The sequence below is a fragment of the Dyella halodurans genome, from assembly GCF_026283925.1.
Lineage (GTDB): Bacteria > Pseudomonadota > Gammaproteobacteria > Xanthomonadales > Rhodanobacteraceae > Dyella > Dyella halodurans.
Map to the genome: position 1 here is coordinate 217,999 of NZ_JAPDPF010000007.1, position 55,729 is coordinate 273,727.

A 55,729-nucleotide genomic window follows, 5' to 3' on the forward strand; every position below is an offset into this window, starting at 1 on the left:
CGCGGCGGGTGATATGTTGCGTATTCCACCGGTGCGAGTGGCCGAAAAGGCGGTCCAGCACGGGCCGGCGCCGGGCATGGTGGCGTCCGTGGCGGACGCCGTCATCTTCGAAGACAAGCACTTCCTGGCCATCGACAAGCCGGCCGGCATCGCCAGCCATGGCGGCAGCGGCGTCAGCCACGGCGCCATCGAGCTGCTGCGCGCCGCGCGTCCCGCCGAGCACCTGGAGCTGGTGCACCGGCTCGATCGGGATACCAGCGGCGTGCTCGTGTTCGCCAAGACCCGTGCCGGCCTGGTCGGGCTGCAGGCAGCGATCCGCGAGGGTACGGTGACCAAGCAATACCTCTGCCTGATGGTGGGGCATCCGTCCAAGGCGAAGTTCGACGTCAACGCACCGCTGCTGAAGTCGGTGCTCCAGGGCGGCGAACGGATGGTAAGAGTGGCCGATAACGGCAAGCCGTCGCTCACGTTCTTCCGCGAAATGGAACAATACCCGGCCGCTCGCCTGATGCAGGCGACCCTGGGCACCGGGCGTACCCACCAGATCCGCGTCCATGCCGCCCACGTTGGCCATCCGCTCGCCGGGGACCCGAAATACGGCGACAAGGAAATGAACAAGAAATTCAAGGACCTGGGCCTGAATCGCCTGTTCCTGCATGCCGCGCACATGAGTTTCGAGCTGGACGGGCGCTCCTACAGCTTCTCCGCGCCAATGCCGGATGACTTGAAGGAATTCCTGGATGTCCTTGCCGTAAAAGGAAAAAGGATCCGCCGCGTGCAGGAATACCTACAGGAAAAAGCGCGCACTGACCCCAAGTGAGCGCAGCAGGTGACCGGTCAGCCCGCTCTCGACCAGCAAGGCGCAGGTGGCATGGGCCACGGCGATCGGGACCAGGCAAGGCGATTTCAGAAAACGCCATGCCCACCAAAGTTCGGCCATGAAGCAGAGCTGCATCAACGACCCGTTGGGCGTGTGCAGCAGGCCGAACAACGTGGCCGTGATCAGGATGATGAGGGGGGGCGGCAGCGAGGTGAGTCGCAAGCGTCCCATCACCCAGGCCAGCATGGCCCATTGCTGCACCAGCGCCCAGCCGAGATAGGCCAGCATGTGTCGCGGTTCGAGGTGGACCAGCCCATGGCCATCGACCAACATCAGGGCGACCGTGACCAACAGAGGGACCAGCGGCCAGAGCCAGTCGGCCCAGCTGCGTCCCATCCAGCGCCACCACACCGGGCGACGGCGCCAGTCGCTTTGGGCGGCAAAAAGCAGGGCTGCCACAAAGGCGGTGACGCCGGGAATCGAGAGCTGGGTACCCCAGCGCAGACCGGCGATCAGCCACAGCGGACCCGCCGCGATCGCGGCTACGTCCAGCCAGGGACGGATGACCTCCCGGGTCTGGCGCAGGGCGATCCACACGAGGGCGATCAGGTAGGCGGCACAGACACCCCAGTCCAGCCATGCGGGCAAGGACGCATCGTCGCCGGCGGCCGCAAACGACCGCCCGAACGGGAGCACCAGCGCGCCCGGCCAGTGCCGTTTCACCAGATCGCGCAGCGACAGCATGGTTTCGGCGGAGATGCCCGCCGGCAGACGCACCAGTGGCACGCTCCGCCCGGCGTACTGGGCTGACGCGGCGGTCAGTCCGGCCTGGGCCACGGCCAGGGCCGAAGGCAGCCGGATATCGGCGATGTCGGCACCGATCGAGGCGGGCAGTGAGGCGGGTTGCGGCGCCTGCAGGTCGACGTTCCGGATCTGCAGCACCGCATGCGCAGGCAGTTGGGGACGAAGGCGCAGCAAATAGGTGACCACGTCGGGAGGCCGGCACGGCTTGCCTGCGTCTGATCGCCAGCTGAGCGTGCGCAGGTCGATAACCAGCTCGTTCCCGCGGGGGGCGAGTCGACCGACATCAGTGGCCATGCATGCCGCGCTGCGCTCACTCGCCTGGTAGACCAGGCCTAGCGTGCCTTCCGCGTCGCTTTGCAGTTGCAGGTGAAGCAGCGGCCAGTGTGCCAGATCGACCGGCGCCGCCACCGGCAGGCCCAGGTCGAAGGTCGAGCCGTCGCGACTGCTGACGCGCAGGCCGTTGGGACTCGGCGCGATATCGGCGTTACCGAATACCCGCTGCGCGACCAGGTCGCGAGGACCGCGCAGGTGCCATTGCCACAAGGGCTGGCCGCTGCGCAGGGCCGTCAGTTCCAGGCGCGCGCGTTCAGCCAGGTGTTCGCGCGTTACCCAGGCGGACAAGGCGGCCATGGCCCAGAGCAACAGCACGACCGCCACGCCGAACCAGGCCATGGGGAAAATCCGGTGCGTGGCGCGCAGCGTGCTCAATGTTCGAGCAGGGTCTCCACGCGGGCAGCGCAGATGAAATCGTTGAGCGACAGGCCGCCGACGTCATGCGTCGACCACAGGATCTGGCAATGACCGTAGCCGGCTTCGAGATCAGGGTGGTGGTCTTCCTGATTGGCCATGAACCCCACCGCATTGATGAAGCCGAGCGTGTGGTGGAAGTCGCGGAACTTGAAGTCCTTCACGATGGCCTTGCCATCCGCCACGACCTGCCAACCGGGCAATTGGGCCAGCAAGTCGGTCACCTTGGCCTGGTCCAGTGCGTGTTCCTTGCCTTTGCGAGGCGTGCAGTGCTGGCTGGCGAGAGTGTTCGTGCTCATGGCGGTCGTTCCGTTCGTGAGAAGAAAAGTAGCAAGCGTCGAAGCTTGCCGGACAAAAGTCAAAAGCGAGCGGTCAGGGCGAAATAGGACTAAAATGGTGCTGTTTCGGCCGGCACGGTCGACGTTTTGGCTGGAGTAGACATGATCGACATTTCAGAACGGGCACAGCGGCATTTCCTCCGCTTGCTCTCCCAGCAGGGCATCGATGGATTGAGCATCCGCCTGCGCGTGACAGCGCCGGGTACGCCCGCGGCCAATTGCGAACTGGAGTTCGCCGAGCCCGACGAGCTGACCGGGCAGGAATGGACCATCGTGTGCGATGGCTTCGAGTTCCATGTCGCCGGCGACAGCGCCGCCTGGCTGGAAGGCGCCAGCATCGATTTCGAGCCGAATGCCACCGGCGGCCAGCTCAATATCCGCGCGCCGCGCATCAAGGGCGAGATTCCGGGACAGGAAGCCGGCCTGATCGAGCGCGTGCGTTATGTGCTCGAAGCCGAAGTGAATCCGAAGATCGCCTCGCACGGCGGACGCGTGAGCCTGCTCGAGGTCGACGCCAACGGCGTGGTGGTGCTGCAGTTCGGCGGCGGCTGCCATGGCTGCGGCATGGTCGACGTCACCCTGAAGCACGGGGTGGAAAAAACGCTGCGCGAGCGCGTGCCCGAGATCACCGAAGTCCGCGATGCCACCGACCACAGTGGCGGCAGCAACCCGTACTACAAGAAGCATGAGGGGCAGTCGGCGCTCGGCTGATCGAGCCAGGCATCCGCCCAATAAAAAGGCCCGCATCGAGCGGGCCTTTTTATTGGCTCATGCAGGGACGCGCGCGATTACTTGTCGCCCTGGATATGACCTTCCAGCGTGTCCAGCTTGGTCGGCTGGCTGGAGAAGAACGCGGCGATGTCCTCGATGTCCTGGTCGGACAGCGTGCCGACAAAGCCCTTCATGATCGGGTTGCTGCGCTGGCCGGTCTTGTACTCGTGCAGCGCCTGCTGGATGTACTCGTTGTACTGGCCAGCCAGGCGCGGGTACTGCGGGTCGACCGCATTGCCATCGGCGCCGTGGCAGGCGAAACAGACGGCAGCCTTCTGCTTGCCGTTGTCGAGGTTGGCGGCAGCCAGCAGCTGGGTGGAAGCGAACGCCAGGACGGCGCCGAATGAAAGCAGGGTGAGCGCACGTTTCATGCGGTAGAGGTCCTTGGCTTACTTGGCGAGGCTGGAAAGATAGGCGGCGATATCGTCGATGTCCTTGTCGGACAGACTCTGCGCCTGCGCCGTCATCGTCGGATGGCTGCGTTCGCCAGCCCGGTACTCATGGAGCGCGTTGACGATGTACTGCTGGTTCTGGCCTGCAATGCGCGGCACCGGGTAGTTCGGGTAGGCATTCGAGTAACCCGGCACGCCGTGGCAACCGTTGCAGGTGTAGATCAATTTGCGTCCGGCAGCTTTGTCACCCTCGGCATGCACGCTGGCAGTGGCGAGAAAAGCTGCGGCCACGGAGAGGCCAAGCAGTTGCAATCGAGTCATCGAGATGATTCCCACGAGTCCGGCGGGTCCATGGTGAAAAGTCGCAAAAGTATAGTGGTTGCTTTCACAAACGGACAACATGTCGCAAGCCACTGATCTTGATCAGGATGAGCCGGCATGATGATGATCCGGGGTCTGGAGACGCACGGCCTGGCCGGGCGATACACGAAACGGAAGGGGAGCTTGCATGGTGCAGTGGAACGTCGGATCGCAGGGCCAGCGGCCCTGGTGGAAGAGCGCGGTTTCGCCGCTACTGGTCGCTGCCCTGGCCACCGGCGTCGCCACCACCGCGATGGCGGCGGAGCCACCCGCGCACTATCGGGTCGTCGGTTATGTGATGGACGCCAAGCCGCTGCCCCGGATCAGCGCGGGCAAGCTCGATGTCATCAACTATGCCTTCGCCCGGCTCGACGCCAAGGGCAATGTGGTGTTGCCGAGCCCGACCGTCGATCAGACGTTGGCCAGCTTCACCGGTCTTCGCAAGATCAGTCCGAACCTGAAGATCATCGTCTCGATCGGTGGCTGGGGCGCCGACCACTTCTCCGATACCGCGCTGACCGAAGCCTCGCGCCAGCGCATGGCCGACAGCGCGGCCGCGCTGGTCGAGAAATACGACGTCGATGGCATCGACCTCGATTGGGAATACCCCACGCTCCCCGGTGCTGGCATCGATCACCGTCCCGAGGACAAGCGCAATTTCAGCCTTTTGCTGGAAACCTTGCGCGCCCGCCTGGACAAGCTGGGCGCCGCACACGCTGGCCGCCATTACCTGTTGTCGATTGCCGCCGCGGACGGCGAGTTCGTGCAGGGCATCGAGCTGGAGCGGGTGTCGCGCTCGCTCGACTGGATCAACCTGATGACCTACGACTTCCACAACAGCCTGACCCCGACGACAGGGCATCACGCCGGGCTGCATTTGTCGAAGCTGGCACCTGCCGATGATCGTGCCGGCGACAAGGCCGTCGAGCAGTTCCTGGCGGCGGGTGTGCCGGCGAACAAGCTGAACCTCGGCGCGGCGTTCTACGGACGTGCGTTCACCGGGGTGAATCCGCAGGACAACGGCTTGTACCAGAAGTACGACAAGTACCTGGGCGATCCGTCATGGCGAGAGCTGGTCGCCGACTACATCGACAAGCACGGCTACGTGCGCCACTGGGACGAGCAAGCCCAGGCACCGTACCTGTGGAATGCGGCGACGAAGACCTTTGTCAGCTATGAAGACCCGCAGTCGCTGCGCGCCAAGGCGGCCTTCATCAAGGCGAAGGGACTGGGCGGCGTGATGTATTGGGAGCACAGCCTAGACAGGAACGAAGAGTTGCTCGATGTGCTGGATCAGTCCTTGAACAAGCACTGATCCGTAACTACGTCACCCCGGCACCGCACGAAAGGCCGCGTTATTCCTGTCATTCCCGCGGCTCTCAACAGCCGAAGGGCTGGTCAAGCGGGAATCCAGTGCCTTTGCGCTCAACGTTTTGTCGTGCGAGCCAGCTACCAACCACGCGTATGCCCGTCATTCCAGCTGCTCTCAACAGCCGAAGGGCTGGTCAAGCTGGAATCCAGCGCCTTTGTGTAGGCCATAACGTCGCTGGATCCCAGCTTGCGCTGGGATGACGGCTCCTTTGAGACGCTTGGGCAGGTTCCTAGAGCAAGCTCTTCAGGATATGAATGCCCGCGGTGTACTCGCCGACGATGGTGCCCAGGCTGACCAGGAAGAAATTGAGCAGGGTGCGCGCGACGCGGTTCTTCCACCAGCCACGCCAGTGGCCGATATCGTCGCGCAAGGTCTCGAAGTCGGCCACGCGCGGACGACGCACCCAGGCTTCCACCATGGCACTGATGCCGCCGGAAGGAATGCCGGGCCGGAACGGTTTGATCGGCGCGGCAATGAACGCCGAAAGCATGCTTAGCGGGTGAGCGCCCGCGATCACCGCGCCAAGCAAGGCGAAGCCACCGGTGAGCAGTACCCAGTCGCGCAGCGCCGCCGTGCCCAGCGCCGTGTCGCGATGGAAGGCGAAGGCGATGGCGGCGAAGACCGCCAAAACGAGTCCGAGCGCCACCCACTTGGGCCAGCGTGACTTGGCTGGCGTGCTGGCGAGCTCGGCGGCTTCCGTCGCGGGATCGCCCTGCTGCGAGCGCAGCAGCTCGCACAAGCCCTTCAGATGGCCCGCGCCGATCACCACGAGGACACGACGCCCTTCGCCAAAGCCTGCGCGCGTCGCCTGTTCGCGCAAGCGGGCGGCCATATAGGCATCGCGCTCGGCGATCAGGCTGCGGAACAGCGGCGCCGACTCGCTGGCGAATTCGCTGAAGGCGCTCTCCAGCATGTCGCCCTGCTTGAGCTTCTCGATTTCGGTTTCCTCGATCGCCTCGCGTTCGAACACGCTGGCGATCAAGCCACCGAGCAGGCCAAAGCGCTGCCAGAAACCAACACTGTGCCAGGCGCGGCGCAAGGTGGTGCCTACCTCGCGGTCCACCAGCCAGACCGGCAGCGCGCGTTGCTCGGCGCCGTCCATGGCCGCCTTCATCTCGGCGCCCGGCTGGATGCCGTACTGCTCGGCCAGGCGCTTCTGGAACGAGGACAACACCAGGCTGGCGGCGACCATGCCGGCCTTGCCCTGGCGGATCACCTGGAACAGATCCATTTGCTTGAACGCATCGGGATCGCGCATGCCCTGGGCGCGGCTGTCACACAGCTCCACCGCGACGGCGTCGAAACGCTCGTGGGCGAGCAGGGCGTCCACCGCCTCGACGCTGGCGCGCGAGACATGCGCGGTGCCCAGCACGACGTATTCCACGCCATCGCGAGTGACCCGCTCTATCGGCTGGTCGCGCAGTACGGGCGGGAGGGAGTCGGCGATATCGGTCACTGTCATGCGCGGCGTCGATCTGGCAGGGGAACTCCCTGCATGGGGTTGGCCGGGGCAGGGCACAAGCCATGCCGCCGGAGGGCGGGCAGTGAATCAGGCCTCAGTCGCGGAAGCGCTTGAGCAAGTCACTATACGCATCGATGCGGCGATCGCGCAGGAACGGCCAGATGCGGCGCACGTGCTCGCTGCGGGCCATGTCCACCTCCACCACCAGCAATTCGCGCTGGTCCGTGCCCGCCTGGGCCAGGAACTCGCCCTGCGGACCGGCCACGAAGCTGGTGCCCCAGAACTGGATGCCGCGACCCACGCCTGACACATCGGGCTCATAGCCGGTGCGGTTGCACGACAGCAGCGGCAGGCCGTTGGCCACGGCATGGCCGCGCTGCACGGTGACCCAGGCTTCGCGCTGGCGATCCTTCTCGGCCTGTTCGTCCTGCGGATCCCAGCCGATGGCGGTGGGATACAGCAGCAGGTCGGCCCCTGCCAGCGCCATCAGGCGCGCGGCTTCCGGATACCACTGGTCCCAGCACACCAGCACGCCGAGACGGCCCACCGACGTATCGATCGGATCGAAACCCAGGTCGCCCGGTGTGAAGTAGAACTTCTCGTAGAACGCCGGATCGTCCGGGATATGCATCTTGCGGTACTTGCCCGCGATCGCCGCCGAACGGTCGAACACCACCGCGGTGTTGTGATAAAGCCCGGTGGCGCGCTTCTCGAACAGCGAGGCGACGACGACCAGCTTCAGCTCTTCGGCCAGCTTGCCAATGCGCGCGGTGCTATGGCCAGGAATGGTTTCGGCCAGGTCGAACTCGTCGACCGACTCGTGCTGGCAGAAGTACGGACCATTGTGCAGCTCCTGCAGCAGCACCAGTTCGGCGCCCGCCGCCGCGGCCTCACGCAGGCCCGCCTCAATGGCGTCGAGATTGGCGTCGCGGCTGCCGCGGTGGGTTTCCTGCAACAGTGCGACTTTCAGGGTCTTGCGAGTCATGGGCGTGCTTCCGGCGTGAGGGCCTGCCGGTAAAGGCAGGCCGCGCATTCTAATGGATACGACACATCGACACCGATCATGCCGGTGGGGGGTAGACCCCTCATATGGGCCTGTCCGGCGCCGGTTTCCAGCACCCGGCACCGACTTTCCCGGATCAGACGATGCCGGCCGGCAACTGCATGGTGATGCAGTGCAGGCTGCCGTTCTGCCAGATCAGCGGACGGCAGGGTACCTGCACGATCTCGCGACCGCGGTGCGCCTCGCCGATGATGCGTGCAGCCTCGTCGTCAACCACGTCGCCATAGGCCGGCACCAGCACGGCGCCGTTGACGATCAGGTAGTTCGCGTACGACGCCGCCAAGCGGCGACCTTCGTCGAGGATCGGGCGCGCCCAGGGCAGGGGATGGAGCTGGTACGGACGACCGTCCGGCGTGCGCAGGGCCGCCAGTTCCTCCCCCATGCGCTTGAGTTCGTCGTGGTGCGGATCGCTGGCGTCGTCGCAGGCCTGGTACACGATGCGATCGCCAGGGGCGAAGCGAGCCAAGGTATCGATATGGGCGTCCGTATCGTCGCCTTCGAGATAACCGTAATCGAGCCACAACACGCGGCGCGCATGCAGGCTGTCGCTGAGGATCTTGCTCATCTCTTCGCGCGACTGCTGCGGATGCCGCTGGACCAGACAGCGCCAGGTGGTCAGCACCGTGCCGACGCCGTCGCTTTCGATGCCGCCGCCTTCCAGCGCCCAGTCGATGCGCTTGTGCGCCGCCTTGCCGAACACGCCTGCCTCCACCAGTCCGGCGATCAGCGCGTCATCCTGCTCGGCACCGAACTTTCCGCCCCAGCCGGTGAAGCGAAAATCGGTGAGCTGGAACTTGCCATCCGCGGATTTCAGCGTGATCGGGCCCGAATCGCGCAGCCAGGTGTCGTCGTAAGGCTGTTCCACCAGGCGGATCTGCGACAAGTCCACGCCTTCGCCGGTCAGCAGCGCATGCACGCGGATGCGCAGTTCGTTGTCCGCGACCACGATGATCAGCGGCTGGAAGCGGGTGACCGCGGCGGCCAGTGCCACATACGTCGTCTCCACTTCGGCCAGGCGCTCGGCCCAGTCGGTGTCGGCATGTGGCCAGGCGATCAGCACGGCCGATTGCGGCTCCCATTCCGCCGGTAGACGCAGGGTGGAGTCAGTCATTGAGGAATCTCGCGCTCGTGGGGAGGCCACCGTTGCCGGGGGGTAGGGCAACGGCGGAGCGCGAAGTTTACTTAAAAAGTACGATGAACCAATGACACGGGGCCTGGCGGCGCCTAACAGGGGCCCTCAGGTCGAACGCCGTCGGCATGGCGTAGCGAAGCGACGTCAGCGCTCCAGGGCCGCAGCGCGATGGGGTGTGCGCCCCCACCGCCCATCCCCCATCCCGGCTTATTTCACCGAAGCGGGATTCGTATTGTTGCCCGCCGGCGTATTCAGCACCGCGTGGATCACATGGTTCTGCTCGAAGTACACGATGAAATTCGAGTAATCCCAGCGATTGATCACCGGCTGGCGGGGATTGCCGCCGCCGCGTGGTTCAAGCTTGCGCTGCGGGGCGCCGAACTTCTGTTCGACCTGGGCCATGGTCATGCCGCGGGTGGGCAGGTTCATGCCCTGTTCCTGCTGGACGCGATTGACGAGCAGGCTGTCCTGGCCGGCCTGGACGGGCATGGATGCGCCGGCCGCGGCCAGCAACACGATCATGGACAGGTTGATGCTGAGCTTGCTGATTCCGAACTTGTTCACGGGTCCCCTCTCCGCACAAGGCGATGCCGCGTCGTTGTAGCAGAACTATCCGGGCTATTCCATGCGAATCTGCGGCGAATGCGATGGGGTGGGCATAAGAGCCTGTTCACGGTCTCCGTGTGGCCCGCGTTGAGTGCGTGTGCTCGCCAGGGAGCGGTGCGTGGCGAAGCGCCTGCACGCGGGGAGGCGCCATGGATGGCGCCGGCTCTGAGGAGCGAGGACTGGTGGTCAGGTCGAGCCGCGCGCCGGTTCCTGGTGGGCACACGCACTCAACCCTCCGGGCCGGGTCTGTTTGCCCTCAGCCCCGCGTCATCACTCAGTCGTGTACGGACGTACGCTCCTTCGTTCTTCCTTGGTCTACGCGCAAACAGCTCCCGGCGCGGGCCACACGGAGATCGTGAACAGGCTCTGGGGCCCGGTATGATGGGCGGCTGCGGGCGGCAGGACGCCCGGTCCGGATAAGCTCTTTCTATGATTTCCTTTCGTCGCTTCGCCCTCCGCCGTGGCAGCCGCTTGCTGCTTTCCGATATCGACCTGGTGATCCAGAGTGGCTGGCGGCTGGGTGTGGTCGGCCGCAACGGCTGCGGCAAGTCCAGCCTGTTCGCCGCCCTGCAGGGCAAGGTCGATGCCGATACCGGCGACCTGGACATCCCGGCCAAGCTGCGCATGGCCTCGGTGGCGCAGGAAACCCCCGCGCTGCCCGATCCGGCGATCGAATACGTGATGGGCGGCGACGAGGAACTGGCCATCGCGCTGCGTGACGAACTTGACGCCGATGCGCGCGGCGATACCGAAGCGATGGCGCGGGCCCACCATCGCATCGAGGAATTGAACGGTTACGACGCGCGCGCGCGGGCGGGTCGGCTCTTGCATGGCCTCGGCTTTTCCGCGGATACACATGAGACGCCGGTGCAGGAGTTCTCCGGCGGCTGGCGCGTGCGCCTGAACCTGGCGCGCGCGCTGATGGCGCCGTCCGAACTGCTGCTGCTCGATGAGCCCACCAACCATCTCGATCTCGATGCCGTGCTGTGGCTGGAGGAGTGGCTGCGCCGTTACCAGGGCACCTTGCTGGTCATTTCGCATGACCGCGAGTTCCTCGACGGCGTCATCACCCACACCCTGCATTTGAACGATGGCAGCGGCAAGCTCTACACCGGCAACTACAGCGCGTTCGAACGCCTGCGTGCCGAGCAGCTGCGCCAGCAGCAGATTGCGCATGAGCGTGAGCAGGCCGAGCGCGCGCACCTGCAATCGTTCGTGGATCGCTTCAAGGCGAAGGCCAGCAAGGCCAAGCAGGCGCAGTCGCGCGTCAAGCGACTGGAGAAGCTGGCCGGCACCGAGGCGGTGCGCGCGGAGCGACCGTTCCGGTTCCAGTTCGCCGTACCCGATCGTCTACCCGACTCGATGCTGCAGCTGGAAGGGATCGAGGCCGGCTATCCCGGCGAAGACGGCGCGCCGCCGACCGCGATTTTGCATGACGTACGCTTTCGCCTTGAAGCAGGCGAGCGCATCGGTCTGCTCGGTCCGAACGGCGCGGGTAAATCCACCCTGGTGAAGACCCTGGTGGGAGAGCTCGAGCCGCTTGCCGGCGAGCGCAAGGCGCACAAGGACCTCAAGATCGGTTACTTCGCCCAGCACACGGTGGAGAGCCTGCAGGAGGGTTTTTCGCCGTTCGACCATCTGCAGGAAAAGGCCCCGGGCGTGGGTGCACAGGCGATTCGTGATTTCCTGGGTACCTGGAATTTCGCGGGCGATCGCGCGTTCGAATCGGTCGATGGCTTCTCCGGTGGCGAGCGTGCGCGACTGGCACTGGCGCTGATTGCCTGGGACAAGCCGAACCTGCTGCTGCTCGACGAGCCCACCAACCATCTCGACCTGGACATGCGCGAAGCGCTGGCCGATGCGCTGGCGGACTTCGATGGCGCGCTGGTGCTGGTATCGCACGATCGTCATTTGCTGGGCCTGGTCTGCGACAGCTTCTGGCGCGTGGCCGACGGCGCGGCGGAGGGCTTCGATGGCGACCTGGACGACTACGCACGCTGGTTGCGCAGCCGTGGCGCCACCAGCAAGAAGAACAAGAAGAAAGAGGCGGAGGCCAAGCCGGCCGCGCGGGTGGAATCACCGGAAGAGCTGCGCCAGCGCGCCGCCGCCCAGCGCGAAGCCGAAAAGGTGGCGCGCCAGCGCGTGAAGAAGATCGAGACGCGCGTGGCCACCATCGAGGGCGAGCTGGGCACATTGGAAGCCAAGTTGGCCGATCCGGCCACCTACAACGGGCCGACCTCGGAGATGATGCGCCTGAGCCAGCGTCAGGCCGAGTTGCGCGGCGAGAAGGAAACGCTGGAAGGCGAGTGGCTGAAGCTGTACGAACAGTTGGAGGCATGAGTCAGCGCATGAATGCTCCCGGGTCGAATCCGCTGGAATTGTGGCTGCCCGACCTCGGGCGTTTCGATCCCCAGCATCCCGTGCGTGCGCTGTTGCGCAAGGCGGATGGCCTGGCCTCCGGCGCCAAGGGATATCTCGCGGGACTGGCCGAGCGTTTCGTCGTTCCCGGTGGCCTGCCTGCCGCCGCCTTGACGCGTGAACTGATGGCCGGCGATGCGGCCGATGCCAGCTGGCTGTGCGCCGATCCCGCCTGGGTGCAGCCGGATCTCAACGGCGTGCGCCTGCTTGCCTGTGGGCAGATGCAGTTGAGCATGGAAGAGGCGCAGGCGTTCGCCAGGCCATTGAAGCCGGTCTTCGGCGATGCCGGGATGATCCTCGAGGTTTCATCGCCGGATCATTGGCATCTGCGCCTGCCCACCGACGCACCGTTGCCGGCCTTCGCCGCGCCCGAACAGGCGCTGGGCGAAGACCTGTTCGAACATCTGCCGCAAGGTGCGGACGGACGTCGTTGGCGCGTCCTGATCAATGAGGTGCAAGTGCTGTTGCATCAGCATCCGCTCAATGCCGAGCGTCGTGCGCGCGGCATGCCGCCAATCAATAGCCTGTGGCTGTGGGGCGGTGGGCGCTTGCCCGATGTGGTGCGTACTCGGCTGGCCGGTGTCATTGGCGACGATGTATTGCTTGGCGCACTGGCCAAGCGTGCCGGTATTTCTGTCGCCGCGCGCTCGGCTGCAAGCGTCGAGGCGGCCGCACCGGGCTGGATGATCGATCTGCAGGATCTGCCCGTGGACGAGATCGCCACCACCTGGTTGGCCAGCGTGCAGGTGCTCGCCCGGCGCCAGCCGCTGCAACTGAGCTTCGCCAGCGGTGAGCGCTGGTTGAGCCATCCCTGGCATCGCCTGCGTTTCTGGCGCGGGAGTAGCCAATGAGGGTGGTCAGCCTGCGTCGACGCCTGCCGCAAGGTGTACCGCATGGCTGGAGTACGGCCGTCCATCCGGTCCTGCAACAGGTTTACGCTGCCCGCGGCGTGCTGTGCCCTGAACATGCCGAATATCGCCTGGCGCGCCTGCTTGCTCCGCAACAGTTGGGTGGGCTGGAGCGGGCGGTGGCACTGTTGATTGAAGCGATTCGCGGCGACTGGTTGATCCTCATCGCCGGCGATTACGACTGCGACGGCGCCACCGGCACGGCCGTGGCGGTTCGCGGACTGCGCATGCTGGGCGCGCGTCAGGTCGACTACGCGGTGCCGAATCGCTTCATCCACGGCTACGGACTCAGTCCGGCGCTGGTCGAGTCGTTGCAGCCCAAGCCGCAATTGATCGTCACCGTCGACAACGGCGTGGCGAGCGTGGCTGGCGTGGCGGTGGCGCAACAGCAGGGCATCCGCGTCATCGTCACGGATCATCACCTGCCGGGCGAGCAGTTGCCGGCCGCCGACGCCATGGTCAATCCCAATCTGGCCGGCGATGAATTTCCCAGCAAGGCACTCGCCGGCGTGGGCGTGATGTTCTACCTGTTGCTCGCCTTGCGCGCGGCCTTGCGCGAGCAGGGCGATTTCGCGCCAGGGCAGGAACCGGATCTTTCAGTGCTGCTGGATCTGGTCGCCGTCGGCACCGTGGCGGATCTGGTGCCGCTGGATTTCAATAACCGCGTACTGGTCGAAGCGGGCCTCAAGCGTATTCGTGGCGGTCGCGCTTGCGCGGGTGTGGTGGCGCTGGTCGAAGCAAGTAAGCGCAGCCTGGCCACGCTTTGCGCCAGCGACCTGGGCTATGCCATTGGGCCGCGCCTGAATGCGGCTGGCCGGCTGGAAGACATGCGCCTGGGCGTCGAGTGCCTGCTCACCGACGATGTGTCGCAGGCGCGCCACTATGCGGAGTTGCTGAGCTCCATCAACCAGGAACGGCGTGAGCTGCAGGCGGCGATGGTGGCCGAGGCGGAAGTGATGGTGGCGCGCGCTGCCGACACCGACGCGGTCGGCGTGGCGCTGTTCGAGCCGAGTTGGCATGCCGGCGTGGTTGGCCTGGTGGCATCGAAACTGAAAGAACGACTTCATCGGCCCGTGATCGCCTTCGCGCCGGCCAGCGAAGATGCCGCCGACGAGTTGCGCGGATCAGCGCGATCCATCGCCGGTTTTCATATCCGCGACGCGCTGGCGATGATCGACGCGCGTCATCCCGGCCTGATCGAGCGCTTTGGCGGGCATGCGATGGCCGCCGGCCTGAGCCTCAAGACAGCGGACTACCCGCGCTTCGCCGCCGCGTTTGATGCGATTGCGCGTGAATGGCTGGACCAGGACCAGCTGCAGGCCGTGCAGCTGTCCGATGGCGAGTTGCCGCCTGGCGCGGCGACGCTGGAACTGGCACACCAGTTGCGCGCGGCGGGCCCCTGGGGGCAGGCGTTTCCCGAGCCCGTCTTCGACAACGTGTTCGAATGCGCGAGCTGGCGCTTGATGGGCGAGCGGCATTTGCGCCTGAGCCTGCGCGACCCGCGCGATGGTTCGGTACATGATGCGGTGATGTTCAATGCCTACGAAGGCTCGCCGCCGCCGGTGTCACTGCGCGCGGTCTACGAACTGGTGATCAACGACTGGCAGGGGCGCGAGAGTCCGCGCCTGTTGTTGCGGCATATCGAGGCGCTGCAGTCGACGTAGTACTTCGTACAGCGCCAGGCATCCGGCCGATCAGTGGACGTCCTCGATCGGCGCAAACACCTCCAGCGCTCGATGCAGGTCCTGGCGCATCGAGCCGAAGTCCTGCCATGGGTCGCGTTTGAGCCTGGCAAGGCGCCGACGCGCCGAATGGATATCGAAATCATGGCCACTCTGGCTCTTGCCCAATTCGTCCCAGCGCATGGGCATGGCGACCGGTGCGCCGGTGCGCGCACGCAACGAATACGACGCGATGGAGGTGGCTCCCCGCGTGTTCCGTAGATAGTCGATGAAGATTCTTCCTGACCGTTCCTGCTTGGACGCCTTGGCGATGAAGGTATGCGGATGCGTCGATGCCAGGCGTCGTGCAAACGCCTGGGTGAACCGCCTTGCATCATCCCAGGCACACGCCGGGTGCAGTGGCACGACCACATGCAGGCCCTTGCCACCGCTTGTGCGAACCAGGCTCTCCAGCATCGCGTCATCAAGCTGCTTCCTGATCAACCGCGCGGCTGCAACGACCTCCGGCCAAGGTATGCCGGGCGCCGGATCGAGGTCGAAGACGAGGTAGTCGGCATGGTCCAGGGTCTCGGCCTTGGCGCTCCACGGATGGAATTCGATCGCGCCGAATTGCACCAGTTCGATGACGGACTTCGCATCGCGGGGGCATAGATAGTCGTCCATCGCACCACTTTCTTCCTTCAGGCGGATATGGCTGACGTGTTTCAGTCCGGGAAAAGGATGTTTCTGGAAAAAACCGGCTTGCCCGATGCCTTCAGGGCTACGCAACACCGATATTGGGCGTCCTGCCACGCCGGGAAGAAACCAGTCCATCACCGCCGCGTAGTAAGCGGCGACATCACGCTTGGCAATGCCGTCATCGGGATAGAGCACGCGCTCGGGGTGCGTGATGACGATGCCTTCGATGTGACGCGTGTTCATGCGGCGGCTACCTTGGGATGAGTCCGATACACGAGCAGCAGCGTACTGCTCGCAAGCCGACAGGCCGATCAGGAGGCACGTGCTGCAAGCAAGGCCCGCAGCCGCTCCAGTATGTCGTCAGGCGCCATGCCTCTGAGGCGCAGCATCGCTCGCTCGGTCTCGCGTATCTGCATTTCGCCGACGGCATGCCTTCTCAGCTGCTCGCGAAGCAGGGCGTTCTCCTTTTCCAACAAACGGTAGAGCCGCAACAGTTCATCGAACGCCCTGATCAGGCCCAACCGGGGATCCTCCGTTTCATGCGTCATCAGACTTGGTCCCGTGACGTGAGGGGTACGAAACTGCAAGTCCGGCGGTTAATCACGAGTGATGGGGAGATGCGTGCCGGGCGGGTTGGTTCAGATTGTGCTTCTCGTCTATTCAGGGAGGTCTGCGCCCCCCCCCTAAGGAGCGTGTGATGGACGGATCGATGTAGGGAAATTCCTACCTCACAATCAGTGAGAGACCGATAGGTCCCATGGATGAACGAGGGCATTCTTGCTCAGTCCACCAAGGGCAGCCTGGTGGGCTCGCTCCACGCCCATCGGGTCGTGGCGAGGCATCCTTTCTGACAGGGTCTGACGATGGTCACGTATTCGCTCAAGCAGTCCAACGAAGGGCATTGGAGCGTGTGGCGTTCTGGCCTTTCGCTGTTCGGTGACCTGCGTCTGGAAGCGGCCATCAATCTGGCCCGGGAGGTGGCCCGCGACGAGCATCTGCGTTCGGGGCGTGCCGTCTGCGTGGAAATGCCGGGTCCGGCATCGAGCATTCGCCTCGCGAAATTTTCGCGTACTGCCGCGTCGACCATGTCGGCAGCCTGAGGGCGACGAGGGGGCAGGACATCGTCGAAGGCGTACGGGCTGCTGCACGGCCGCTTGTCTGAATCGCATGGGCTAGGCAAAGTCGCCTACGTCTCCTCAGGGAACCTACCCATGCGCTGGTCGCTTCGTTGCTCCTCGGTCGCCTTGCTGGCCTTGGCCGTCCTGCCGTTGCAGGCGGCCACCTTGCTGGTCAACGCACATATCCACACCATGGACCCCGCCCAGCCGGAAGCCACCGCGCTGGCCTGGGGCAATGATGGCCGTCTGCTCGCCGTCGGCGATGCCACTGACCTGCAGACGCGTTATCCGGATGCTGCCAAGGTCGATGCGAAAGGGTCCACGGTCATCCCGGGTCTGATTGACGCCCATGGCCATATGCTGGGCCTCGGCATGACGCACATCCAGGTGGATCTGGTCGGCACCCGCTCCAAGGCGGAGATCCTGGATCGCCTCAAGGCCTTTGCGGCCAAGTTGCCGAAGGACGCCTGGCTGGTGGGGCGCGGCTGGGACCAGAACCATTGGGCCGGCAAACAGTTCCCCACCGCGGCGGACCTGGACGGGCTCTTTCCCGATCGACCGGTCTATCTGGAGCGCATCGACGGCCATGCCGTCTGGGTCAATTCGGCGGCGATGAAGCGGGCGACGAAAGCGCTTGATGGCGACTGGCAGCCCGAGGGCGGTCGCATTGTGCGCGCAGGCCAGAAAGCCAGTGGCGTACTGGTGGATGGTGCCCAGCATCTGGTGGGCGATGCGATGCCGCCGTTGACCCACGCGCAGACCCGCGATGCCTACAAGGCCGCCTTCGCGGACGCCGTGGCCGCCGGTTTGACGGGCGTGCATGATCCGGGCGTCAGCCTCGATGATTTCAAGGTGCTGCAGGAAATGGCCGCGGCGCACGAGATTCCGCTGCGTCTCTACGAGATGGCCGACGGCAACCACGCCGCACTCGACTGGCTCTGCGCGCAAGGCGGCCATTGGGCGGATGCCGGCGGGCGTCTGCAGATGCGCACGGTGAAGCTCTACATGGATGGTGCGTTGGGCAGCCGTGGCGCGGCCTTGCTGGCTGACTACAACGACGATCACGGCAACCGCGGCATCCTGGTGACGTCACCCGATGCGTATCGCACCGCCGTCGACAAGGCGCATCGCTGCCATGTGCAGGTGGCGACGCATGCCATCGGCGACCGTGGCAACCGCATGGTGCTCGATACCTACCAGGCCGTGCTGGGCGACGATGCGAAGAGCGATCACCGCTGGCGCGTCGAGCATGCGCAGATCGTGGCGCTCGACGATATCCCGCGGTTCGCGCAACTGCGGCTGATCGCTTCGATGCAACCGACCCATGCCACCTCCGACATGCCGTGGGCCGAGCAGCGCCTGGGTGCCGAGCGACTGAAGGGCGCCTATGCGTGGCAGCGTTTCATCCATGACAACGTGCCGCTGGCGTTCGGCTCCGACTTCCCGGTGGAGCATGTCAACCCGATGCTGGGCATCTATGCCGCGGTCACCCGGCAGGATCTGAACGGGCATCCGCCGGGCGGCTGGCTGCCGGATCAGCGCGTGAGTCGCCTCGAAGCGCTGGCGGGCTTCACCCGTGGGGCCGCCTATGCCGGCTTCATGGAAAACGACGTAGGCATGCTCAAGCCGGGCATGCGCGCGGACTTCGTGGTGCTGGATGGCGACCCTCTCAAGGTAGCACCGCGGCAGATCGCCGACCTGAAACCGATGAGCACCTGGGTGGATGGCAAGGTCGTTTACAAGGCGGAAACGACAAACGCCGCGCAGTAAGCGCGGCGTTGCCTTGGCATTTCCCTCTCCCCTCCGGGGAGAGGGTAGGGTGAGGGGCCAATCTTGCGATAGGGCCAACTGACAAGCGGGCTTCGCTTGAACTTTCCAGCGAGCACCCACCCCTCACCTCAGTCCTCTCCCCCGAGGGGAGAGGAAGTAAGGGCTTAAGCCGCCTTGCGCGACACCACACCGATGCTGGCGTGGGCCGACTTCAACGATTCAGCCTTGTTGTCCTCGCTGATCGCCACGCCTTCGGCACGCACGAACTCGATGTCGGTGACGCCAAGGAAGGCGAACACGGCACGCAGGTAGGGTTCCTGGAAGTCGAACGACTGAGCGGCGCTGCCTTCGCTATAGATGCCGCCACGGCTGGAGGCGATGATCACGCGCTTGCCACCAGCCAGGCCTTCCGGACCGTTGGGGCCGTAGCGGAACGTCTTGCCGGCCACGGCAATGCGATCGATCCACGCCTTGAGCTGGCTCGGGATCGAGAAGTTGTACATCGGCGCACCGATGACCACCACGTCGGCGGCGAGGAAGTCGTCCATCATCTGGGCGCCGAGCACGGTGCTCGGATCGCTGGCGTCGGAGACCGGGGTCCAGTGTGAAAGCGGGTTGGCCACCAGGTCGTGGTAGACCACTTCGGTGCCGGGCTGGCCACGGGTCAGTTCGGCTACGATGGCGGCGGTCAGGCCACGTGAAACAGAGTGGCCACCCAGGGCGCTGGCGTCGAGATGCAACAGTTTCATGGTGTTTCCTCAGTGACGGGCCGGGTCTACCGGCGACCGAGCTAAGGTACATTCGCGACAATTGACTGATAAGCCGGGTAAAATCGAACGTATTGTTCCATCAAGGAAACGGTGATGACGGTGTTGGATGGCGCCCTGCAGGACCTCAACGACCTGTACTTCTTCGCGGCCGTGGTCGAACACGGCGGTTTCTCCTCCGCAGGACGGGCCCTGGGCATCCCCAAATCGCGCCTGAGCAAGCGCATTGCCCAGCTGGAAGAGCGCCTGGGCGTGCGCTTGCTACAACGGACTACCCGCCGTTTCGTGGTGACCGAAGTGGGCGAGCGCTTCTACGGTCACTGCCGCGCCGTACTGGAAGAGGCGCGGGCGGCCCAGGACGCGGTGGACGAGTTGCGCTCCGAACCCCGCGGCGTGGTGCGGGTGAGCTGCCCGGTTTCCCTGGTGCAGTCGGTGCTGGCGCATGTCCTGCCGGATTTCCTGGCGCAGCACCCCAAGATGCAGGTGCGCCTGCAGGCCACCGACCGGCGCGTCGACGTGATCGGCGAAGGCTTCGACGTGGCGATCCGCGTACGCAGCAAGCTGGATACCGACGCCACCCTGGTCATGCGCACGTTCGGCCAGTCGCGCGTCTTGCCGGTGGCCAGCCCCGATCTGCTCAAGCGGCACGGTCGCCCGCAGGTTCCCGCGGACCTGTCCGGCCTGCCGGCCCTGACCATGAACGAGCACGAGGGTGCGCAGAGCTGGGAGCTGCTCGATGCCCAGGGCGAGCGCGTCGTGGTCGATATCCAGCCGCGCCTGATCTGCGGCGATTTCGCTGCGTTGCTGGCGGGGGCCAAGCGCGGCATCGGCGTGACCCTGCTGCCCGAGTTCGTCTGTGGACCGGCGGTAGCGCGTGGCGAGCTGGAAGTGGTGTTGCCCGAATGGAGCGTGCCACAGGGCACCATGCATTTCGTTTATCCCAGCCGCCGTGGCCTGCTGCCCGGCGTGCGCGCGTTCGTCGATTTCCTGGCCGAGCAATTGCCGGACGCGGTGCGCCGCAACCACGAGGAATGCAGCAAGTTCCTCTGATTCCTTGACCAGGCGCGCGCCATGCCGCGTGCTAGCATCCCATTTAGCCATCCAGACATCCGAATCATGCATATCGACACCAAGCTTCCGAAAGTGGGAACCACCATCTTCAGCGTCATGAGCCAGCTGGCGATGGAGCACAAGGCGGTCAACCTTGGCCAGGGATTCCCGGATTTCGAGCCGCCGCAGCCGCTGCGCGATGCGATCACCCGCGCCATGGGCGAAGGCCGCAACCAATATGCGCCGGGCATCGGCCTGCCGTCGCTGCGCGAGCAGATCGCGCTCAAGACCGAGCGCATGTATGGCCGCAAGATCAGTGCCGATAGCGAGGTCACGGTAACGTCGGGCGCCACCGAGGCGCTGTTCGCCGCCATTGCCGCGGTCGTGCGGGCGGGCGACGAGGTGATCGTGTTCGATCCGGCTTATGACAGCTACGAGCCGGCGATCGAGCTGCAGGGTGCGCGTGCGGTGCATATCCCGCTGGTCGCGCCGACCTTCGCGGTCGACTGGCAGCGTGTGCGTGATGCGGTGACGCCCAGGACGCGCATGATCCTGATCAACAGCCCGCATAACCCGACCGGTGCGGTGCTGTCGTCGGCCGATCTGGAAGAGCTCGCCGATATCGTGCGAGATACCGAGATCGTGGTGCTGTCGGACGAAGTGTACGAACACATCGTGTACGACGGCGCCCAGCACGAGAGCGTGTTGCGTCATCCGGAACTGGCCGAGCGCAGCTTCGTGGTGTCGTCGTTCGGCAAGACCTATCACTGCACCGGCTGGAAGCTGGGCTATGCGGTGGCGCCGAAGGCGCTGTCGGCGGAGTTCCGCAAGGTGCATCAATACCTCACGTTCTGCACGTTTCATCCGGCCCAGGTCGCGTTCGCGGAATTCATGGCGAGCACGCTGGAGCACTACCTGGAGCTGCCGGCGTTCTACCAAGCTAAGCGCGATCGCTTCCGCGACTTGATCAAGCCGTCGCGGCTGAAGCTGCTCGATGTGCCGGGTGGCTATTTCCAGTTGGTGGACTACTCGGCCATCAGCCAGCAGGACGACATCGCTTTTAGCGAGTGGCTGGTGAAGGAAGGCGGCGTGGCGGCGATTCCGTTGACGCCGTTCTACGACGTTGCGCCGGGCACCCACCTGTTGCGCCTGTGCTTCGCCAAGAGCGATGCCACCATGGAAGCTGCCGCGGAGCGTCTATGCAAACTTTGAGAATAAGCCTGGTGCAGGGCGCGACGCGCTGGCACGATGCGCCGGCCAATCGCGCCTACTACGGCGAGCTGGTGCGGCGAGTGGTGGGACAGACTGATCTGGTCGTGTTGCCGGAAACCTTCATGTCCGGCTTCAGCAATGACACCCGCGCCAGTGCCGAGACGATGGAGGGCGAAGGGGTGGCGTGGATGCGTGCCTTGGCGTCCGAGGTCGACGCCGTGGTCTGCGGCAGCCTCGCCATTCGCGAGGACGACACGGTCTACAACCGCCTGATCTGGGCGCGTCCCGACGGCAGCTACGAGCAGTACGACAAGCGTCATCTGTTTCGCATGGCGGGCGAACATACGCGTTATGGCGGCGGTAGCGAGCGGCTGGTCGTGGAACTCAAGGGCTGGCGCATCCTGCCGCAGGTTTGCTACGACCTGCGCTTTCCCGTGTGGCTGCGCAATGGTCGCCGCGCAGAAGCAACCGGCGGCATGGACTACGACCTTGCCTTGTTCGTGGCGAACTGGCCGGCGCCGCGCCGACAGCCGTGGCGCACCTTGCTGCGCGCACGCGCGATCGAAAACCTGAGCTACGTCGTTGGCCTTAATCGCGTAGGCGTCGATGGCAACGAGCTGCCTTATGCGGGCGACAGCGCGGTGATCGATCCGGTCGGCGAAGCGCTGGTCGAGCTCGGATCACAGGAGCAGGTGGTGACCGTCACGGTGGATCCCGCACCGCTGCTCGCGCATCGCGAACGATTCCCTGCGTGGATGGATGCCGACCGCTTCACGCTCGACGTTGGCTGAAGGAATAGCCGCGCGTCTCCCTCTGACGTCCGTCATAGAGCGCTTGTGGAATGGCTATGCATCGCGCTGCGACCTAGCATCTGCATCGAGCGGGCGAAACAGGGGAGCAGGCACGAAGGCCGCCGAGGGGGCGGCCTTCGTTGGTTCTCGTCCTAGAGAATCGCCAGCACCGCTTCCGGTGGCCGGCCGATCGCGGCCTTGCCGTTGGCGACCACGATCGGGCGCTCGATCAGTCGCGGATGACTGGCCAGTGCAGCGATAAGCGTCGTGTCATCGAGCGAGGGGTCATCCAGACCCAGCTCGCTGTATTCCGCCTCGCCCTTGCGCATCAGGTCGCGCGGCGTCATGCCGAGCATGTCCAGCAGTTGCGACAGCTCGGCGGCGCTGGGTGGCGTGTCGAGGTAGTTGATCACCTCGCACACCTGGTCTCGCGCCTCGAGTAGCGCCAGGGTCTCGCGCGACTTCGAGCAGCGGTTGTTGTGATAGATGCGTACCGTCATGGACAGCTGCAGGCTCAGCGGTTGCCGCTGCGGTTACCACCGCGACTGCCGCCACCACCGCCGTGCGGACGTCCACCGCCGCCATGCGGACGCGGGCCGCCAGCGCCTTGGGGGCGATTGCCGCCGCGCGATTGCGGTCGGCCGCCTTGTCCCTGACCGGGACGGCCAGCCGGCTTGCCGCCGCGATTGCCGCCCGTGTTGCCGGCGCCAGCGCCGCCATACGGACTGCTTCCGCGCCCTTCGGCCGTGCCGCGACCGCCGCCAAACGACCTGCCGCCTTCCGCGGGGCGTCCACCGTACGGCTTGTTGCCGCCTTCGGCCGAGCGAGCACCGAACGGCTTGCCACCACCAGGACCGCGACGGTTGCCGGCGCCTGCACCAGGGCCGGCGGGGCCGCCGCTGCGGCCACCTTCACGGCTCTCGCCAGCGAACCAGGTGCGCACCGACGGCAGCTCCTGGCCCGGGGCGACGCCACGCCGGTTCTTGTTACGCTGCATGGTGTTGCCCGAGCGCTCGGGGCGGGCGACGTTGCCGTTCACTTCCTTGCCACCCGGGCGACGGCGCTGCTGCTTGCCGCGCGCGGGTTCCTCGCGAATGCGATCGTAGGCGCGCAGTTCGCGTGCCTCGTCCTGATAGCCGGAACTGTAGCCGCCGGTGGCGCCGCGCTCGGGGCGATACTCGGTGACGTTGCGCGGCGCACGCCGCTGGTGCAGTACCGGGCTCAAGGTGAGCACCGGCTGCGGTGCGCCAAGGCCCGTGGTCTTGCGCAGCTCCTTGACCGACTCCTCGCCCAGCGCTTCGCAATCACCGCGACGCAGGGTGCGCGGCAGTTCGATGCTGCCGTAGCGGATGCGCTTCAGGCGGCTGACCAGGAAACCCTGGGAATCCCACAAGCGGCGCACTTCGCGATTGCGGCCTTCGCGGATCACCACGCGGAACCAGCTATGGCTGCCGCCGCGGCTGATCACGGCGATCTCGTCGAAGCGGGCGGGGCCGTCTTCCAGTTCCACCCCGGCTTTCAGCTTCTCGATGATTTCATCGGGCACTTCGCCGTGGACGCGGCACAGGTATTCGCGCTCGAGCCCGCTCTTGGGGTGCATCAGTGCGTTGGCCAACTCGCCATCGGTGGTGAGCAGCAGCAGGCCGGTGGTGTTGATGTCCAGACGACCCACGGCGACCCAGCGCGCACCCTTGAGGCGCGGCAGCTGTTCGAACACGGTGGGACGGCCTTCGGGATCCTCGCGCGTGGTCACCACGCCTTCGGGCTTGTGATAGACCAGCACTTCGGTCTCGTCGCGGTTGTCGGTGGCGACGATGAACTGCTTGCCGTCCAGCACCACGCGGTCGCCGGCATGGACGCCGGCGCCAATGGTGGCGGGCGCGCCATTCAATTCAACTTCGCCAGCCTGGATGCGCTGCTCCAGCATGCGACGCGAGCCGAGGCCGGCATTGGCCAGCACCTTGTGCAGGCGCTCTTCAAGCGCGGGGGCGGCGTCTTCGCGCGGGGTGCGCTTAAGGGTCAAAACGGATTTTTGCGGCGCAGTCATGCGCGGTACTCCTCAGTGTCTTGCGTGGCGTCGCCGTGGTCGGCGTCCGCGCGGGTCGCTGCCTCGTCGGCAGTGTCTGTCGGTGATACGGCGTGCGTGGCAGCGCCGGGTTCGGATGGTGCGCTGGCAACGTCAATGGTCAGCGCTTGTTCTTCGGAAGGTGCTTCGACAATGGCGGGCTTCTGGGCCAGGTCGCCATCCATGGGTTCGGACGTTTCGCCGGTGATCGCCACGACGTCTTCGCCGGCTACCACCAGGGGTTCGTTCTCTTCGTCCGGATCGATCGGCAGGTCGCGCACGATGCGGGCAGGGAGGGGATTCTGGTCGATCCGCATCTGCGGGTCTTCCATGTCGCGGATTTCCGAAAGCGGTGGCAGCTCGTCCAGCGATTTCAGGTTGAAGTAGTCGAGGAAGGCGCGGGTGGTACCGAACAGCGCGGGCTTGCCGGGAACGTCCCGGTAGCCGACCACGCGGATCCATTCGCGCTCTTCCATGGTCTTGATGATGCTGGAGGACACCACCACGCCGCGGATCTGTTCGATCTCCGGGCGGGTGATCGGCTGGCGGTAGGCGATCAAGGCCAGCGTTTCCAGCAAGGCTCGGGAATAGCGGCTAGGCCGTTCCGTCCACATCTTCGACAGCCACTGATGCATGTCCTGGCGGACCTGGTAGCGGAAGCCGGAAGCCACTTCCTGCAGCTCCACGCCGCGGCCGCTGCAGTCCGCGGCCAGCGCTTCCAGCGCCTTGGCCACCTCCTCGCGACCGACCTCGTCCTCCTCGCCGAACAGCTCCAGCAACTGGGGGATGGTCATCGGCTGCGTGGTCGCCAGCAGCGCCGCCTCGATAATGGGTTTGAGTTGCTCGATCTGCATTTAGAGCATGGCTCTCAGGTCGGATGCGGATTCATTGGGTGCCGGCGGATGGCTGCGGCCTATTCGGCAGCGGCGGCCGGTTCGTCGGCGATGTCTTCGACGGGCTCCTCGGCGCGTCCCATCTTGGCTCTGACGTAAATCGGCGCCAGCGCTTCTTCCTGCACAATCTCCACCAGCATCTCCTTGGCCAGCTCCAGCATGGCCAGGAACGTCACCACCACGCCCAGGCGTCCTTCGCTCACGTCGAACAGTGTCTCGAAGCGCTGGAACGTGTGGTCGTCCAGCCGAGCCAGCAGTTCGCCCATGCGTTGGCGGACGCTAAGCGCCTCGCGCTTGATGGCGTGATGCCCGAACAGCTCGGCGCGGTGCATCACGTCCTTCAGCGCCAGCAGCATTTCCTTGAGATCGAGCGGTGGTGGCAGCTTGATCACGTTGCGCTCGCCCACATCGGCGTGGGCTGGCGCGAAATCGCGCTCCATGCGGGGCAGGGCGTCGATGTCTTCCGCCGCCCGCTTGAAGCGCTCGTACTCCTGCAACCGCCTGACCAGCTCGGCGCGAGGGTCTTCCTCCAGGCCTTCCTCGGCCGGCGGCCGCGGCAGCAGCAGCCGCGATTTGATCTCGCCGAGGATGGCCGCCATCAACAGGTATTCGGCGGCCAGCTCCAGGCGCATCACGTCGCGCATCATCTCGATGTAGTCCATGTACTGCCGGGTGATCTCGGCGACAGGGATATCGAGAATGTCCAGGTTCTGCCGACGGATCAGGTAGAGCAAAAGATCCAGCGGCCCTTCGAACGCCTCGAGTATGACCTCGAGCGCATCCGGCGGGATGTACAGGTCCTGCGGCATCTGCAACATCGGTTCGCCGCGCACGATGGCCAGCGGCATTTCCTGCTGTTGCGGTACCGACGCAAACGCGTCTTGCGGCGCTGTGACCGCCTGAGGCTCGGTTGGCTCAGTACTCATCAATACATGTCGTTGGGCCGCCCATGACGGCTTGCGTTGCTTTCAACACGTTATAGGAAACGTTCTGTCCCATCGGCATTCGTTCGACGAATGTCCCCGCACGGATCGCGGCCACTGGCTGGCAATCCTTTGAAGCTAACTTGCGCGATGCCTAGCCGGTGCGCCTCGCGTCACCGTCACGGGCATGCATGATGAAATCGCGCCATTCGCGTTTCGACCAGGCTGACCGTGAACGACCTTTGAGCGGCTCTGGCGCGTAAAGATCACGGCAAGGACGCAAGCCAAAACGTGACGAAACCCGCGTCATTGGCTGTTCAATAGGTCGGCTGAGTGCATCGGAATGGGGGCCGTTGCGGTCGATCTTGGCCGATCGTGCGGCGCACCCTTGGACCTTTGCGAGACCAAGATTAGCCGCTGTAAGCCGGCAAGTCCAGTACACCTGGCGCCCGTCCGGCGTCAAAATAGCAAGTCATGCCGACGACCCAACGCGCAATCATTCATGTTGATATGGACGCCTTCTATGCGGCGGTGGAGCAGCTCGACCGTCCAGAGCTGCGCGGGTTGCCGGTGATCGTTGGCGGCCTGGGGCCGCGTGGGGTTGTCTCCACCTGCAGTTATGAAGCGCGCCGTTTTGGCGTGCGTTCGGCCATGCCCACGGCGCAGGCCCGACGGTTGTGTCCCGATGGCTGCTATCTGCGGCCCCGCATGGACCGCTATGAGGCCATCTCGGATCAAATCTTCGAGATCTTCCATGAGGTGACGCCGATGGTCGAGGGACTGTCGCTGGACGAGGCGTTTCTGGATGTGGGCGCCAGCCTGCGGCTGTTGGGGCCGATCGAGGTGATCGCGCGTCGCATCAAGGGCGCGATCCTGCAGCGCACCCGCCTGGTGGCCTCGGTGGGCATGGGGCCCAACAAGCTGCTGGCCAAGCTGGCGAGCGAACTGTCCAAACCCGACGGCTTCCACCGCATTTCCTTCGATCAGGCCGCCTCCGAGCTCGCGCCGTTACCGGTGGGGCGCTTGTGGACTGTCGGCCGTGTGACCGAACAGACACTACTTCGCCTGGGTATCCGTACCATCGGCGAATTGGCAGCATGTGACACGGCGCGTCTTGCCAGTGCGCTGGGGCGTCAGGCCGCATCGCTGCAGGCGCTGGCGCGAGGGGAAGATGAGCGTTGCGTCGAGCCCGCGCAGGCCGAACAATCCATGGGCTCCGAACACACCTTTGAGGTCGATCTGACGGATAAGGTGCTGGCCGAATCGTGGTTGCTGCGGCAGTGCGAGCGTATTGCCGCGCGTGCGCGGCGGCGCGGGCTGCAAGGGCGCACGGTCACGCTGAAACTACGCGAGCCACCGTTTGTCACACATACTCGCCAGGCGCAAATGCACGCAACGAGTGCGTCTGCCAGCGACATCTATGGTGTGGCACGACGCTTGCTAGAGATTTGGTGGCAGACGCAATCGCGACCGCGCCTGCGCCTTATGGGTGTCAGCCTGTCCGGCTTTGCGGAGCAGCGGCAGGGCGACATGTTCAGCGCGACGCCGAAAGGGCGCGTGACGGACGAGGTGCAGGATCGGGTCAATTTGCGTTTCGGTTCGGGCAGCCTGGTGCGTGGCGGGGTGCTGCGCTCGGGCAAGCAGGATTGAAGTTGTAGCGGAACGCTCCACATCGACAAGGTGGGGTGCTTTCAGGAAGAACGTGATAGCGCCACCATGTGCGTGGTGCGGGGAGAGGACACCAGGTATGAGCAGAGCGGAAGACAACGCCAGGAACGGCTCCGATCCGGAGCAGTTGCGACCGGCGCGTATGCGTATCGAAACCACGGTACTGATGAGCCGTGTCGACGAGTCGCATCCGACCGAACTGGTGGACATCTCCGCGACCGGGGTCCTGCTGCGTCGGCCGCTCGGCTGGCATGGCGAGATCGGCCAAAGCTGGATCCTGGACATGATCTTCGGCCACGACCTGCATATCCACCTGGAGGCGCAGGTGGCGCGGGTGTCGGAGCGCCACCTGGGCTTTGCCTATACGCGCATCCCCGAGGACAAGCAGGTGCCGCTGTGGAACTTGCTGGGCGGTTACGCCGATATACTGGAGTTGTGGAACGAAGAGTGAGTCCCCGGGCGGATGCTCCCACATGAAAACGCCCGCCGAAAGGGGGGCGTTTGCGTTGCAGCCGTTGCGAAAGGTCAGCTGTGCGCGGCAGCCGGCTGCTTTTCGTCACGCAGTTCGCGACGCAGGATCTTGCCCACGTTGCTCTTGGGCAGCGAGTCGCGGAACTCGATGATCTTGGGGCGCTTGTAGCCGGTGAGATTGTCGTGGCAGAACTTCTTCAGTTCCTCCACCGTCAGCTTCGGGTCCTTGCGCACCACGTAGAGCTTGACCACTTCGCCGGAGTGCTCGTCCGGCACGCCGACCGCCGCCACTTCGGCCACGCCCGGGTGCTGCATCACCACGTCCTCGACTTCGTTCGGATACACATTGAAGCCGGAGACCAGGATCATGTCCTTCTTGCGGTCGACGATGTAGAAGTAGCCGTTCTCATCCATGCGCGCGATGTCGCCGGTGTGCAGCCAGCCGTCGGCCGCCAGCACCTTGGCGGTTTCGTCCGGGCGCTGCCAATAACCCTTCATCACCTGCGGGCCGCGCACCATCAGTTCGCCCACCTCGCCCTGCGGCAGCGGCAGGCCGTCCTCGGACCAGATGGCGACATCGGTGGAAGGAATGGGCAGGCCGATCGAGGCGTTGTAGGCCTTCAGGTCCAGCGGATTCATGCATGCCGCGGGCGACGTCTCGGTGAGCCCATAGGCCTCCACCAGGGTGACGCCCGTCACCTTCTTCCAGCGCTCGGCCACGGCGCGCTGCACCGCCATTCCGCCACCCAGGGACAGGTGCAGGCGGGAGAAATCCAGTTCGGCGAAACCTGGCGTATTGAGCAGGCCGTTGAACAGCGTGTTGACGCCGGTGATGGCCGTGAAGCCGGACTGCTTCAGCTCCTTGACGAAGCCTGGCATGTCGCGCGGATTGGTGACCAGCCAGTTCAAACCGCCAAGGCGCAGGAACACCAGCCCGTTCGCGGTAAGCGAAAAGATGTGATACAGCGGCAGGGCGGTAATGATGACTTCCTCGCCCGGCTTGGTGTTGCTGCCGACCCAGGCACCGGCCTGCAGCATGTTGGCAATCATGTTGCCGTGCGTGAGCATGGCACCCTTGGCGACGCCGGTCGTGCCACCGGTGTACTGCAGGAACGCGATGTCGTCGTGGCCCAGTTCCACCGGGGCCAGCGCATGGCTGGCGCCGCGGGCCAGTGCGTCGTCGAAGCGCACCGCGTGCGGCAGCTCGAACGGCGGCACCATTTTCTTGATGTGCTTGAGCGCGAAGTTGATCATCACGCCCTTGACGCCCAGCAAATCGCCGATGCCTGTCGTGACGATGTGCTTGACCTCGGTCTCGGCAACCACCTGCTGCAAGGTGGCAGCGAAGTTGTCGAGCACCACGATGGCCTTGGCGCCGGAGTCCTCAAGCTGATGCTTGAGTTCGCGCGCGGTGTACATGGGATTGGTGTTGACCACCACCAGGCCCGCACGCAGCGCGCCAAACAGCGCAATCGGGTACTGCAGGACGTTGGGCATCATGATCGCGATGCGATCGCCCTTGCTGAGCTTGAGCTCGCCGGTGAGGTAGCCGGCGAACCGGCGGCTCATCTCATCGACCTGGCTGTAGCTGATCTGCTTGCCGAAGTTGGCGAACGCAGGACGATCGCGGAACCGCTCGAACGCTTCTTCCAGCACCGCTGCCACGGAGGCGTACTGATTGACGTCGATCTGGGCGGGGACGCCTTCCGGGTAATGGGCCAGCCACGGACGCTCAATGCTCATGTTGGATCCAAAGCTCCTGTATTGACCGGCCCGTTGGTGACGATGGCGCGGGTGCGGCATGATGATGGGTCATTGGAGCATACGCTCGCGTATAGCAGCAAGCCGCGTTGCAACGAGATTTCCGGATGCCGTCGATGAGAAAAATTCGGTCGAAAATACTGTTCTGCACGGTCGCTCTGGCGGTACTGGCCGGCTGCCGGTCCACTCCTGACGAGGCGCTTATCCGGCAAGGCATTGACGCGGCGGCGAATGCTGCCGAGCACGCGCACGCGTCGGCGCTTGCCGAGGTGCTTAGCGAGGACTTCGATGGCAACGCGGGCGCCCTGGCACGTAGCGACCTTCTGCAGCTGCTGCGTGCTGCGGCTTTGCGCGGCGAGACGATTCATGCCTTGAGCGGGCCGGTCGAATTGGAGCAACGGGGCGAGCGATACGTCGCGCGCTTTACCGTCACCCTGACCAGCGGCGGAAAACTGCTGCCAGCACAGATGGGTGTGTATCAGGTCGAGACGGCGTGGCGCCGCGATGGCCATCAATGGCTTTGCTATTCGGCTACCTGGGTACCGCAGATGTAGCGGCAACACACGCCCATCCACACCGTCATCCCAGCGGAAGCTGGGATCCAGCGACTTTGCTCTCTCCGGAGTGCACGTAAGACACTGGATCCCAGCCTTCGCTGGGATGACGGTGAGATTGGCTGGATGGGGTGAAGTCCGCACCGAAAAGAAACGCCGCCCCAAGGGCGGCGTTTCCGTCAGACTCAGGCCGCCTTCTTTCCGGCGAGCTGGCGCAGCACGTATTGCAGGATGCCGCCGTGGCGGAAGAATTCGCGTTCTTTCGGCGTCAGCAGCAGCACTTTCACGGTGAACTCCTTCTTGCTGCCATCGGCCGCGGTCGCGGTGACCTTGGCGGTCTTCGACTCGCCGCCGTCGAGGCCGGTGATGTCGAACGTCTCCTTGCCGGTAAGGCCTAGCGACTGCGCATTCTGGCCGTCCTCGAACTGGCAGGGAAGCACGCCCATGCCGACCAGGTTGGAGCGGTGGATGCGCTCGAAGCTCTCGGCAATCACTGCCTTCACGCCCAGCAGCAAGGTGCCCTTGGCGGCCCAGTCGCGCGACGAGCCGGTGCCGTATTCCTTGCCGGCCAGCACCACCAGCGGCGTCTTCTCCGCCTTGTACTTCATGGCCGCGTCGTAGATGGCCAGCTGCTCGCCCGACGGCACGTGCAAGGTGTAGCCGCCTTCGACGCCATTGAGCATCAGGTTCTTGATGCGGATATTGGCGAAGGTGCCGCGCACCATCACGTCGTCGTTGCCGCGGCGCGAACCGTAGGAGTTGAAGTCCTTCGGGTCGACACCCTTGCCGATCAGGAAGCGGCCCGCCGGGCTGTCCTTCTTGATCGAGCCGGCCGGCGAGATATGGTCGGTGGTGATCGAGTCGCCAAACAGGCCCAGCACTCTTGCACCGTGGATGTCCTCGATGCTGCCGGGCTGCGCGCTCATGCCCTCGAAGTACGGCGGGTTCTTGATATAGGTGGAGTCGTCCCAGCGGAACAGGTCGCCGTCCGGCGAGGCGATCTGGTTCCAGCGGCTGTCGCCCTTGAACACGTCCGCATAGTTCTTCTCGAACATCTGCGGATTGATGGCACCGGCGATGGTGTCGGAGATTTCCTTGTTGCTCGGCCAGATGTCCTTCAGATACACCGGCTTGCCATCGCTGCCGGTGCCGAGGGCGTCCTTGGTCAGGTCGATATCCAGCGTGCCGGCCAGCGCGTAGGCCACCACCAGCGGCGGCGAGGCCAGGTAGTTCATCTTCACCTCGGGGTGGACGCGACCCTCGAAGTTGCGGTTGCCCGACAACACCGAGGCCACGGCCAGGTCGCCTTCCGCGACACCCTTGCTGATCTCGGGCGGCAGCGGGCCGGAATTGCCGATGCAGGTGGTGCAGCCATAGCCCACGATAAAGAAGCCGATCTTTTCCAGCTCCTTGAGCAGGCCGGTCTTCTCGAGGTAATCGGTGACCACCAGGGAGCCCGGGCCGATCGAGGTCTTGACCCAGGGCTGCGCCTTCAGCCCCTTGGCGGCCGCTTTCTTGGCGACCAGGCCGGCGCCCAGCATCACCGCCGGGTTGGACGTATTGGTGCACGAGGTGATGGCGGCGATCACCACCGCGCCGTCGCCGAGCTTGAAGCTCTCGCCATGCATCTCGACGCGCACGCCGGTATCGGTGATGTCGTTGGCCGGGTTGCCGATGGCGGTGGCGCCGCCTTCATTGGCGAAGTTTGCGGTGTCGCCATTCTTCGGTTTGCGGTTCGCGGTCAACGGACCGACGGCGTCCTTGAAGCTCTTCTGCACGCCTTCCAGCAACACGCGGTCCTGCGGACGCTTCGGGCCGGCGAGCGAGGGTTTCACCTCGGCCAGGTCCAGCTCCAGCGTGGTGCTGAAGCGCGGCTCGTGCGCGTTCTCGTCATGCCATAGGCCCTGGGCCTTGGCATAGGCCTCGACCAGGCGGATCTGCGCCTCGTCGCGGCCGGACAGGCGCATATAGTTGAGCGCTTCCTGGTCGACCGGGAAGATGCCGCAGGTGGCGCCGTACTCGGGTGCCATATTGGCGATAGTGGCGCGATCGGCCAGCGGCAGGTGCTTGAGGCCATCGCCGAAGAACTCGACGAACTTGCCGACCACACCCAGCTTGCGCAGCATCTGGGTCACCGTAAGCACCAGGTCGGTGGCGGTGACGCCTTCGGCCAGCTTGCCCTTGAGCTTGAAGCCGACCACCTGGGGAATCAGCATCGACGAGGGCTGGCCGAGCATGGCCGCCTCCGCTTCGATGCCACCCACGCCCCAACCGAGCACGCCGATGCCATTGATCATGGTGGTGTGCGAGTCGGTGCCGAAGACGGTGTCGGGGTAGGCCCAGTCGGTGCCGTCCTTGTTCGCGGTGAACACCACGCGGGCCAGATGCTCCAGGTTCACCTGATGCACGATGCCGGTGCGCGGCGGCACCACCTTGAAGTTGTTGAAGGCCTTCTGGCCCCAGCGCAGGAACGAGTAGCGTTCCTGGTTGCGATGGAATTCGATCTCGACGTTTTGCTCGAGCGCCGTTGGCGAGCCGAAGACGTCGACCTGCACCGAGTGGTCGATCACCAGCTCGGCCGGCGCCAGCGGATTGATCTGGTTGGCATGGCCGCCCAGCTTCACCACCGCATCGCGCATCGCGGCCAGGTCGACCACGCAGGGCACGCCGGTGAAATCCTGCAGCACCACGCGCGCCGGCATGAAGGAAATTTCGGTGTCCGGCTCGGCCTTGGCGTTCCAGTTCGCGACCGCCTCGATCTCCTTCGCGGTCACATTGAGGCCATCCTCATGGCGCAACAGGTTTTCCAGCAGGATCTTCAGCGAATAGGGCAGGGTCTTGAGGTCGAAGCGTTGACCGAGCTTGGTCAGGCTGGCGATCTGGTACGAGCTGCCGTTGACCTTGAGGGTGTCGCGGGTGGCGAATGAATCCAGCATGGGTAGGGCTCCTGTTGCGAAAGTCGAGCGAGCGCGCAAGGCGCAGACGCGTGATCCTAGAACAGCCAGTGTGAGCGTTTTTGCAAGAAAAAAGCGTGAGTTGGGTGGACAGGCAACAGCTTGGGGTGGGGTGCCTAGTGTGCAAGCGCCCGCCATGCTCATTCCAGCACCATGCCCTTGCAAGATTTCGAACGCTGCCGGAAGCGTTGCTTTGCGTTGCGGGCACTACCCCGCGGCTGGCAAAATAAGCGGCTTATATGTCGTCGAAAAACGGCATGGAGACAGGGTTTTGCGCCTTGTCGCGCGTCGGTAGCGACCACCCGGATTCGGCTTGCGCCAGCGACTCCCCAGCGCCTGTGCCCACAGACGCACGCTGCCTCTTTCGTAGTTCATCGGACGAGATCACATGCTAAACGCCTACCGCCAACATGTTGCCGAGCGCGCCGCGCAGGGCATTCCGCCGCTGCCGCTGTCGGCCCCGCAGACCGCCGAGCTGATCGAGCTGCTGAAGAACCCGCCTGCGGGCGAGGCATCCTTCCTGGTCGAGCTGATCACCCATCGCGTGCCGGCTGGCGTGGACGATGCGGCCAAGGTCAAGGCGTCCTATCTGGCGGCGGTGGCGTTTGGCACCGAGAAGAGCGCGCTGATTTCGCGCGAGAAGGCGACCGAACTGCTCGGCACGATGTTGGGCGGCTACAACATCCATCCGCTGATCGAGCTGCTCGACGATGCGCAGATCGGCGCCGTCGCCGCCAACGCGCTCAAGCACACGCTGCTGATGTTCGACGCCTTCCATGACGTCAAGGAAAAGGCTGACAAGGGCAATGCCAACGCCAAGGCCGTGCTGCAGAGCTGGGCCGATGCGGAGTGGTTCACCAGCAAGCCCGAAGTGCCGGAAAGCCTGACCATCACCGTGTTCAAGGTGCCGGGCGAGACCAATACCGACGACCTGTCGCCGGCCCCGGATGCCACCACGCGCCCGGACATCCCGCTGCACGCGCTGGCCATGCTGAAGAACAAGCGCGACGGCGCGCCGTTCCAGCCGGAAGACGACGGCAAGCGCGGTCCGATCGCCTTCATTGAATCGCTGAAGGAAAAAGGCCACCTGGTCGCCTATGTGGGCGACGTGGTCGGCACCGGTTCCAGCCGCAAGTCCGCCACCAACTCGGTGCTGTGGTTCACCGGCGAGGACATCCCCTTCATCCCGAACAAGCGCTTCGGCGGCGTGTGCCTGGGCAGCAAGATCGCCCCGATCTTCTACAACACCATGGAAGACGCGGGCGCGCTGCCGATCGAGCTCGACGTCTCCCAGATGGAGATGGGCGATGTGGTCGAGCTGCGTCCGTACGAGGGCAAGGCGCTCAAGAACGGCCAGGTCATCGCCGAGTTCCAGGTGAAGTCCGACGTGCTGTTCGACGAAGTGCGCGCCGGTGGCCGCATTCCGCTGATCGTGGGCCGTGGCCTCACCGCCAAGGCGCGCGAGGCACTGGGCCTGCCGGTGTCCACCCTGTTCCGCCTGCCGCAGCAGCCGGTCGATACGGGCAAGGGCTTTACGTTGGCGCAGAAGATGGTCGGCCGCGCCTGCGGCCTGCCGGAAGGCGAGGGCGTGCGCCCGGGCACGTATTGCGAGCCGAAGATGACCTCGGTGGGTTCGCAGGACACCACCGGTCCGATGACCCGCGACGAGCTGAAGGACCTGGCCTGCCTGGGCTTCTCCGCCGACCTGGTGATGCAGTCGTTCTGCCACACCGCGGCCTATCCGAAGCCGGTGGACGTGAAGACCCACCATACCCTGCCGGAATTCATCAGCACCCGTGGCGGCATCTCGCTGCGCCCGGGCGACGGCGTGATCCACTCCTGGCTCAACCGCATGCTGTTGCCGGACACGGTCGGCACCGGCGGCGACAGCCACACGCGTTTCCCGATCGGCATCTCGTTCCCGGCCGGTTCCGGCCTGGTCGCGTTTGCCGCGGCCACTGGCGTGATGCCGCTGGACATGCCCGAGTCGGTGCTGGTGCGCTTCAAGGGCGAACTGCAGCCGGGCGTTACCTTGCGTGACCTGGTCAATGCGATTCCGCTCTACGCGATCAAGCAGGACCTGCTCACGGTCGCCAAGCAGGGCAAGAAGAACATCTTCTCCGGCCGCATCCTGGAGATCGAAGGTCTGCCGAACCTCAAGGTGGAGCAGGCGTTCGAACTGTCCGATGCCTCGGCCGAGCGTTCCGCCGCCGGCTGCACCGTGCACCTCGACAAGGCGCCGATCATCGAATACATCAACAGCAACATCACGCTGCTGAAGTACATGATCGCCCAGGGCTACAAGGACGCCCGCAGCCTGCAGCGCCGCATCAAGGCAATGGAAGCCTGGCTGGCCGATCCGAAGCTGCTGGAGCGCGATGCCGACGCCGAGTACGCCGCGGTGATCGAGATCGACCTGGCCGACGTGCATGAGCCGATCGTGGCCTGCCCGAACGACCCGGACGACGTGAAGACCCTGTCCGACGTGGCCGGTGCCACCATCGACGAGGTGTTCATCGGTTCGTGCATGACCAATATCGGTCACTTCCGTGCGGCTTCGAAGCTGCTGGAAGGCAAGCGCGACATCCCGACCAAGCTGTGGGTGGCCCCGCCGACCAAGATGGACCAGCAGCAGCTGACCGAGGAAGGCCATTACGGCGTGCTCGGCACTGCCGGCGCCCGCATGGAAATGCCGGGTTGCTCGCTGTGCATGGGCAATCAGGCGCAGGTGCGCGAGGGCGCCACGGTGTTCTCCACCTCGACCCGCAACTTCCCCAACCGTCTGGGCAAGAACTCCAACGTGTACCTGGGTTCGGCCGAGCTGGCCGCGATCTGCTCGCGTCTGGGGCGCATCCCGACCAAGGCGGAGTACATGACCGACATCGGCGTGATCAATGCCAACGGCGAGAAGATCTACAAGTACATGAACTTCGACCAGATCGCCGACTACCAGCAGGTCGCTGACACCGTCACCGCCTGAAGGTTGTAAGGAAACGCGTGCGAAGCCCGGCCCTGTGCCGGGCTTCGTCGTTTATGCTTCACGATGACACGGCGAGGCGGCAGGCAGCACGGATGATCTCCACCCACTTATCGGTAGTCTCCCTGCGCGACCTGATGCTGGTGCAGGCGGTGCGCCGCCATGGCAGTTTCAACAGCGCGGCGCGGGCGATGCACATCAGCCCCTCGGGCCTGTCGCATCAGGTGCAGAAGGTGGAACAGGCGCTAGGCGCGCCGCTGTTCGAGCGCGGCGGGCGACGGGTGGTGCCTACCGCGGGCGGGCAACGACTGCTGGAACAGATCGATGCGGTGCTCGCTTCCGCCGAGCTGCTGCAGCAGGTCGCCCGCGCAGGCGAGGTGGCGTTTGGCGGCGAGCTGCGCCTGGGCGTGCCCGCCTCTCTGGGCCCTTATTTGCTGCCGCACCTGATCGAACCGTTTCCCCAGCATTTTCCCGGCACCCGCCTGAGCTTGTCCGAAGGCAAGCCGCGTGGCCTGCTGCGACGGTTGAATGAAGGGGAACTGGATGCCGTGCTGGCGCCGCGGGTGACGCCGCTCAGTGGCACGGCGATGCGACCGCTGTTCTTCGAGCCGTGGGAGCTGATGCTGCGCGCCGATCATGCACTGGCCAACAAACGTAGCGTCTCGCTGGATCAACTCGATCCCAGCGAAGCCACCTTGATGACGGAAAGCCAGGCCGATGATGTGCTCGGTGGCGGCCACGTGCAGGACGTCAGCCTGGAAAGCCTCGCGGCCCTGGTGGGCCTGCGCGGCGGCTATGCGCTGGTGCCTGCACTTGCCCACGATCGACTGGCTTCCATGCCGGATATCGTTCTGTCCAAGATCAAGGGGCAGGCGACGGGGCGCGAAATCGCGCTCTATTGGCGCGACGCGTCGCCGTGGAGCAGCGACTTGCAGGCGTTTGCCTTGCTGTTGCGCAGATTGGCGAAGCAACGGCCCGGATTGAAGTTGGTGGGTGACGGCGCGTAGCGCCTTTTCGCGCTGTCGGTGCGTCGAGCAACGCGCTCTGACTCCTTCTCCCCTCCGGGGAGAAGGTTGGGATGAGGGGCGGGTGCTCGCGATCACGCGATGACCAAGCGATATCGCGAGCTTGCCGCTTACGACCGAAGGAAGTCCCTGTGGGACGCAGCGGGCGTTTCGACTGCCTGCCGGCGGCTTGTGCTCCTTCTCCCCCTCGGGGAGAGGGCTGGGATGAGGGGCGGGTGCTCGCGACAGCGCGACAACTGAGCGTGGCTGCAAGGTTGCCGCTTACGCAGCGGGCGTTTCGACTGCCTGCCGGCAGCCGAGTCACTTTTCTTTTGCTGGCCCAAAAGAAAAGTAACCCAAAGAAAATGGCCTTGAGAGCTCGTAGCATTACGTGGGATGCGAGCCTGAGGGGTGTGGCCAGCCAGAGAGGTAACGGCCCATGGCCGACACACAGCGGCTACACCGCAACGCGCCGAGGCGGAGAGGGCTTAATGCGTATGCCATAACGCACGGATGTGGCGTTATGGCGAGCACCCGCCCCTCATCCCAGCCTTCTCCCCGGCGGGGAGAAGGAGCTCAGGGCGGCGCCGGCCGCGGACCATTAGGTGTTGTTGATGGTCGACCCGGTCAACAACCCGCGCGCCAGCATGCTGCATTGGCGCCGATACAAAAGCATCTGCCATTGGCGTCCGCCCAACTGTCGCCACAACACCGCCGAACGCACCGCGGCGAGCAGGTTGGCGCGCACCTTCTCCACCACGTTCGGTTGCTGCAGCTGCTGCGGATTGCCCGTCACCATCACGCGCGGCTTCAGCGTGGAAAGGGTGCTGGCGTACAGCTCGGCCAGGCGGCTGACCACCTGCGGCGACTCCGGACCGAAGTGTTCCACCTGGCGTTGCGCGGCGACGATGCCTTGCTGCAGGCGCTCGAGCAGGTCAGGGCGGCGGGACAGGCTGCGTTCCAGCCTGATCACGGTAAAGGCCATGCGGGTGATGGCGACGTCGCGGTTGTTCTCGTCCAGCAGGGTGATCAGCTGGCGCAGGCCCAGGCGCACGCCGGACACATCGCCGTAGACGCCGACCACCGACGGGGCATCGATGCGAAACACGCTGCCGATGCTTGAGGCCATGGCGGTTTCGTCGCAGCGACCTTCGTTGGCGAGCTGTTGGGCCAACCCGGTGGCCTGGAACAGGCCGGCCAGGGCCAGCACGCGTTCTTCATTCATGGCAAAGGCTTCAAGCACCGGGGATCGACTCGCAGGGGATGGGGGAAGACAACTCGGCTTGATCATTCCAGCCGCCGTACGGCGCATCGGTGCGCTCGATCACAGCGCCGCCGAGGCAGGCCTCGCCGTCATAGAACACCACCGACTGGCCGGGAGTGACCGCACGCTGGGCTTCGTCAAAGATCACTTCCAGGTGGTCTCCGTGCACGATCACTTCGCACGCCTGATCCTGCTGGCGATAGCGGGTCTTGGCGGTACAACGAAAGCGTGTGGCCGGAGGCTCACCCGCTACCCAATGGGGCAACTCGGTCAGCAGGCGGCGCGAATACAGCCAGAGATTCTCGCCACCTTGGGCTACATACAAGATGTTCCTGGCCACGTCCTTGCCCACCACATACCAGGCGTCGCCGCTGGCGCCGTGGCGACCACCGATGCCCAGGCCATTGCGCTGGCCAAGGGTGTAATACATCGCGCCCTGGTGCTCGCCCACGGTCTCCCCCCCGGGCGTACGCATGGGGCCGGGCTGGGCGGGGATGTACTGGGCGAGGAAGCTGCGGAAGTCGCGCTCACCGATAAAGCAGATGCCGGTGGAGTCTTTTTTCGCGTGGGTGGGTAGCGATGCTTCCAAGGCCATCTGGCGCACGCGCGCCTTCTCGATCTCGCCCACCGGAAACAGCGTGGCGGCCAATTGCTGCTGGCCCAGCGCGTGCAGGAAGTAGGTCTGGTCCTTGGCGGCATCCACGGCGCGCAATAACCGATATTTGCCGTCGTGGAAGTCCACGCGGGCGTAATGGCCGGTGGCAATCTTGTCGGCGCCGAGCGCACGCGCTTCGTCCAGGAACGTCTTGAACTTGATCTCGCGATTGCACAGCACGTCCGGATTCGGCGTGCGCCCGGCGCGGTATTCGGCCAGGAAGTGCTCGAACACCCCGTCCCAGTACTCGGCGGCGAAATTGCGCGCATGGAACGGGATGCCCAGCCGGCCGCACACCGCCACGGCGTCCTTGCGGTCGGCGTCGGTGGTGCAGGGGCCGTCGCGGTCGTCTTCTTCCCAGTTCTGCATGAACAGGCCTTCGACCTCGCAGTCGGCCTGTTGCAGCAGCAGGGCGGCCACCGAGGAGTCGACGCCACCGGAAATGCCGAGCATCACTTTCACGGGTAACGATCCTCGGCCAGCAGGCTGTGCAGCGCGGTCAGCGGCAGGCGCTGGCCAGCCAGCCATGCATCGATGCTCATCAACACCAGCGGGCTGCGCAGGCGGTCGCCCAGGGCCACGATCTCGTCCCGGGTCAGCCACAGGGCGCGGAGGATGCCGGTATCCAGCGGACGCTTGGGGTCGTGGCCTAGCGCGCGGGCGGCAAACGTGAAGCGCACCACGCCGTCGCCGTGCTCGGTACTGCGCCACTGGTGGATGCCGATCAGATGCTCCAGTTCGACCGTCCAGCCGGTTTCTTCCAGCGTCTCGCGCACGGCGGCGCTGGCCAGGCTTTCCTTGTCATCCAAATGGCCGGCCGGCTGGTTATAGGCAAGACGGCCATTTACTTCCTCTTCCACCATCAGGAAGCGGTCGCCATCGGCCACGACACACGCCACGGTAACGTGCGGGCACCAGACGGACGGGGAGGAGGGAAATGCGGAATCGGCCATGGGGGATATATGGCGCCGGCAAAGGCACTGGAAAAGTAGTCATTGTGCCATCACCTGAAGACAACCTGCCGGCGCGGGTACCCCGGGTCCCGCAGTTCGGGCCGGCATCGGGGTTGCGGCGGTATACTTTTCCCCAGGATATTTCACGTAGAACCCATGGCTCACGAACCCGAACACGAACAAGGCAGCGGTCACGGCCTGGCGCTGGAAACCTCGAGGCCGGAAGTGGCGCGTCCACCCCTGTTTCAGGTGGTGCTGCTGAACGACGACTTCACCCCGATGGATTTCGTGGTCGAGGTGCTGCGCAGCTTCTTCAGCCTGGACCAGGAGCGGGCGGTGCAGGTCATGCTTCACGTCCATACCCGCGGGAAGGGGGTTTGCGGCGTCTTTACCCGGGAGGTTGCCGAAACCAAGGTCACTCAGGTAAACGAATATTCACGTGCTCATCAACACCCTTTGTTGTGCACTATGGAAAAGCTCTAAGCGTCCCCATTTTGTAGCCATCGCGGTATAGCCCGCCTGCCACTTAGCGGAGTAGGTCCGGATGTTCAGCAAGGATCTCGAAGTCACCATCGGCCAGTGCTACAAACAGGCCCGCGAGCAGCGTCATGAGTTCATGACGGTGGAACACCTGCTGCTCGCTCTTACGGATAACCAGTCGGCACTGGGTGCCCTGCGTGCCTGCGGCGTGGATCTGCCGCGGCTGACGCGCGAGCTGGAAAAGATCATCGCCGAGACCGTGCCGGTACTGCCGCACGGCGACGAACGCGATACCCAGCCCACGCTCGGCTTCCAGCGCGTGCTGCAGCGCGCTGTCTACCATGTGCAGTCTTCCGGCCGTAAGGAAGTCACCGGCGCCAATGTGCTGGTGGCCATTTTTGGCGAGAAGGATTCGCATGCGGTGTATTTCCTGCACCAGCAGGAGATCACCCGTCTCGACGTGGTCAACTATATCTCGCACGGCATCGCCAAGATCGGCGACGAGCCGTCGCAGAGCATGCCGGGCGGCGAGCGCGAGAGCGAAGACGGCGAGCCCCGGGGCAATCCGCTGAGCGAATACGCCAGCAACCTCAACGAGCTGGCCCTGGAAGGCAAGATCGATCCACTGATCGGCCGCCAGGACGAGATCGAGCGCACCATCCAGGTGTTGTGCCGTCGCCGCAAGAACAACCCGCTCTATGTCGGTGAAGCCGGCGTGGGCAAGACCGCCCTGGCCGAGGGCCTGGCCAAGCGCATCGTGGACGGCGACGTGCCCGAGGTGCTGGAAAACGCCACCATCTGGTCGCTGGATCTGGGCGCCCTGGTCGCCGGCACCAAGTACCGTGGCGATTTCGAGAAGCGCCTGAAGGCGGTGATCGGCCAGCTCAAGAAGCAGCCGGGCGCGATCCTGTTCATCGACGAGATTCATACCATCATCGGCGCCGGCTCCGCCTCGGGTGGCACCATGGATGCCAGCAACCTGATCAAGCCCATGCTGGCCTCGGGCGAGCTGCGCTGCATCGGCTCCACCACCTTCCAGGAATTCCGCGGCATCTTCGAGAAGGACCGCGCGCTGGCGCGTCGTTTCCAGAAGATCGATGTGGTCGAGCCGACCGTGGCGGACAGCTTCGAGATCCTCAAGGGCCTGCGTTCCCGCTTCGAAGAACACCACAACGTGGCCTATACCACCGAGGCCCTGAAAGCCGCCGTGGATCTGTCGGTGAAGCACATCCCCGACCGTCTGCTGCCGGACAAGGCCATCGACGTGATCGACGAAGCTGGCGCGCGCCAGCGCCTGCTGCCGATCGACCAGCGCACTGGCAAGGTCGACGTGCCGGAAGTGGAATACATCGTGGCCAAGATGGCACGTATCCCGGCCAAGCAGGTGTCGGCTTCCGATCGGGACGTGCTGCGTAACCTCGAGCGCAACCTGAAGATGGTGGTGTTCGGTCAGGACCCGGCCATCGAGGCCTTGGCTGCGTCCATCAAGATGGCCCGCTCCGGCCTGGCCGACCCGTCCAAGCCGATCGGTTGCTTCCTGCTGGCCGGCCCAACCGGCGTCGGCAAGACCGAGGTCACCAAGCAGTTGGCCATGCAGTTGGGCATCGAAATGATCCGTTTCGACATGTCCGAGTACATGGAAGCGCATTCGGTGTCGCGCCTGGTTGGTGCCCCTCCGGGCTATGTCGGTTTCGACCAGGGTGGCCTGCTCACCGAGGCGGTGACCAAGCATCCGCATGCGGTGTTGCTGCTGGACGAGATCGAGAAGGCGCATCCGGATGTATTCAACATCCTGCTGCAGGTGATGGACCGCGGTGTGCTGACCGACACCAATGGCCGTGAAGCGAACTTCAAGAACGTCGTCGTGGTGATGACCACCAACGCCGGCGCCCAGCAGGCTTCGCGCCGTGGCATCGGCTTCGTCAAGCAGAACCACTCGATGGATGCGATGGAAGTGATCCGCCGTTCGTTCACGCCGGAGTTCCGCAATCGCCTGGACGCGATCATCCAGTTCAATGCGCTGGACTTCGATCACATTCTTCGCGTGGTCGACAAGTTCCTGATCGAACTGGAAGCGCAGCTCACCGAGAAGCATGTGAGCCTGGACGTCGACGCCGATGCCCGCCACTGGCTGGCCGAGCATGGCTTCGATCCGCAGATGGGCGCGCGCCCGATGGCCCGCGTGATCCTGGAGAAGGTGAAGCGTCCGCTGGCCGACGAACTTCTGTTCGGCAAGCTGGCGGAGGGCGGCAAGGTGAGCCTGAGCGTGCGCGAGGGTGAACTGGTCGTCACCACCGAGGCGGCCGAGGCCGTTCCCGCCGTGGTGAGCTGACCGGCTTTCTTAGGGCAACACAAAAAGGCCGCGCTTACAGCGCGGCCTTTTTTCTGTAGGAGCGCACCCAGTGCGCGAAAATCCTACATAGCGGTAACCGTGTGATCGCGCACTGGGTGCGCTCCTACCACAGCGGGCCGCTCGATTACTTCATGCGGTAGGTGATACGGCCCTTGGTCAGGTCGTACGGGGTCATCTCCACCTTCACCTTGTCGCCGGTGAGGATGCGGATGTAATGCTTGCGCATGCGCCCGGAGATATGGGCCGTAATGACGTGGCCGTTCTCCAGCTGCACGCGGAACATGGTGTTGGGCAGGGTCTCCTGGACCGTGCCTTCCATTTCAATGACGTCGTCTTTGGCCATGCGTTCCGGTGGGTGCGATTGGGGCCGTCATGGCCGCTTAAGCGGTCGATTATGCCACGGAAACTGGAATGGTTAAAGAATCATCAGCCGAAGTGCTCGTCCAGCTTGCGGCGGATCTCCTGTTCGACCATGCCCTTCAAGGGCGCCAGCATCATGCCCAGCTCGGCTTTCACGTGGATGACGTCGCTCGCCACCGCGATGCTGCCAGCCACGCCCGGGCGGGAAAAACGCAGGGTATCGCCTTCCCACTGACCCTCCATGCCGAATTTCTCGTGCATGCGTGCCGCCACCTTGTCGACCACGGCACGAGCCTCGGCCAGGGGCAGCTGGTGCGGCCGACGGATATCAATCTTGGGCATGGATAAGCTCCGGACAGGCAAACCCACATGGTAAGCCAGATGCGCTCGGACAGAATGCAAGCTTCTGTTAGAGTCCCGGCCGTCTATCGACTGGTTCACCGATGCGTATCGAGTTTCCCAATTCGGCCCGAGAGGATTTCCACTGGGATGCCCCCGCACTGCGGATCGGCAGCGCACCGGACAACGATCTGATACTGGCCGGCCATCAGGCCGGCGAGCACCATTTGCGTATCCAGCTCGACCGTCGTGGCTGGGTGCTGCAGGTCTTGCCGGAAGGCAACCGCGTCTATGTGAATGCCCGGCCCGTGCGCGAGAAAGCCTTGCTGCGCCCGGGTGACGTGTTGAGCGTTGGCGATTGCCGCATGTTGCTGCGGGTCGATGAGCAGCCTGCCCAACACCCGCCCGTCACCGTGCCGGCGGAAGGGCGCTGCACGGTGGCCTTGCGTGCGGTGGCCGGGTCGCTGTCGGGTCGCGTGCTGTCGCTGCAGGACAAGCTGGAGCTGGGGCCCATGGGCCGCTTCCCATTGGAGCTGCCGCAAGGCGAAGCGGCGTCACTGGCGGTCTTCTGGCGCGACGGGCAGCTCATGCTCGAGGCAGGCCAGCAATCGGCCCGTTATCCGTTGCGCGTCAACGGCGTAGCGGTGACCCAGGCAGCCTTGCGCCCGGGCGACCAGGTTGGCTTGGCGATGCACCGTTTCGTGGTCGACGCCCCCGGGCTGGAACTTGAGCCCGAGATCATCAGGCCGGAGCCGCCGCCTGAGCACCTGCCCGAGGAAGACGCCGGTCCGCGCGGCGAAGTGTGGTGGCTGATCGCCACGGCGGCCGTGCTGGCGCTGGGTATCGCCATTGCCTTGTTGGTGCGCTTCTAGGGCGCTGGCCGGGGCGCTACCGAGGCATCGGCGAGCGGGTTGACGATGCATTGCTGCGACGCGGCATAATGCGGCGATTCCTCCCATGAAGGCGCCGTCGGTCAGTGAGCAGACTCTGGAATTTCAGCGCAGGCCCGGCGGCGATGCCGCAGGCGGTACTTGAACGCGCCCAGCGCGAACTACTGGACTGGCAGGGCTGTGGCGCCTCGGTGATGGAGCTCTCCCATCGCGGCAAGCTGTTCATGGGCCTGGCCCAGCAGGCCGAGGCCGATCTGCGCGAGCTGCTGGCGATCCCCGCCGATTACGCCGTGCTGTTCCTGCAGGGCGGTGCCACCCAGCATTTCGGCCAGATTCCGATGAACCTGGCCGGCGAGGGCGATAGCGCCGACTACATCGTCACCGGGCACTGGGGCGAAAAGGCCGTCAGCGAAGCCGCGCCCTATGTGAAAGTGAACGTGGCGGGCAGCAGCAAGGAGCAGCACTACCTGCAGCTGCCGCCCCGCGATAGCTGGCAACTCGATCCGCGTGCCGCCTATGTGCACTACACGCCGAACGAAACCATCCACGGCGTCGAGTTTCACGCGATTCCCGAGGTTGGCGAGGTGCCGCTGGTGGCGGACATGTCCTCCAATATCCTGTCCGAGCCGGTGGACGTCTCGCGCTTCGGGCTGATCTATGCGGGCGCGCAGAAGAACATCGGTCCCTCGGGTCTGGTGGTGATGATCATCCGTCGCGATCTGCTGCAGCGGGCCACGCGCCCGATGTCGCGCATCTTCCATTACGCGGATCACGCGGCGAACGATTCCATGCTCAACACCCCCAATACCTGGGGCTGGTACCTGGCGGGCCTGACCTTCCAGTGGTTGAAGGAGCAGGGCGGCCTGACCGCCATGTGTGAGCGCAACCGTGCCAAGGCAGAGCTTCTCTACGGCAGCATCGACGGCTCCGGCGGCTTTTACCGCAATCCGATCGACTTGGCCGCGCGTTCGCGCATGAACGTGCCATTCACACTGCACGACAGTGCGCTGGATGCGGCTTTCCTCAAGGAATCGGAGGCGGCCGGCCTGCTCGCATTGAAGGGGCACAAGGCGCTCGGCGGTATGCGCGCCTCGCTCTACAACGCGGTGCCGCTGGAGGCCGTGCAGGCGCTGGTGGACTTCATGGGCGATTTCGCCAAACGTCACGGATGAAACGGTTGCGCATGAGTCTGCATATCACGGACTATCCCTGGTCCACTGTTTGGACATCTTTCCTTCCGTAGCGCCGAGATATGACCGACAAGAAATCCTCACTTTCCGATGTGCGTGAGCGCATCGACACCATCGATCAGCAGATCCAGCAGCTGATCTCGGAGCGTGCCGGTTGGGCGCAGGAAGTGGCGCGCGTGAAGGGCGAGGGGCTTTCGGCGATCGACTATTACCGCCCCGAGCGCGAGGCGCATGTGTTGCGCATGGTGGTGGATCGCAATCACGGCCCGTTGTCGGACGCGGAAATGGTGCGCCTGTTCCGCGAGATCATGTCGTCCTGCCTGGCCCAGGAAGATCCGCTCAAGGTTGGATTCCTGGGGCCGGAAGGCACCTTCAGCGAGCAGGCGGTGCGCAAGCACTTTGGCCACGCGGCCTACGGCCTGCCGCTGGGCAGCATCGAGGAAGTATTCCAGGAAGTGGCTGCCGGCCATGCCGATTTCGGCGTGGTGCCGGTGGAGAACTCCGGCCAGGGCATGATCCAGGTGACCCTGGACATGTTCCTCACCTCCGACGCCACCATTTGCGGCGAAGTCGAGTTGCGCGTGCATCAGTGCCTGCATTCGATGAGCGGCAAGCTCGAGGACATCAAGCGCGTCTACGCGCACGCGCAGTCGCTGCAGCAGTGTAAGACCTGGTTGCGCATCAACCTGCCGGGCGTGGAATGCATCGGGGTCAGCAGCAATGCCGAAGCGGCCCGGCTTGCGCGTCATGCGGACGACGCCGGCGCCATTGCCGGCGAAACGGCGGGCCGCGTGTACGGGCTCAAGACCGTGGCGCAGGCCATCGAGGACCGCGCGGACAACACCACGCGCTTCCTGGTGATTGGCCGTTCGCTGTTTCCGCCGTCGGGCAACGACCGCACGTCCTTGCTCATCACGGTGAACGACAAGCCAGGCGCGCTCTATGACGTGTTGAGCCCGTTCGCCAAGCATGGCCTCAGCCTCAATCGCATCGAGTCGCGTCCCGCGCATTCGGGCAAGTGGCAGTACGCGTTCTTTATCGACGTGTCTGGCCACGTCCACGACGCACCCATGCAGGCGGCGATGCAGGAAATGGGCTCGGCCGCGGCCCAGGTACGCGTGCTCGGCTCCTACCCGGTGGCCTTGCCCTGATATGTATGCGGTCGCCTCGGAGCGGCTGCCGGAGAATTCATCGTGAGTCGACTCGACTGGATCAGTCATGCCGGCCGCGCGCTGCAAGGCAGCGTACGCGTCCCCGGCGATAAATCGGTATCGCACCGCGCCCTGATGCTGGGTGCGTTGGCGGATGGCATATCGCATATCCGCGGCTTCCTCGAGGGTGAGGACACCCGTGCCACCGCCGCCGTCCTGCAACAGCTTGGCGTGCGCATCGAGACGCCTGCCGAGGGCGAGCGTCGCGTGCATGGCGTGGGCCTGCATGGCTTGCGTGGTGCAGCGCAGCCGCTGGACTGCGGCAATGCCGGCACCGGCATGCGCCTGCTGGCTGGCCTTCTCGCCGGGCAGGCCTTTGCCAGCACCCTGGTGGGCGACGAGTCGCTGTCGAAGCGGCCGATGCGCCGCGTCACCGACCCGCTGGCCATGATGGGCGCGAAGATCGACAGCCGCGATGGCTTGCCGCCGCTGCAGGTGCACGGCAACCAGGCGCTGCATGGCATCGAATACACCTTGCCGGTGGCCAGCGCCCAGGTGAAGTCGGCGCTGTTGCTGGCCGGCTTGTACGCGCACGGCGAAACGACGGTGATCGAGCCGCATCCGACGCGCGACTACACCGAGCGCATGCTGGCCGCCTTCGGCTGGCCGATCGATTTCGAGCCTGGTCGTGCGCGCTTGAGTGGCGGTCATGTGCTGCGTGCCACCGACGTGGACGTGCCCGCCGATTTCTCCTCGGCGGCGTTCTTCCTGGTCGCGGCCAGCATCGTGCCAGGGTCGAAGCTGCGTTTGCCGGCGGTCGGCTTGAATCCGCGTCGCACCGGCCTGCTGCAGGCGCTGCGCTTGATGGGCGCCGATATCCGCATCGAAAACCCGCGCAAGAGCGGTGGCGAGCCGGTTGGTGACCTGATGGTGCGTTACGCGCCCCTGCACGGCATCGAGCTGCCGGAAGCGCTGGTACCGGACATGATTGACGAATTCCCGGTACTTTTTGTCGCCGCCGCTGCTGCGAAAGGCCGCACGGTCGTGCGCGGCGCCGCCGAATTGCGCGTGAAGGAATCGGATCGCATCGCGTCCATGGCGGCCGGCTTGCGTGCCATCGGTGCGCAAATCGAAGAGACCCCGGATGGCGCCATTATCACCGGCGGCCCCCTCGGCGGCGGCGGCATCGAGAGCCATGGCGACCATCGCATCGCGATGAGTTTCGCTGTAGCTGGCCTGATTGCAGGTGACCCCATCCGCCTCAACGATTGCAGCAACGTCGCCACGTCGTTCCCTGGATTTCTCGAGCTGGCCAACAGCTGCGGCTTTGCCCTAAGCGCCGCGAGCTGACTGCTTTTCGCTCCCTCTCCCCTTTGGGGAGAGGGCTGGGGTGAGCCCCTAAAAGGGGGTAAAGGGCGGGTGCTCGCGACAACCTGGATTGGTACGTGTTTTCTTGATGGCTTGCCGCCAGGCCACCACGTGGTACTAGGCGGCACACAAGTGGTGAAGACCCACCACCCCTCGTCTCCGCCCACGCTTGCAGCTAGGCTTCCAACCTCACCAAGAGGTCGCCATGTCCGCTGACACCCCGCCGTTCATCGTCGCCATTCCCGCCCGCTATGGCTCCACGCGCTTGCCGGCGAAGCCTCTGCGCGAGATTGCCGGCGTGCCGATGGTGGTGCGGGTGGCGCAGCGTGCGCTGCAGGCAGGGGCGACCGAGGTCGTCGTGGCGGTGGACGACCAGCGCATCGCCGATGCCCTGGCCGGGCAGGGCGTCGAGGTATGCATGACCCGTGGCGATCATGCCTCGGGCAGCGACCGCCTGGCCGAGTGCGCGGTTCACTACGGCTGGCCCGATGACGCCATCGTGGTGAACCTGCAAGGCGACGAACCGTTTGCTCCTGCTGCGGGCATCCGCGAGGTGGCACGTGCGCTGGCGGACGACGATGCGCCGGTCGCGACCTTGGCGACGCCAATCACCGAAGCGCATGAGCTGTTCGATCCCAACGTGGTGAAGCTGGTGCGCGCGTCGAATGGCCGGGCCTTGTACTTCAGCCGCGCTCCATTGCCATGGGCGCGAGATGCCTTTGCGCTGCATCGTGAGATGTTGCCAGCCGAGGTGCCGTTCCTTCGCCACATCGGCATCTACGCGTACCGTGCAGGTTTCCTCAAGCGCTACACCCAGTTGTCGCGTACGGCGCTGGAGCAGGCGGAGTCGCTGGAACAGTTGCGCGTGCTCGAGCACGGTCATGCCATTGCCGTGCGGCTGACGCCCGAACCGTTTCCGCCAGGCATCGACACCTTGGCCGATCTGGAGCGCGCGGAGCAGTGGCTCGCACGCGACTGAACGCTTTAAGTCCCAGATGGCTGCCGGAAAGCCGCACCGAGTTTCAAGCCGCGGCGGATTCGCGAGGACTCTCGTCGGGCTCCTGCAGGATGGGCGCAGTCATGGGATCGAGAATGCCGAAGGTTCGAGCGACTTGGGCCGGAGGCGCCCTCAGCCGGATGCGCCTGGCGACCACCGCCGCGAGCACAACCGCCGCCATGGCCATGAAGTAGAGCAGTCCATTGATGCCCATGCGCCCCATGACGCTTGAGCCGATCAAAGGGCCTAGCGCGGCGCCGATGCCATTCACCAGGATCAGCTTGCCGCTGACTGCAACCATGCGATCGGCCGTCATGTGGTCCAGCGCATAGGCGACGCAGACCGGATAGAGCGTGGACATGAAGCCACCCAGCAGCGCCGCCGCCGGCAGCACCATCACCAACGAATGAGGTAGCGCCACCAGCACCAGGGCGACCACCGCGAAGCCCAGCGCCAGGCCGATCAGCACGATGCGTCGGTCACCCCGATCGGAAAGCCGGCCGACGGGGATTTGAAAGGCGAGCCCGCCGAGCACGGCGACGAACATGAACATGGCAATGGTCGATTGATCGGTACCCTGATCCAGCATCCACGCCGGAACCAGCGCGTAGAACGCACTGTTGACCAGGCCACCGACCACACACCCGATCACGGCGGTGGGCGCCCGCTGGCTGAGCTCGCCCAGGCCCAGGGTGCGCTCGGATGCGAGGGCCGGCGCCTCGGCTCGCGTCGTGCTCATGATGACCAGGGCGAAGGAGAACAACCCCATGATGATGAAGAAGGGGGCTGCCGATGCCATGACCACCACGCCGATCAGCAACTGCCCGATCGCAAAGGCCACGAGCGTGCCGAACATGTAGATGGAAAAGACGCGGCCCCGCTGTTCGGGGCGCGCCTTGGCGTTGAGCCAACACTCGGTGGTGATGAACAGCCCGACGCAGCCGACGCCGACGATCAGGCGACAGACGATCCAGACGAAGGGCTGGACGAGCAGCGGAATCACCGCAGTCGCCACCACCACCATGCCGGCAAAGGCGGCGTAGGAGCGGATATGCCCGATGCGCCGGATCAAGCGCCCGCTCAGCATCGCTCCAACCGTAAAGCCAGCGAAATAGGCGCTGAGGATGAGGCCATTCAAGCCGGGGCCAAAATGCTCGGCGGTCAAGCGCAGGGACAGGAAGGTGTTGAAGAAGCCGATCGCGAGCTGCACGAGGCTCGTGGCAATGATGAGCACGCCGATTTGAACAAACATCGGCCATCTCCTCCGAACTCATCAATGAACCCAGGCCGGGTGCTTGCGACTTCGACAGCATCGCGCGTCCAGCGCGAAAATCAAATGATTGCCGCAAGACGCGCCGTTGCTGAACAGGCGCGGGCTCGTCACCCTGGAGCGCGCCGAGCCATGCTTGGCGCAGGGGTGAGGGTTTTCAGCGCCGGCGCCGGACCAGGGTGATAAACAGCCCTGCCAGCAGCAGGCCTAGTACCAGTCCGAGGCCGGCACCCCATAGTGCGCCGCTCGAACCGCCCACGGCCTTGCCGATCAGGAAGCCAAGGACGAAAAGTATCGGTAACGGCAGACAGCCCATGGTCGGTCCTCCGTAGCCATCCTTGCAGTGCTCCATGGCGTGGCGCAACGTCGAGGTGCTCGACGCTTGTGTTGGCGGCAAGTCGCCCATAGCTACTCGTGCAGGCATGGCAGCGGGCTATGCGATCCGAGACTGTCCTGATGCCTTTGAAAGACCGGCCGACCTCCGTCCTGTTCGTATGCCTGGGCAATATCTGCCGCTCGCCCCTGGTCGAAGCCGTGGCGCGCCAGCGCTGTGCCGAGGCCGGGCTGGAGGTGGTACTGGCCTCCTGCGGTACCGGCAACTGGCACGTGGGCAAGGGCGCCGACGCGCGCATGCAGCAGGCGGCAGCGGCAGCCGGGTACGACCTTTCGTTGCATCAGGCACGGCAGGTGCGTGCAGACGATTTCCTTGCCTATGACTGGGTGCTGGCGATGGATCGCAATAACCTGGAGGCCCTCGCGCAACTGCGGCGATCGCAGGGTTCGCGACCCGAGTTGTTCCTGCCCTGGAGCGGCGTGCGTTCGCCGCTGGAATTTCCCGATCCCTACTTCGGCGAAGCCGCTGACTTTCGCGAGGCCGTACGACTGGCCGAGCAAGGCGTGGATGGGCTGATCGCGCGCCTGCGCGGTAGCTGAAACCGGCTAGAATCCGTCCATGCAGCCCTCACCGCCGCAAGCCTTCGACGGCAAGGCCTTCGTCAAGACCCTCTCGACTTCGCCCGGCGTCTATCGCTACTTCGACGCGGACGGCGACTTGCTGTACGTGGGCAAGGCAGGCAACCTGAAGAAGCGCGTCGGCAGCTATTTCCTCAAGCCGAGGATGGAGCCGCGCATCGCCGCCATGGTGGCGCAGATCGCCCGCGCGGAAATCACCGTCACGCGCACCGAGGGCGAGGCGCTGCTGCTCGAATCGCAGCTGATCAAGTCGCTCAAGCCGCGCTACAACATCCTGCTGCGCGACGACAAAAGCTACCCATATATCTACCTCTCCGGTGGCGAGGACTATCCGCGGCTGGCCTTCCATCGCGGTGCGCGCAATATGCCGGGGCGCTATTTCGGGCCGTATCCAAGCACGTTTGCCGTGCGCGAAAGCCTCAACCTGATGCAGAAGCTGTTCAAGGTGCGCCAGTGCGAGGACAGCTATTTCAGGAACCGTTCGCGGCCGTGCCTGCAGCACCAGATCGGTCGTTGCACGGCGCCTTGCGTGAAGCTGATCAGCGTGGACGACTACCGCAATGACGTGCGCCATGCCGAGATGTTCCTCGAAGGACGCAGCAGCGCGGTGATCGACGAGCTGGCCGGTTCGATGGAGCAGGCTGCCAAGGCGCTGGAGTTCGAGCGGGCCGCGGCCATGCGCGACCAGGTGGCCGCGCTGCGACAGTTGCAGGCACAGCATCACGTGCAGGGTGCCAGCGCCGATATGGACGTGCTTGCCTGTCGCATCGAGGCGGGCATGGCCTGCGTCAGCGTGTTGTTTTTCCGCAACGGCATCAGCCTGGGCACGCGCGATTTCTTTCCGCGCCTGCCGTTCGACGCCGAGCCCGCCGACGTGCTGGAGCAGTTCATCGCGCAGTACTACCTCGATCGGCCGGTGCCGCGCGAACTGATACTCGGCGAGCCGGTGCCGGACCAGCAGATCCTGGCCGAACTGCTGACCGCGCAGTCCGGGCGCACGGTGGAACTGAAATCCAGCGTGCGCGGCGAACGGGCGCGCTTCCTGCAAATGGCCGAGCGCAATGCGCAGGCCTCGCTCACCGCGCGCCTGGCCAGTCGACAGACGCTAGGCGCGCGCTTTGATGACCTGCAGAAACTGCTGGAACTGGACGAACCTCCGCGCCGGCTGGAGTGCTTCGACATCAGCCACACGCAGGGCGAGCTGACCGTGGCCTCATGCGTAGTGTTCGGCGCGGAGGGTCCGGAGAAGTCCCATTACCGACGTTTCAACATCAGCGGTATCACGCCGGGCGATGACTACGCCGCCATGCATCAGGTCCTGGTGCGCCGCTTCCGCAAGGTGGCGGAGGGCGAGGGCGCCCGCCCGGATGTCCTGCTGATCGACGGCGGCAGCGGGCAGGTGGCGCAGGCGCTGGACGTGCTGCAGGAACTCAACGTCACCGGTATTCATGTGATCGGCGTGGCCAAGGGCCCCGGTCGTCGCGCTGGCGAAGAGACCCTGATCCTCGCCGACTCGGGCCGCCAGTTGCACCCCGGTCCGGCATCACCTGCACTGCATCTCGTCGCCGCGGTGCGCGACGAGGCACATCGTTTTGCCATCAGTGGCCACCGCAAGCGCCGCGAGAAGGCGCGCGAGCGCAGCGTGCTGGAGGATGTCCCGGGCATTGGCGCGCGCCGCCGCACGGCGCTGTTGAAGGCGTTTGGTGGCCTCGCGGGTGTCGAGGCTGCGGGTGTGGAAGAGCTCACGCAGGTCAAGGGAATTGATCGCGGCCTGGCCGAACGCATTTATGCTGTGCTCCATGGCTAGCCGGGCTTGATGCGGTCGTGCCCTTGCAAGAACCCACCCGGAAAGGATTTATGCGCATCAACCTGCCAACCTGGCTCACCTTGTTCCGCGTGCTGCTGTTGCCGGTCATGGTGGTCGTCTTCTACTGGCAGTTTCCGGGGCACAACATCACCGCGGCCATCGTGTTCCTGCTGGCCGCGATCACCGACTGGCTGGACGGTTACCTGGCCCGCCGCATGAACCTCACCTCGGCCTTCGGCGCGTTCCTTGATCCGGTCGCGGACAAGCTGATGGTGGCCGTGACGCTGTTCCTGCTGGTGGAGTCGCACCGCGGCGGCTGGCCGGGCATCTTGATGGCGGTGACCGCCGCGATCATCGTGGGCCGTGAGATCAGCGTCTCGGCGTTGCGCGAGTGGATGGCCGAGATCGGCATGCGCGCCACCGTCAAGGTGGCCTTCATCGGCAAGCTGAAGACGGTCATGCAGATGGTGGCGCTGGTGGTGCTGATCGTGCAGCACGAAAAGAGCGCCGAGGCGCTGCGCCTGTACCACATCGGCGAGGCCTTGCTGGTGATCGCCGGCATCCTCACCATCTGGTCCGGCGTGTACTACCTGCGCGCCGCCTGGCCCAGCCTGCGCGGCGACCATCCGATTCCCGTCCCGCGCGGCGAGGATGAATGAATTTGTGACGAAGGCTTGACGGCCGTCGTTTAGTCATTACAATGCGCGGCTCCGATGCGGGAATAGCTCAGTTGGTAGAGCACGACCTTGCCAAGGTCGGGGTCGCGAGTTCGAGTCTCGTTTCCCGCTCCAAATTCCGTTGACCGATGCATCGCGGTCAACACTCAAAAGCGGCCCTGGGCCGCTTTTTTGTTGCCCTTGCGCAGGGCGTCGTCATTGCGCGTCGTGGAAAATGATACCCAGCGTATGGCGTTGTCCCGAGCGCACGCGGCTGACGCCGTGGCGCAGGTTCACGCGGTAGGTGCCGCGCGTGCCCTGTACGGGGCGATGATGCACGGCAAAGATCACCGCATCGCCTTGGCGTAGCGGCACGACCTCGGGGCGCGATTGCATACGTGGACGCTGTTCGGTCAGTACGAATTCACCGCCAGTGAAGTCTCGGTCGGGCGCCGATAGCAGGATCGCCATCTGCAGCGGAAACACGTGCTCGCCGTAGAGGTCCTGGTGCAGGCAGTTGTAATCGCCGGGGCCGTACTGCAATAACAGTGGCGTGGGGCGCGACTGGCCGGCGGCGTGGCAGCGTTCGATGAAGTCGCCATGCTGGGCCGGATAGCGCACGTCGAATCCCATGGCCTCCTTCCATTGGTTGGCCAACGGCACCAGATGAGGGTAGATCGCCGTGCGTAGTTCGGCGATGAGTTCGGGCAGGGGATAGCGGAAGTACCTGTACTCGCCGCGACCGAAGCCGTGTCGTCCCATCACGACGCGACTGCGGAACAGCTCTTCCTCGGTGTACATCGCGGCAAGCGACGAGCATTCGTCGGCGGACAGGAATCCGTCCAGCATCGCGCTTCCCTGCGCGTCCAAGTCCGCGGTGACACGCGTCCAGTCGATCGCTTCGATGCGTGCCGCGATGCCTCCCTGCCGTTCGAGCGCCAAGTTGCCTTGTGGCCGTGCAGTCATGCGCGGGCCTCCCGCTGCAGCAGCATGCGCTTGCGCTCGACGCCCCAGCGATAGCCGGACAGCGATCCGTCGCTGCGCACGACCCGGTGACACGGGATGACGATGGCCAGGCGGTTGGCGGCGCAAGCCTGGGCCACTGCGCGCGCCGCTCGCGGATCGCCAATGCGGCGGGCGATGTCGGCATACGTGGTGGTCGACCCGACCGGAATATCCCGTAGCGCCTGCCAGACCCGTTGCTGGAATGGCGTTCCGCGCATGTCGAGAGGAAGCTCGACGGCTGTCCTTGGCGACTCGACCAGCGCAACGACCTTGTGCAGTAGCCGCGTCGCCTGTCGATCGCCCTCGATCATGGCGGCGTCGGGAAAGCGCTGCTGCAAGTCGTCCAGTACGTCTGCCCGCGAATCACCGAGCAGGATGGCGCAGATGCCGCCGCCGTGGCGGGCAACCATCAGCGTGCCCAGCGAGCAGGTACCGATGGCGAACACCAGGTTTTCCGTGGTGGCGGCGGGTGACCATGCAGGCGCGCG

Annotated in this window: 52 protein-coding genes and 1 tRNA gene (2 of these 53 running past the window's edge); 27 read left to right on the forward strand and 26 right to left on the reverse strand. The window is 64.9% G+C overall.

Annotation, left to right across the window (positions count from 1 at the left end; genetic code table 11):
• Positions 1-820, forward strand: partial view of an RluA family pseudouridine synthase gene (locus OUZ49_RS15270; RefSeq protein WP_266151359.1) — the 3' portion only. 194 nt of this gene lie to the left of the window's left edge; the window shows 820 of its 1,014 coding nt (coding positions 195-1,014); its start codon lies off the left edge, out of view; the stop codon is at positions 818-820.
• Here OUZ49_RS15270 and OUZ49_RS15275 read toward each other — a convergent pair.
• Complete coding sequence (locus OUZ49_RS15275; RefSeq protein WP_266151360.1) at positions 788-2,296, reverse strand: CPBP family glutamic-type intramembrane protease; 1,509 nt, start codon at positions 2,294-2,296, stop codon at positions 788-790. The two genes, OUZ49_RS15270 and OUZ49_RS15275, sit on opposite strands and share 33 nt — an antisense overlap.
• Before the next feature lie 32 nt (positions 2,297-2,328).
• Positions 2,329-2,670 (reverse strand): 4a-hydroxytetrahydrobiopterin dehydratase, encoded by a 342-nt coding sequence (locus tag OUZ49_RS15280; protein WP_266151361.1) that lies wholly within the window; start codon positions 2,668-2,670, stop codon positions 2,329-2,331.
• 141 nt (positions 2,671-2,811) lie between these two features.
• Here OUZ49_RS15280 and OUZ49_RS15285 point away from each other — a divergent pair, with 141 nt between their 5' ends.
• Positions 2,812-3,420: an NfuA family Fe-S biogenesis protein gene (locus tag OUZ49_RS15285; protein WP_266151363.1), complete on the forward strand. Its 609-nt coding sequence runs from the start codon at positions 2,812-2,814 to the stop codon at positions 3,418-3,420.
• Between the two features lie 77 nt (positions 3,421-3,497).
• Here the strand turns inward: OUZ49_RS15285 and OUZ49_RS15290 are convergent, their stop codons facing one another.
• Positions 3,498-3,851, reverse strand: coding sequence for a c-type cytochrome (locus tag OUZ49_RS15290; RefSeq protein WP_266151364.1), 354 nt, complete (start codon positions 3,849-3,851; stop codon positions 3,498-3,500).
• Between the two features lie 18 nt (positions 3,852-3,869).
• On the reverse strand, positions 3,870-4,193 hold the full coding sequence (locus tag OUZ49_RS15295) for a c-type cytochrome (RefSeq protein WP_266151365.1): 324 nt from the start codon (positions 4,191-4,193) through the stop codon (positions 3,870-3,872).
• Between the two features lie 187 nt (positions 4,194-4,380).
• On the opposite strand from OUZ49_RS15295, the gene OUZ49_RS15300 reads away from it, so the two are divergent.
• Positions 4,381-5,547 carry a glycoside hydrolase family 18 protein gene (locus tag OUZ49_RS15300; protein WP_266151366.1) on the forward strand — a complete coding sequence of 389 codons (1,167 nt, stop codon included), beginning with the start codon at positions 4,381-4,383 and terminating at the stop codon, positions 5,545-5,547.
• A gap of 286 nt (positions 5,548-5,833) precedes the next feature.
• Here the strand turns inward: OUZ49_RS15300 and OUZ49_RS15305 are convergent, their stop codons facing one another.
• The 4 genes from OUZ49_RS15305 to OUZ49_RS15320 form a co-directional block, all read right to left on the reverse strand.
• Positions 5,834-7,066 (reverse strand): TraB/GumN family protein, encoded by a 1,233-nt coding sequence (locus OUZ49_RS15305; protein WP_266151367.1) that lies wholly within the window; start codon positions 7,064-7,066, stop codon positions 5,834-5,836.
• A 94-nt stretch (positions 7,067-7,160) separates the two neighbouring features.
• Positions 7,161-8,051, reverse strand: coding sequence for a carbon-nitrogen hydrolase (locus OUZ49_RS15310; protein ID WP_266151368.1), 891 nt, complete (start codon positions 8,049-8,051; stop codon positions 7,161-7,163).
• Between the two features lie 154 nt (positions 8,052-8,205).
• Entirely contained in the window at positions 8,206-9,240 is a 1,035-nt protein-coding gene (locus OUZ49_RS15315) for an agmatine deiminase family protein (protein WP_266151369.1), read from the reverse strand.
• 228 nt (positions 9,241-9,468) lie between these two features.
• Positions 9,469-9,810 (reverse strand): hypothetical protein, encoded by a 342-nt coding sequence (locus OUZ49_RS15320; protein ID WP_380003996.1) that lies wholly within the window; start codon positions 9,808-9,810, stop codon positions 9,469-9,471.
• Positions 9,811-10,296: 486 nt separating this feature from the next.
• On the opposite strand from OUZ49_RS15320, the gene OUZ49_RS15325 reads away from it, so the two are divergent.
• From OUZ49_RS15325 to recJ, 3 genes are read left to right on the forward strand one after another with little or no spacing between them, the layout of a single operon-like run.
• Positions 10,297-12,207, forward strand: coding sequence for an ABC-F family ATP-binding cassette domain-containing protein (locus OUZ49_RS15325; protein WP_266151370.1), 1,911 nt, complete (start codon positions 10,297-10,299; stop codon positions 12,205-12,207).
• Between the two features lie 8 nt (positions 12,208-12,215).
• Positions 12,216-13,136, forward strand: a complete 921-nt coding sequence (locus OUZ49_RS15330) for a phosphoglycerate mutase (RefSeq protein WP_266151371.1) — start codon at positions 12,216-12,218, stop codon at positions 13,134-13,136.
• The gene (gene recJ, locus OUZ49_RS15335) at positions 13,133-14,857 is read left to right on the forward strand and encodes a single-stranded-DNA-specific exonuclease RecJ (RefSeq protein ID WP_266151372.1); all 1,725 of its coding nucleotides are present in this window, start codon (positions 13,133-13,135) and stop codon (positions 14,855-14,857) included. Before OUZ49_RS15330 ends, recJ begins: the two co-directional genes overlap by 4 nt.
• Positions 14,858-14,887: 30 nt before the next feature.
• On the opposite strand, the gene ligD is transcribed toward recJ, so the two are convergent.
• Both ligD and OUZ49_RS15345 read right to left on the reverse strand, forming a co-directional pair.
• Positions 14,888-15,796, reverse strand: coding sequence for a non-homologous end-joining DNA ligase (gene ligD, locus OUZ49_RS15340; RefSeq protein ID WP_266151373.1), 909 nt, complete (start codon positions 15,794-15,796; stop codon positions 14,888-14,890).
• Between the two features lie 68 nt (positions 15,797-15,864).
• Positions 15,865-16,101: a hypothetical protein gene (locus OUZ49_RS15345; protein WP_266151374.1), complete on the reverse strand. Its 237-nt coding sequence runs from the start codon at positions 16,099-16,101 to the stop codon at positions 15,865-15,867.
• A gap of 315 nt (positions 16,102-16,416) precedes the next feature.
• Between OUZ49_RS15345 and OUZ49_RS15350 the strand changes: the two genes are divergently transcribed.
• Both OUZ49_RS15350 and OUZ49_RS15355 read left to right on the forward strand, forming a co-directional pair.
• Entirely contained in the window at positions 16,417-16,653 is a 237-nt protein-coding gene (locus tag OUZ49_RS15350) for a hypothetical protein (RefSeq protein ID WP_266151376.1), read from the forward strand.
• A gap of 111 nt (positions 16,654-16,764) precedes the next feature.
• On the forward strand, positions 16,765-18,441 hold the full coding sequence (locus OUZ49_RS15355; protein ID WP_266151377.1) for an amidohydrolase: 1,677 nt from the start codon (positions 16,765-16,767) through the stop codon (positions 18,439-18,441).
• A gap of 164 nt (positions 18,442-18,605) precedes the next feature.
• On the opposite strand, the gene OUZ49_RS15360 is transcribed toward OUZ49_RS15355, so the two are convergent.
• Positions 18,606-19,190 carry an FMN-dependent NADH-azoreductase gene (locus OUZ49_RS15360; protein WP_266151378.1) on the reverse strand — a complete coding sequence of 195 codons (585 nt, stop codon included), beginning with the start codon at positions 19,188-19,190 and terminating at the stop codon, positions 18,606-18,608.
• A gap of 114 nt (positions 19,191-19,304) precedes the next feature.
• On the opposite strand from OUZ49_RS15360, the gene OUZ49_RS15365 reads away from it, so the two are divergent.
• The 3 genes from OUZ49_RS15365 (at position 19,305) to OUZ49_RS15375 (ending at position 22,261) form a co-directional block, all read left to right on the forward strand.
• Positions 19,305-20,258 carry a LysR substrate-binding domain-containing protein gene (locus tag OUZ49_RS15365; RefSeq protein ID WP_266151379.1) on the forward strand — a complete coding sequence of 318 codons (954 nt, stop codon included), beginning with the start codon at positions 19,305-19,307 and terminating at the stop codon, positions 20,256-20,258.
• A gap of 66 nt (positions 20,259-20,324) precedes the next feature.
• On the forward strand, positions 20,325-21,470 hold the full coding sequence (locus OUZ49_RS15370; RefSeq protein ID WP_266151380.1) for a pyridoxal phosphate-dependent aminotransferase: 1,146 nt from the start codon (positions 20,325-20,327) through the stop codon (positions 21,468-21,470).
• Complete coding sequence (locus tag OUZ49_RS15375; protein ID WP_266151381.1) at positions 21,458-22,261, forward strand: amidohydrolase; 804 nt, start codon at positions 21,458-21,460, stop codon at positions 22,259-22,261. The genes OUZ49_RS15370 and OUZ49_RS15375 overlap by 13 nt, the downstream gene beginning before the upstream one ends.
• A 152-nt stretch (positions 22,262-22,413) precedes the next feature.
• Here OUZ49_RS15375 and arsC read toward each other — a convergent pair whose 3' ends face one another.
• Genes arsC through OUZ49_RS15395 form a run of 4 tightly spaced genes read right to left on the reverse strand, consistent with a single transcriptional unit; the run spans position 22,414 to position 26,145 of the window.
• The gene (gene arsC, locus OUZ49_RS15380; RefSeq protein ID WP_266151383.1) at positions 22,414-22,761 is read right to left on the reverse strand and encodes an arsenate reductase (glutaredoxin); all 348 of its coding nucleotides are present in this window, start codon (positions 22,759-22,761) and stop codon (positions 22,414-22,416) included.
• A 14-nt stretch (positions 22,762-22,775) separates the two neighbouring features.
• Entirely contained in the window at positions 22,776-24,308 is a 1,533-nt protein-coding gene (locus OUZ49_RS15385; protein WP_266151384.1) for a pseudouridine synthase, read from the reverse strand.
• Complete coding sequence (gene scpB, locus OUZ49_RS15390; protein WP_266151385.1) at positions 24,305-25,180, reverse strand: SMC-Scp complex subunit ScpB; 876 nt, start codon at positions 25,178-25,180, stop codon at positions 24,305-24,307. The genes OUZ49_RS15385 and scpB overlap by 4 nt, the downstream gene beginning before the upstream one ends.
• Before the next feature lie 59 nt (positions 25,181-25,239).
• Positions 25,240-26,145, reverse strand: a complete 906-nt coding sequence (locus tag OUZ49_RS15395) for a segregation and condensation protein A (protein ID WP_380003975.1) — start codon at positions 26,143-26,145, stop codon at positions 25,240-25,242.
• A gap of 471 nt (positions 26,146-26,616) precedes the next feature.
• Here OUZ49_RS15395 and dinB point away from each other — a divergent pair, with 471 nt between their 5' ends.
• Positions 26,617-27,792 (forward strand): DNA polymerase IV, encoded by a 1,176-nt coding sequence (gene dinB, locus OUZ49_RS15400; RefSeq protein ID WP_266151386.1) that lies wholly within the window; start codon positions 26,617-26,619, stop codon positions 27,790-27,792.
• Positions 27,793-27,889: 97 nt separating this feature from the next.
• Entirely contained in the window at positions 27,890-28,261 is a 372-nt protein-coding gene (locus OUZ49_RS15405) for a PilZ domain-containing protein (protein WP_266151387.1), read from the forward strand.
• Between the two features lie 74 nt (positions 28,262-28,335).
• Here the strand turns inward: OUZ49_RS15405 and OUZ49_RS15410 are convergent, their stop codons facing one another.
• Entirely contained in the window at positions 28,336-30,024 is a 1,689-nt protein-coding gene (locus OUZ49_RS15410) for a long-chain-fatty-acid--CoA ligase (protein ID WP_266151389.1), read from the reverse strand.
• Between the two features lie 134 nt (positions 30,025-30,158).
• Between OUZ49_RS15410 and OUZ49_RS15415 the strand changes: the two genes are divergently transcribed.
• Positions 30,159-30,596, forward strand: a complete 438-nt coding sequence (locus OUZ49_RS15415) for a hypothetical protein (RefSeq protein WP_266151390.1) — start codon at positions 30,159-30,161, stop codon at positions 30,594-30,596.
• A 185-nt stretch (positions 30,597-30,781) separates the two neighbouring features.
• On the opposite strand, the gene acnA is transcribed toward OUZ49_RS15415, so the two are convergent.
• Positions 30,782-33,532, reverse strand: a complete 2,751-nt coding sequence (gene acnA, locus OUZ49_RS15420) for an aconitate hydratase AcnA (RefSeq protein WP_266151391.1) — start codon at positions 33,530-33,532, stop codon at positions 30,782-30,784.
• Positions 33,533-33,938: 406 nt separating this feature from the next.
• Here acnA and OUZ49_RS15425 point away from each other — a divergent pair, with 406 nt between their 5' ends.
• Both OUZ49_RS15425 and OUZ49_RS15430 read left to right on the forward strand, forming a co-directional pair.
• On the forward strand, positions 33,939-36,530 hold the full coding sequence (locus OUZ49_RS15425) for a bifunctional aconitate hydratase 2/2-methylisocitrate dehydratase (protein WP_266151392.1): 2,592 nt from the start codon (positions 33,939-33,941) through the stop codon (positions 36,528-36,530).
• A gap of 92 nt (positions 36,531-36,622) precedes the next feature.
• A complete protein-coding gene (locus OUZ49_RS15430; RefSeq protein ID WP_266151393.1) occupies positions 36,623-37,534 on the forward strand; it encodes a LysR family transcriptional regulator in 912 nt (303 codons plus the stop codon).
• A gap of 598 nt (positions 37,535-38,132) precedes the next feature.
• Here OUZ49_RS15430 and hflD read toward each other — a convergent pair.
• Genes hflD through OUZ49_RS15445 form a run of 3 tightly spaced genes read right to left on the reverse strand, consistent with a single transcriptional unit; the run spans position 38,133 to position 40,403 of the window.
• Positions 38,133-38,756, reverse strand: coding sequence for a high frequency lysogenization protein HflD (gene hflD / locus OUZ49_RS15435; protein ID WP_266151394.1), 624 nt, complete (start codon positions 38,754-38,756; stop codon positions 38,133-38,135).
• 10 nt (positions 38,757-38,766) lie between these two features.
• Entirely contained in the window at positions 38,767-39,912 is a 1,146-nt protein-coding gene (gene mnmA, locus OUZ49_RS15440) for a tRNA 2-thiouridine(34) synthase MnmA (protein WP_323134940.1), read from the reverse strand.
• Positions 39,909-40,403 carry an NUDIX hydrolase gene (locus OUZ49_RS15445; protein WP_266151395.1) on the reverse strand — a complete coding sequence of 165 codons (495 nt, stop codon included), beginning with the start codon at positions 40,401-40,403 and terminating at the stop codon, positions 39,909-39,911. The genes mnmA and OUZ49_RS15445 overlap by 4 nt, the downstream gene beginning before the upstream one ends.
• Positions 40,404-40,559: 156 nt before the next feature.
• Between OUZ49_RS15445 and clpS the strand changes: the two genes are divergently transcribed.
• Together clpS and clpA are read left to right on the forward strand one after the other, a co-directional pair.
• A complete protein-coding gene (gene clpS / locus OUZ49_RS15450; RefSeq protein ID WP_074546739.1) occupies positions 40,560-40,886 on the forward strand; it encodes an ATP-dependent Clp protease adapter ClpS in 327 nt (108 codons plus the stop codon).
• A 61-nt stretch (positions 40,887-40,947) separates the two neighbouring features.
• Entirely contained in the window at positions 40,948-43,215 is a 2,268-nt protein-coding gene (gene clpA / locus OUZ49_RS15455) for an ATP-dependent Clp protease ATP-binding subunit ClpA (protein WP_266151396.1), read from the forward strand.
• 145 nt (positions 43,216-43,360) lie between these two features.
• On the opposite strand, the gene infA is transcribed toward clpA, so the two are convergent.
• Together infA and OUZ49_RS15465 are read right to left on the reverse strand one after the other, a co-directional pair.
• Positions 43,361-43,579 carry a translation initiation factor IF-1 gene (infA, locus tag OUZ49_RS15460; protein ID WP_019466733.1) on the reverse strand — a complete coding sequence of 73 codons (219 nt, stop codon included), beginning with the start codon at positions 43,577-43,579 and terminating at the stop codon, positions 43,361-43,363.
• An 83-nt stretch (positions 43,580-43,662) separates the two neighbouring features.
• Positions 43,663-43,938 carry a polyhydroxyalkanoic acid system family protein gene (locus OUZ49_RS15465; protein ID WP_266151398.1) on the reverse strand — a complete coding sequence of 92 codons (276 nt, stop codon included), beginning with the start codon at positions 43,936-43,938 and terminating at the stop codon, positions 43,663-43,665.
• A 101-nt stretch (positions 43,939-44,039) separates the two neighbouring features.
• Between OUZ49_RS15465 and OUZ49_RS15470 the strand changes: the two genes are divergently transcribed.
• The 5 genes from OUZ49_RS15470 (at position 44,040) to kdsB (ending at position 49,513) form a co-directional block, all read left to right on the forward strand.
• On the forward strand, positions 44,040-44,807 hold the full coding sequence (locus OUZ49_RS15470; protein WP_266151399.1) for an FHA domain-containing protein: 768 nt from the start codon (positions 44,040-44,042) through the stop codon (positions 44,805-44,807).
• Between the two features lie 104 nt (positions 44,808-44,911).
• Entirely contained in the window at positions 44,912-45,997 is a 1,086-nt protein-coding gene (gene serC, locus OUZ49_RS15475; RefSeq protein WP_266151400.1) for a 3-phosphoserine/phosphohydroxythreonine transaminase, read from the forward strand.
• 80 nt (positions 45,998-46,077) lie between these two features.
• The gene (gene pheA / locus OUZ49_RS15480) at positions 46,078-47,166 is read left to right on the forward strand and encodes a prephenate dehydratase (protein WP_266151401.1); all 1,089 of its coding nucleotides are present in this window, start codon (positions 46,078-46,080) and stop codon (positions 47,164-47,166) included.
• Positions 47,167-47,205: 39 nt separating this feature from the next.
• The gene (aroA, locus tag OUZ49_RS15485; RefSeq protein WP_380003998.1) at positions 47,206-48,516 is read left to right on the forward strand and encodes a 3-phosphoshikimate 1-carboxyvinyltransferase; all 1,311 of its coding nucleotides are present in this window, start codon (positions 47,206-47,208) and stop codon (positions 48,514-48,516) included.
• A 223-nt stretch (positions 48,517-48,739) separates the two neighbouring features.
• Entirely contained in the window at positions 48,740-49,513 is a 774-nt protein-coding gene (gene kdsB / locus OUZ49_RS15490; RefSeq protein ID WP_266151404.1) for a 3-deoxy-manno-octulosonate cytidylyltransferase, read from the forward strand.
• Between the two features lie 43 nt (positions 49,514-49,556).
• Here kdsB and OUZ49_RS15495 read toward each other — a convergent pair whose 3' ends face one another.
• Positions 49,557-50,783 carry an MFS transporter gene (locus OUZ49_RS15495; RefSeq protein WP_266151405.1) on the reverse strand — a complete coding sequence of 409 codons (1,227 nt, stop codon included), beginning with the start codon at positions 50,781-50,783 and terminating at the stop codon, positions 49,557-49,559.
• Positions 50,784-50,958: 175 nt separating this feature from the next.
• A complete protein-coding gene (locus OUZ49_RS15500) occupies positions 50,959-51,207 on the reverse strand; it encodes a hypothetical protein (protein ID WP_266151406.1) in 249 nt (82 codons plus the stop codon).
• Between the two features lie 50 nt (positions 51,208-51,257).
• On the opposite strand from OUZ49_RS15500, the gene OUZ49_RS15505 reads away from it, so the two are divergent.
• The 4 genes from OUZ49_RS15505 to OUZ49_RS15520 all read left to right on the forward strand — a co-directional run bounded on the left by OUZ49_RS15505 (position 51,258) and on the right by OUZ49_RS15520 (position 54,371).
• The gene (locus OUZ49_RS15505) at positions 51,258-51,734 is read left to right on the forward strand and encodes a low molecular weight protein-tyrosine-phosphatase (protein WP_266151407.1); all 477 of its coding nucleotides are present in this window, start codon (positions 51,258-51,260) and stop codon (positions 51,732-51,734) included.
• A 19-nt stretch (positions 51,735-51,753) separates the two neighbouring features.
• Entirely contained in the window at positions 51,754-53,580 is a 1,827-nt protein-coding gene (gene uvrC, locus OUZ49_RS15510; RefSeq protein ID WP_266151408.1) for an excinuclease ABC subunit UvrC, read from the forward strand.
• Between the two features lie 50 nt (positions 53,581-53,630).
• The gene (pgsA, locus tag OUZ49_RS15515; protein ID WP_266151410.1) at positions 53,631-54,239 is read left to right on the forward strand and encodes a CDP-diacylglycerol--glycerol-3-phosphate 3-phosphatidyltransferase; all 609 of its coding nucleotides are present in this window, start codon (positions 53,631-53,633) and stop codon (positions 54,237-54,239) included.
• 56 nt (positions 54,240-54,295) lie between these two features.
• Positions 54,296-54,371, forward strand: a tRNA-Gly gene (locus OUZ49_RS15520).
• 81 nt (positions 54,372-54,452) lie between these two features.
• Here OUZ49_RS15520 and OUZ49_RS15525 read toward each other — a convergent pair.
• Both OUZ49_RS15525 and OUZ49_RS15530 read right to left on the reverse strand, forming a co-directional pair.
• Positions 54,453-55,202 (reverse strand): 2OG-Fe(II) oxygenase, encoded by a 750-nt coding sequence (locus OUZ49_RS15525; RefSeq protein WP_266151411.1) that lies wholly within the window; start codon positions 55,200-55,202, stop codon positions 54,453-54,455.
• Positions 55,199-55,729, reverse strand: partial view of a methylated-DNA--[protein]-cysteine S-methyltransferase gene (locus OUZ49_RS15530; RefSeq protein ID WP_266151412.1) — the 3' portion only. The gene runs 27 nt beyond the window's last position; the window shows 531 of its 558 coding nt (coding positions 28-558); the start codon falls outside the window, past its right edge; it ends in the stop codon at positions 55,199-55,201. The genes OUZ49_RS15525 and OUZ49_RS15530 overlap by 4 nt, the downstream gene beginning before the upstream one ends.

Coding starts and splice junctions, on each gene's coding strand:
- OUZ49_RS15275 (WP_266151360.1), bottom strand. CDS start 2,296: ATGGCCTGGTTCGGCGTGGCGGTCGTGCTGTTGCTCTGGGCCATGGCC.
- OUZ49_RS15280 (WP_266151361.1), bottom strand. CDS start 2,670: ATGAGCACGAACACTCTCGCCAGCCAGCACTGCACGCCTCGCAAAGGC.
- OUZ49_RS15285 (WP_266151363.1), top strand. CDS start 2,812: ATGATCGACATTTCAGAACGGGCACAGCGGCATTTCCTCCGCTTGCTC.
- OUZ49_RS15290 (WP_266151364.1), bottom strand. CDS start 3,851: ATGAAACGTGCGCTCACCCTGCTTTCATTCGGCGCCGTCCTGGCGTTC.
- OUZ49_RS15295 (WP_266151365.1), bottom strand. CDS start 4,193: ATGACTCGATTGCAACTGCTTGGCCTCTCCGTGGCCGCAGCTTTTCTC.
- OUZ49_RS15300 (WP_266151366.1), top strand. CDS start 4,381: ATGGTGCAGTGGAACGTCGGATCGCAGGGCCAGCGGCCCTGGTGGAAG.
- OUZ49_RS15305 (WP_266151367.1), bottom strand. CDS start 7,066: ATGACAGTGACCGATATCGCCGACTCCCTCCCGCCCGTACTGCGCGAC.
- OUZ49_RS15310 (WP_266151368.1), bottom strand. CDS start 8,051: ATGACTCGCAAGACCCTGAAAGTCGCACTGTTGCAGGAAACCCACCGC.
- OUZ49_RS15315 (WP_266151369.1), bottom strand. CDS start 9,240: ATGACTGACTCCACCCTGCGTCTACCGGCGGAATGGGAGCCGCAATCG.
- OUZ49_RS15325 (WP_266151370.1), top strand. CDS start 10,297: ATGATTTCCTTTCGTCGCTTCGCCCTCCGCCGTGGCAGCCGCTTGCTG.
- OUZ49_RS15330 (WP_266151371.1), top strand. CDS start 12,216: ATGAATGCTCCCGGGTCGAATCCGCTGGAATTGTGGCTGCCCGACCTC.
- recJ (WP_266151372.1), top strand. CDS start 13,133: ATGAGGGTGGTCAGCCTGCGTCGACGCCTGCCGCAAGGTGTACCGCAT.
- ligD (WP_266151373.1), bottom strand. CDS start 15,796: ATGAACACGCGTCACATCGAAGGCATCGTCATCACGCACCCCGAGCGC.
- OUZ49_RS15345 (WP_266151374.1), bottom strand. CDS start 16,101: ATGACGCATGAAACGGAGGATCCCCGGTTGGGCCTGATCAGGGCGTTC.
- OUZ49_RS15350 (WP_266151376.1), top strand. CDS start 16,417: ATGGTCACGTATTCGCTCAAGCAGTCCAACGAAGGGCATTGGAGCGTG.
- OUZ49_RS15355 (WP_266151377.1), top strand. CDS start 16,765: ATGCGCTGGTCGCTTCGTTGCTCCTCGGTCGCCTTGCTGGCCTTGGCC.
- OUZ49_RS15360 (WP_266151378.1), bottom strand. CDS start 19,190: ATGAAACTGTTGCATCTCGACGCCAGCGCCCTGGGTGGCCACTCTGTT.
- OUZ49_RS15365 (WP_266151379.1), top strand. CDS start 19,305: ATGACGGTGTTGGATGGCGCCCTGCAGGACCTCAACGACCTGTACTTC.
- OUZ49_RS15370 (WP_266151380.1), top strand. CDS start 20,325: ATGCATATCGACACCAAGCTTCCGAAAGTGGGAACCACCATCTTCAGC.
- OUZ49_RS15375 (WP_266151381.1), top strand. CDS start 21,458: ATGCAAACTTTGAGAATAAGCCTGGTGCAGGGCGCGACGCGCTGGCAC.
- arsC (WP_266151383.1), bottom strand. CDS start 22,761: ATGACGGTACGCATCTATCACAACAACCGCTGCTCGAAGTCGCGCGAG.
- OUZ49_RS15385 (WP_266151384.1), bottom strand. CDS start 24,308: ATGACTGCGCCGCAAAAATCCGTTTTGACCCTTAAGCGCACCCCGCGC.
- scpB (WP_266151385.1), bottom strand. CDS start 25,180: ATGCAGATCGAGCAACTCAAACCCATTATCGAGGCGGCGCTGCTGGCG.
- OUZ49_RS15395 (WP_380003975.1), bottom strand. CDS start 26,145: ATGAGTACTGAGCCAACCGAGCCTCAGGCGGTCACAGCGCCGCAAGAC.
- dinB (WP_266151386.1), top strand. CDS start 26,617: ATGCCGACGACCCAACGCGCAATCATTCATGTTGATATGGACGCCTTC.
- OUZ49_RS15405 (WP_266151387.1), top strand. CDS start 27,890: ATGAGCAGAGCGGAAGACAACGCCAGGAACGGCTCCGATCCGGAGCAG.
- OUZ49_RS15410 (WP_266151389.1), bottom strand. CDS start 30,024: ATGAGCATTGAGCGTCCGTGGCTGGCCCATTACCCGGAAGGCGTCCCC.
- OUZ49_RS15415 (WP_266151390.1), top strand. CDS start 30,159: ATGAGAAAAATTCGGTCGAAAATACTGTTCTGCACGGTCGCTCTGGCG.
- acnA (WP_266151391.1), bottom strand. CDS start 33,532: ATGCTGGATTCATTCGCCACCCGCGACACCCTCAAGGTCAACGGCAGC.
- OUZ49_RS15425 (WP_266151392.1), top strand. CDS start 33,939: ATGCTAAACGCCTACCGCCAACATGTTGCCGAGCGCGCCGCGCAGGGC.
- OUZ49_RS15430 (WP_266151393.1), top strand. CDS start 36,623: ATGATCTCCACCCACTTATCGGTAGTCTCCCTGCGCGACCTGATGCTG.
- hflD (WP_266151394.1), bottom strand. CDS start 38,756: ATGAATGAAGAACGCGTGCTGGCCCTGGCCGGCCTGTTCCAGGCCACC.
- OUZ49_RS15445 (WP_266151395.1), bottom strand. CDS start 40,403: ATGGCCGATTCCGCATTTCCCTCCTCCCCGTCCGTCTGGTGCCCGCAC.
- clpS (WP_074546739.1), top strand. CDS start 40,560: ATGGCTCACGAACCCGAACACGAACAAGGCAGCGGTCACGGCCTGGCG.
- clpA (WP_266151396.1), top strand. CDS start 40,948: ATGTTCAGCAAGGATCTCGAAGTCACCATCGGCCAGTGCTACAAACAG.
- infA (WP_019466733.1), bottom strand. CDS start 43,579: ATGGCCAAAGACGACGTCATTGAAATGGAAGGCACGGTCCAGGAGACC.
- OUZ49_RS15465 (WP_266151398.1), bottom strand. CDS start 43,938: ATGCCCAAGATTGATATCCGTCGGCCGCACCAGCTGCCCCTGGCCGAG.
- OUZ49_RS15470 (WP_266151399.1), top strand. CDS start 44,040: ATGCGTATCGAGTTTCCCAATTCGGCCCGAGAGGATTTCCACTGGGAT.
- pheA (WP_266151401.1), top strand. CDS start 46,078: ATGACCGACAAGAAATCCTCACTTTCCGATGTGCGTGAGCGCATCGAC.
- kdsB (WP_266151404.1), top strand. CDS start 48,740: ATGTCCGCTGACACCCCGCCGTTCATCGTCGCCATTCCCGCCCGCTAT.
- OUZ49_RS15495 (WP_266151405.1), bottom strand. CDS start 50,783: ATGTTTGTTCAAATCGGCGTGCTCATCATTGCCACGAGCCTCGTGCAG.
- OUZ49_RS15500 (WP_266151406.1), bottom strand. CDS start 51,207: ATGGGCGACTTGCCGCCAACACAAGCGTCGAGCACCTCGACGTTGCGC.
- OUZ49_RS15505 (WP_266151407.1), top strand. CDS start 51,258: ATGCCTTTGAAAGACCGGCCGACCTCCGTCCTGTTCGTATGCCTGGGC.
- uvrC (WP_266151408.1), top strand. CDS start 51,754: ATGCAGCCCTCACCGCCGCAAGCCTTCGACGGCAAGGCCTTCGTCAAG.
- pgsA (WP_266151410.1), top strand. CDS start 53,631: ATGCGCATCAACCTGCCAACCTGGCTCACCTTGTTCCGCGTGCTGCTG.
- OUZ49_RS15525 (WP_266151411.1), bottom strand. CDS start 55,202: ATGACTGCACGGCCACAAGGCAACTTGGCGCTCGAACGGCAGGGAGGC.